The 41,218-nt window shown below is 70.5% G+C and carries 37 protein-coding genes and 2 pseudogenes; 27 read left to right on the top strand and 12 right to left on the bottom strand.

Features of this window, described 5'->3' with window-relative positions:
• Window positions 1-55 precede the first annotated feature (55 nt).
• Window positions 56-3,208, bottom strand: a complete 3,153-nt coding sequence (gene ileS, locus ACRX5S_RS17475; RefSeq protein WP_436773863.1) for an isoleucine--tRNA ligase — start codon at window positions 3,206-3,208, stop codon at window positions 56-58.
• Window positions 3,209-3,624: 416 nt separating this feature from the next.
• On the opposite strand from ileS, the gene ACRX5S_RS17470 reads away from it, so the two are divergent.
• The 7 genes and pseudogenes from ACRX5S_RS17470 (at window position 3,625) to ACRX5S_RS17440 (ending at window position 10,515) form a co-directional block, all read left to right on the top strand.
• Window positions 3,625-3,915, top strand: a complete 291-nt coding sequence (locus ACRX5S_RS17470; protein WP_436773862.1) for a DUF167 domain-containing protein — start codon at window positions 3,625-3,627, stop codon at window positions 3,913-3,915.
• 295 nt (window positions 3,916-4,210) lie between these two features.
• Complete coding sequence (locus ACRX5S_RS17465; RefSeq protein ID WP_436774054.1) at window positions 4,211-4,849, top strand: TraR/DksA C4-type zinc finger protein; 639 nt, start codon at window positions 4,211-4,213, stop codon at window positions 4,847-4,849.
• Window positions 4,850-5,029: 180 nt separating this feature from the next.
• Window positions 5,030-5,638, top strand: a pseudogene (lspA, locus tag ACRX5S_RS17460) (signal peptidase II); the annotation flags it as partial.
• A 292-nt stretch (window positions 5,639-5,930) separates the two neighbouring features.
• The gene (locus ACRX5S_RS17455) at window positions 5,931-6,878 is read left to right on the top strand and encodes an RluA family pseudouridine synthase (protein WP_436773861.1); all 948 of its coding nucleotides are present in this window, start codon (window positions 5,931-5,933) and stop codon (window positions 6,876-6,878) included.
• A 185-nt stretch (window positions 6,879-7,063) separates the two neighbouring features.
• Entirely contained in the window at window positions 7,064-8,668 is a 1,605-nt protein-coding gene (locus tag ACRX5S_RS17450; RefSeq protein WP_436773860.1) for a Na+/H+ antiporter, read from the top strand.
• Window positions 8,669-9,423: 755 nt separating this feature from the next.
• Complete coding sequence (locus ACRX5S_RS17445) at window positions 9,424-10,005, top strand: dienelactone hydrolase family protein (protein WP_436773859.1); 582 nt, start codon at window positions 9,424-9,426, stop codon at window positions 10,003-10,005.
• A 36-nt stretch (window positions 10,006-10,041) separates the two neighbouring features.
• The gene (locus ACRX5S_RS17440; protein ID WP_436773858.1) at window positions 10,042-10,515 is read left to right on the top strand and encodes a DUF4240 domain-containing protein; all 474 of its coding nucleotides are present in this window, start codon (window positions 10,042-10,044) and stop codon (window positions 10,513-10,515) included.
• Window positions 10,516-10,519: 4 nt separating this feature from the next.
• On the opposite strand, the gene ACRX5S_RS17435 is transcribed toward ACRX5S_RS17440, so the two are convergent.
• The 3 genes from ACRX5S_RS17435 to dnaE form a co-directional block, all read right to left on the bottom strand.
• A complete protein-coding gene (locus ACRX5S_RS17435) occupies window positions 10,520-11,926 on the bottom strand; it encodes a mechanosensitive ion channel family protein (RefSeq protein WP_436773857.1) in 1,407 nt (468 codons plus the stop codon).
• A gap of 172 nt (window positions 11,927-12,098) precedes the next feature.
• Entirely contained in the window at window positions 12,099-12,557 is a 459-nt protein-coding gene (locus tag ACRX5S_RS17430; RefSeq protein ID WP_436773856.1) for a DUF6300 family protein, read from the bottom strand.
• Between the two features lie 41 nt (window positions 12,558-12,598).
• Window positions 12,599-16,159 (bottom strand): DNA polymerase III subunit alpha, encoded by a 3,561-nt coding sequence (gene dnaE, locus ACRX5S_RS17425; RefSeq protein WP_436773855.1) that lies wholly within the window; start codon window positions 16,157-16,159, stop codon window positions 12,599-12,601.
• Between the two features lie 583 nt (window positions 16,160-16,742).
• Here dnaE and ACRX5S_RS17420 point away from each other — a divergent pair.
• From ACRX5S_RS17420 to ACRX5S_RS17405, 4 genes are all read left to right on the top strand, one after another.
• Window positions 16,743-17,411: a hypothetical protein gene (locus tag ACRX5S_RS17420; RefSeq protein WP_436773854.1), complete on the top strand. Its 669-nt coding sequence runs from the start codon at window positions 16,743-16,745 to the stop codon at window positions 17,409-17,411.
• 176 nt (window positions 17,412-17,587) lie between these two features.
• Window positions 17,588-18,568, top strand: a complete 981-nt coding sequence (locus tag ACRX5S_RS17415; protein WP_436774053.1) for an ABC transporter ATP-binding protein — start codon at window positions 17,588-17,590, stop codon at window positions 18,566-18,568.
• The gene (locus ACRX5S_RS17410; protein ID WP_436773853.1) at window positions 18,565-19,482 is read left to right on the top strand and encodes an ABC transporter permease; all 918 of its coding nucleotides are present in this window, start codon (window positions 18,565-18,567) and stop codon (window positions 19,480-19,482) included. Before ACRX5S_RS17415 ends, ACRX5S_RS17410 begins: the two co-directional genes overlap by 4 nt.
• Before the next feature lie 85 nt (window positions 19,483-19,567).
• Window positions 19,568-20,332 (top strand): hypothetical protein, encoded by a 765-nt coding sequence (locus ACRX5S_RS17405; RefSeq protein ID WP_436773852.1) that lies wholly within the window; start codon window positions 19,568-19,570, stop codon window positions 20,330-20,332.
• An 87-nt stretch (window positions 20,333-20,419) separates the two neighbouring features.
• On the opposite strand, the gene ybaK is transcribed toward ACRX5S_RS17405, so the two are convergent.
• The 3 genes from ybaK to ACRX5S_RS17390 all read right to left on the bottom strand — a co-directional run bounded on the left by ybaK (window position 20,420) and on the right by ACRX5S_RS17390 (window position 23,289).
• Complete coding sequence (ybaK, locus tag ACRX5S_RS17400) at window positions 20,420-20,932, bottom strand: Cys-tRNA(Pro) deacylase (RefSeq protein ID WP_436773851.1); 513 nt, start codon at window positions 20,930-20,932, stop codon at window positions 20,420-20,422.
• 54 nt (window positions 20,933-20,986) lie between these two features.
• A complete protein-coding gene (locus ACRX5S_RS17395; protein ID WP_436773850.1) occupies window positions 20,987-21,664 on the bottom strand; it encodes an LON peptidase substrate-binding domain-containing protein in 678 nt (225 codons plus the stop codon).
• Between the two features lie 155 nt (window positions 21,665-21,819).
• Window positions 21,820-23,289 carry a hypothetical protein gene (locus tag ACRX5S_RS17390; protein ID WP_436773849.1) on the bottom strand — a complete coding sequence of 490 codons (1,470 nt, stop codon included), beginning with the start codon at window positions 23,287-23,289 and terminating at the stop codon, window positions 21,820-21,822.
• A 621-nt stretch (window positions 23,290-23,910) separates the two neighbouring features.
• On the opposite strand from ACRX5S_RS17390, the gene ACRX5S_RS17385 reads away from it, so the two are divergent.
• From ACRX5S_RS17385 to ACRX5S_RS17370, 4 genes and pseudogenes are all read left to right on the top strand, one after another.
• Entirely contained in the window at window positions 23,911-24,459 is a 549-nt protein-coding gene (locus ACRX5S_RS17385) for an SMI1/KNR4 family protein (RefSeq protein WP_436773848.1), read from the top strand.
• 1 nt (window position 24,460) lies between these two features.
• Window positions 24,461-25,081: an SMI1/KNR4 family protein gene (locus ACRX5S_RS17380; RefSeq protein WP_436773847.1), complete on the top strand. Its 621-nt coding sequence runs from the start codon at window positions 24,461-24,463 to the stop codon at window positions 25,079-25,081.
• Window positions 25,082-25,578: 497 nt separating this feature from the next.
• Window positions 25,579-26,214: a DNA/RNA non-specific endonuclease gene (locus ACRX5S_RS17375; RefSeq protein ID WP_436773846.1), complete on the top strand. Its 636-nt coding sequence runs from the start codon at window positions 25,579-25,581 to the stop codon at window positions 26,212-26,214.
• 61 nt (window positions 26,215-26,275) lie between these two features.
• A pseudogene (locus ACRX5S_RS17370) lies at window positions 26,276-26,728 on the top strand (hypothetical protein); the annotation flags it as partial.
• Between the two features lie 34 nt (window positions 26,729-26,762).
• Here the strand turns inward: ACRX5S_RS17370 and ACRX5S_RS17365 are convergent.
• From ACRX5S_RS17365 to ACRX5S_RS17355, 3 genes are all read right to left on the bottom strand, one after another.
• Window positions 26,763-28,229 carry an oxidoreductase gene (locus ACRX5S_RS17365; protein ID WP_436773845.1) on the bottom strand — a complete coding sequence of 489 codons (1,467 nt, stop codon included), beginning with the start codon at window positions 28,227-28,229 and terminating at the stop codon, window positions 26,763-26,765.
• A 67-nt stretch (window positions 28,230-28,296) separates the two neighbouring features.
• Window positions 28,297-28,542: a DUF397 domain-containing protein gene (locus ACRX5S_RS17360; protein ID WP_436773844.1), complete on the bottom strand. Its 246-nt coding sequence runs from the start codon at window positions 28,540-28,542 to the stop codon at window positions 28,297-28,299.
• A 36-nt stretch (window positions 28,543-28,578) separates the two neighbouring features.
• Entirely contained in the window at window positions 28,579-29,460 is an 882-nt protein-coding gene (locus tag ACRX5S_RS17355; RefSeq protein WP_436773843.1) for a helix-turn-helix domain-containing protein, read from the bottom strand.
• A 249-nt stretch (window positions 29,461-29,709) separates the two neighbouring features.
• Between ACRX5S_RS17355 and ACRX5S_RS17350 the strand changes: the two genes are divergently transcribed.
• The 10 genes from ACRX5S_RS17350 to hisF all read left to right on the top strand — a co-directional run bounded on the left by ACRX5S_RS17350 (window position 29,710) and on the right by hisF (window position 36,825).
• Window positions 29,710-30,210, top strand: coding sequence for an ATP-binding protein (locus tag ACRX5S_RS17350; protein ID WP_436773842.1), 501 nt, complete (start codon window positions 29,710-29,712; stop codon window positions 30,208-30,210).
• An 83-nt stretch (window positions 30,211-30,293) separates the two neighbouring features.
• Window positions 30,294-31,622, top strand: a complete 1,329-nt coding sequence (hisD, locus tag ACRX5S_RS17345; RefSeq protein WP_436773841.1) for a histidinol dehydrogenase — start codon at window positions 30,294-30,296, stop codon at window positions 31,620-31,622.
• Window positions 31,619-32,776, top strand: coding sequence for a histidinol-phosphate transaminase (locus tag ACRX5S_RS17340; RefSeq protein WP_436773840.1), 1,158 nt, complete (start codon window positions 31,619-31,621; stop codon window positions 32,774-32,776). The genes hisD and ACRX5S_RS17340 overlap by 4 nt, the downstream gene beginning before the upstream one ends.
• Window positions 32,776-33,372: an imidazoleglycerol-phosphate dehydratase HisB gene (gene hisB, locus ACRX5S_RS17335; protein ID WP_436773839.1), complete on the top strand. Its 597-nt coding sequence runs from the start codon at window positions 32,776-32,778 to the stop codon at window positions 33,370-33,372. Before ACRX5S_RS17340 ends, hisB begins: the two co-directional genes overlap by 1 nt.
• A gap of 2 nt (window positions 33,373-33,374) precedes the next feature.
• The gene (locus ACRX5S_RS17330) at window positions 33,375-34,052 is read left to right on the top strand and encodes a hypothetical protein (RefSeq protein ID WP_436773838.1); all 678 of its coding nucleotides are present in this window, start codon (window positions 33,375-33,377) and stop codon (window positions 34,050-34,052) included.
• Window positions 34,049-34,201 (top strand): hypothetical protein, encoded by a 153-nt coding sequence (locus ACRX5S_RS17325; RefSeq protein ID WP_436773837.1) that lies wholly within the window; start codon window positions 34,049-34,051, stop codon window positions 34,199-34,201. The genes ACRX5S_RS17330 and ACRX5S_RS17325 overlap by 4 nt, the downstream gene beginning before the upstream one ends.
• 14 nt (window positions 34,202-34,215) lie before the next feature.
• Complete coding sequence (gene hisH, locus ACRX5S_RS17320) at window positions 34,216-34,845, top strand: imidazole glycerol phosphate synthase subunit HisH (RefSeq protein ID WP_436773836.1); 630 nt, start codon at window positions 34,216-34,218, stop codon at window positions 34,843-34,845.
• A 77-nt stretch (window positions 34,846-34,922) separates the two neighbouring features.
• On the top strand, window positions 34,923-35,657 hold the full coding sequence (gene priA / locus ACRX5S_RS17315; protein ID WP_436773835.1) for a bifunctional 1-(5-phosphoribosyl)-5-((5-phosphoribosylamino)methylideneamino)imidazole-4-carboxamide isomerase/phosphoribosylanthranilate isomerase PriA: 735 nt from the start codon (window positions 34,923-34,925) through the stop codon (window positions 35,655-35,657).
• Window positions 35,654-36,058: a RidA family protein gene (locus ACRX5S_RS17310; protein WP_436773834.1), complete on the top strand. Its 405-nt coding sequence runs from the start codon at window positions 35,654-35,656 to the stop codon at window positions 36,056-36,058. The genes priA and ACRX5S_RS17310 overlap by 4 nt, the downstream gene beginning before the upstream one ends.
• The gene (gene hisF / locus ACRX5S_RS17305; RefSeq protein ID WP_436773833.1) at window positions 36,055-36,825 is read left to right on the top strand and encodes an imidazole glycerol phosphate synthase subunit HisF; all 771 of its coding nucleotides are present in this window, start codon (window positions 36,055-36,057) and stop codon (window positions 36,823-36,825) included. Before ACRX5S_RS17310 ends, hisF begins: the two co-directional genes overlap by 4 nt.
• Before the next feature lie 69 nt (window positions 36,826-36,894).
• Here the strand turns inward: hisF and ACRX5S_RS17300 are convergent, their stop codons facing one another.
• Complete coding sequence (locus ACRX5S_RS17300) at window positions 36,895-37,743, bottom strand: undecaprenyl-diphosphate phosphatase (RefSeq protein ID WP_436773832.1); 849 nt, start codon at window positions 37,741-37,743, stop codon at window positions 36,895-36,897.
• Window positions 37,744-37,919: 176 nt separating this feature from the next.
• On the opposite strand from ACRX5S_RS17300, the gene ACRX5S_RS17295 reads away from it, so the two are divergent.
• Both ACRX5S_RS17295 and ACRX5S_RS17290 read left to right on the top strand, forming a co-directional pair.
• A complete protein-coding gene (locus ACRX5S_RS17295; RefSeq protein ID WP_436773831.1) occupies window positions 37,920-38,564 on the top strand; it encodes a helix-turn-helix domain-containing protein in 645 nt (214 codons plus the stop codon).
• A gap of 93 nt (window positions 38,565-38,657) precedes the next feature.
• Complete coding sequence (locus tag ACRX5S_RS17290; protein ID WP_436773830.1) at window positions 38,658-40,142, top strand: MFS transporter; 1,485 nt, start codon at window positions 38,658-38,660, stop codon at window positions 40,140-40,142.
• 189 nt (window positions 40,143-40,331) lie between these two features.
• Here ACRX5S_RS17290 and ACRX5S_RS17285 read toward each other — a convergent pair whose 3' ends face one another.
• Window positions 40,332-40,976, bottom strand: a complete 645-nt coding sequence (locus ACRX5S_RS17285) for a TIGR03085 family metal-binding protein (protein ID WP_436773829.1) — start codon at window positions 40,974-40,976, stop codon at window positions 40,332-40,334.
• Window positions 40,977-41,218: the final 242 nt, after the last annotated feature.

Raw genomic sequence — 41,218 nt, 5'->3', positions numbered from 1 at the left:
CCCCCCCCCCCCCCCCCCCCCCCCCCCCCCCCCCCCCACGGTCGGGGTCGTCGAATCAGGTGATCCGCCGCAGCCAGAACCGCAGCCCCAGGCCCTCGTCGCCGTGCAGCGGCAGTTCCTCGTCCTCCGGCGCGCCCTCGGCGAATTGCAGTGCCAGCACCTCCTCGGCGATCTGCGGGCCGTGGGCCAGCAGCGCCGACTGGGTGTGCTCGCTCTCGTCCGCGCTCCACCACACCGCGATGCGGTCCGCGACGTCGAAGCCGGAGGTCTTGCGGGCCTCCTGGATGAGCCGGATCGCCTCGCGCGCCGTACCCGCGAGCCGCAGTTCGTCGGTCAGGTGCAGGTCGAGCGCCACCGTCGCGCCCGCCTCGCTCGCGACCGCCCAGCCCTCGCGCGGCGTCTCGGTGATGATCACCTCGTCCGCGGACACCTCCACGGGGGCGCCGTCCAGCAGCACCGTCGCGGTGCCGGATGCCTTGAGCGCGGCGGACAGCTCCGCCGCGTCGGCGGCCGCGATGGCGCCCGCCACCTTCGGCGTCTCCTTGGCGAAGCGCTTGCCCAGCGCCCGGAAGTTGCCCTTGGCGGAGAACTCCACCAGGTCGCCGCCCGCGTCCGAGAGGGACGCCAGCGAGACGACGTTCAGCTCCTCGGCGATCTGCGCGCGCAGCTCGTCGGACAGCGCGTCCCAGCCCTGCGCGCCGATGAGCGCGCGGCCGAGCGGCTGCCGGATCTTGACGCCCGAGTCGGCGCGGGTCGCCCGGCCCAGCTCGACCAGCCGCCGCACCAGCCGCATCTGCGCGGACAGTTCCTTGTCGACCAGCGCGCTATGCGACACCGGCCAGTCGGCGAGGTGCACCGACTCGGGGGCCCCGGCGTCGACCGGCCGCACGATGTCCTGCCACACGCGCTCGGTGATGAACGGCACGAGCGGCGCCATCAGGCGCGTCACCGTCTCCAGCGCGGTGTGCAGGGTCGCGAGCGCCGCGGCGTCGCCGTTCCAGAAGCGGCGGCGCGAGCGGCGGACGTACCAGTTCGACAGGTCGTCGACGAACGCCGACAGCGCCTTGCCCGCGCGCTGCGTGTCGAACGCCTCCATGGCCGCGTCGACGTCGGCGACGAGCTGGTGCAGCTCGGACAGCAGCCACTTGTCGAGCAGCGGGCGGTCGGCGGGCGCCGGGTCGTCGGCGGAGGGCGTCCAGCCGCTGGTCCGGGCGTACAGCGCCTGGAAGCTGACGCTGTTCCAGTACGTGAGCAGCGTCTTGCGCACGACCTCCTGGATCGTGCCGTGCCCCACGCGCCGCGCGGCCCACGGCGAGCCGCCGGCCGCCATGAACCACCGCACCGCGTCCGCCCCGTGCTGGTCCATCAGCGGGATCGGCTGGAGGATGTTGCCCAGGTGCTTGGACATCTTGCGGCCGTCCTCGGCGAGGATGTGGCCCAGGCAGACGACGTTCTCGTAGGAGTTCCGGTCGAAGACGATCGTGCCGACCGCCATCAGTGTGTAGAACCATCCGCGGGTCTGGTCGATGGCCTCGCTGATGAACTGCGCCGGGTACGCCTGCTCGAAGATCTCCCGGTTGCGGTACGGGTACCCCCACTGCGCGAACGGCATCGCGCCCGAGTCGTACCAGGCGTCGATCACCTCCGGCACCCGTACGGCCTCGGCCCCGCACGCCGCGTCGCCCGCCTTCGCCGGGCACCCGAAGACCACCCCGTCGATGTACGGCCGGTGCGGGTCCAACCCCGACACGTCGCGCCCGGTCAGCTCGGACAGCTCGGCGAGCGACCCCACGCACGTCAGATGGCCCTCGGCGCAGCGCCAGATGGGCAGCGGCGTGCCCCAGTAGCGGTTGCGCGACAGCGCCCAGTCGATGTTGTTGTTCAGCCAGTCGCCGTAGCGGCCGTGCTTGACGGTGTCCGGGTACCAGTTGGTTCGCTCGTTCTCGCGCAGCAGGGCGTCCTTGACCGCGGTGGTGCGGATGTACCAGGACGGCTGCGCGTAGTAGATGAGTGCGGTGTGGCAGCGCCAGCAGTGCGGGTACGTGTGCTCGTACTCCATGTGCCGGAACAGCAGCCCGCGCGCCTGGAGGTCGGCCACCAGCGCCTCGTCGGCCTTCTTGAAGAAGACCCCGCCGACCAGCGGCAGGCCCTCCTCGAAGGTGCCGTCGGTGCGCACCGGGTTGACCACCGGCAGGTCGTACGGCCGGACCGCCGCCAGGTCCTCGGCGCCGAACGCGGGGGCCGCGTGCACGATGCCGGTGCCGTCCTCGGTGGTCACGTACTCGGCGAGCACCACGAAGTTGGCGCCCTCCAGCTCGACCAGGTCGAACGGGCGGCGGTACGCCCAGCGCTCCAACTCCCGCCCGGTGAACCGCTCTCCGCTCGCCGTCCAGCCCTCGCCGAGCGCCTTCTCGACGAGCGGCTCGGCGACCACGACCGGTCGTTCGCCGTCCTTGGCGGCCAGAACGTACGTGACGTCGGGGTGCACGACGGCGGCGGTGTTGGAGACCAGCGTCCACGGCGTGGTCGTCCACACCAGCAGGTCGGCGCGCTCGGCGAGCGGACCCGAGGTGAGCGGGAAGCGGACGTACACCGACGGGTCGACGACCGTCTCGTAGCCCTGCGCGAGCTCGTGGTCGGACAGGCCGGTGCCGCAGCGCGGGCACCACGGCGCGACGCGGTAGTCCTGCACGAGCAGGCCCTTGTCGAAGATCTCCTTGAGCGACCACCACACCGACTCGACGTACTCGGGGTCCATCGTGCGGTAGGCCTGGGACATGTCCACCCAGTAGCCCATGCGGGTGGTCAGTTCCTCGAACGCGTCGACGTGGCGCAGCACCGACTCGCGGCACTTCGCGTTGAACTCCGCGATGCCGTACGCCTCGATGTCCTGCTTGCCGGAGAAGCCCAGCTCCTTCTCGACGGCGAGCTCGACCGGCAGGCCGTGGCAGTCCCATCCGGCCTTGCGCCGGACGTGGTGGCCCTTCATCGTCTTGAAGCGCGGGAACACGTCCTTGAAGACGCGCGCCTCGATGTGGTGCGCGCCCGGCATGCCGTTGGCGGTGGGCGGACCTTCGTAGAAGACCCAGCGCGGCCCTTCGGCGGTGCGCTCCAGGGTGCGGTCGAAGATGCCGTGCTCCTGCCAGAACGCGAGGACGTCGTGTTCCATGGCGGGCAGATCGACCTGCGCCGGTACCGGGCGGTACATACCTGTCTTCCTTCCGCGGGCTCGTGAAAAGCTGCCGGCTGAAGGGACGAGGCGGCGAACGCCCCGCGGTACCACCCTTCTTGGCCGCGCCGGTGGTACGGCACGACCCACTCAAAGGTCGGCGAGCGCCGGTTCTACCCGGTCCGTACGGGACCGCTCTTCCGGCGGCTCCGGGGTGATCTTCGGACCGCGCTCGCCTCCGGGCTCCCACCGTCCCCGGATCGCTCAAGGCTGCGTACGGACGTACTCGTCCCATCGACACCGTCTCGCCTCCCGAATTCTACGGGCACGCGGGACCCGTTCGCCCCCGGGTTTCCCGGGCCCGCGCGCCGACCGCGGACGCCCCGCCCCCGACGCCCCACCCTCGACGCCCCGCCCCCGACGCCCCGCCCCCGACGCCCGGCATCATGGTCGCCATGAGCCCTGCCTCCGCTCCCGCGCCGTGCCGCATCGCGATCCGGGTCAAGCCCGGCGCCTCGCGCACCGCCGTCGGAGGGACGCACGGCGACGCGCTCGTCGTCGCGGTCAACGCGCGGGCCGTGGAGGGCAAGGCCACCGAAGCCGCGCTCAAGGCGCTCGCGGCCGCGCTGGGGGTCCGCCGGCGCCAGATCACCCTGGTCACCGGCGCGACGAGCCGCGACAAAGTGGTCGAGGTCGCCGAACCGCCCCCGGACCTCGCCGTCACCCTCGCGGCCCTGCGCGGATAGCCGCGGTCGGTCGCGCCGTTTCCGTCGGGTTACCGCTTGGTAGCGCTGCGTTCAACAGTGTCCAACGAACGAACCGGCATCCGGTAACGAAGCGGACACGCACAACTAGGGATAGTCACGCCCGGTTCTGGGCACAACCGACTTACGTTGCCGGTCGCCGGGGCTGACGAAGCTCCCGGACCCGGCAGCGCGCCCTGTTGGCGGGGGCATGGGGTGGGCGTAAGCTTCCCGAGCTGTTTTGTGAAATTTGTGCAGTATGTCCGAAAAGACCCTACGGAACGAGGGGGCCGTGACCATGGCGGAGAGCGGCAAGGCGGCCGGAGGACGGGCCCGCAGCGCGACGACGGCCAGGTCCACCAAGACCGCGGGAAGCGCCGCAGCGTCCGGCGGGCCGACCAGGAGCACGCGCTCCACGACGGCGCGCGTCGGCGCGTCGGCGGCCAAGACCAAGGCCGGCCCGAGTGCCGGGACTGCTGCCGCCCCGGTGCGCACCGCGACGGCCACGGCCGTCGCCCCGCCGCCGGGCGGCATCCACGAGGCGGCGACCTACCCCGTCCGCCCGGGCGAGGACCCGTGGACCGAGGACGAGCTGCGCGAACTGCGCGACGGCCTCATCGACGAGGTCGCCCGCCTGAACAGCGAGATCCAGTACGCCGAACACGAGATCGCCGACATGCTGCGCGACTCCGGCGACGGCGCGGGCGACGACCAGGCGGACGCCGGGACCAAGAACTTCGAGCGCGAACACGAGATGGCCCTGACCAACCAGACCCGTGGCATGCTGAGCCAGTCGGAGCGGGCCCTTCGCAGGCTCGCCGACGGCACATATGGTGCCTGCGAGTCATGCGGATCGGCCATCGGGAAGGCGCGACTCCAGGTCTTCCCGCGTGCGACCCTGTGTGTCACCTGCAAAGAACGCGAGGAACGCCGATAACGACCGGGCCGCCCCGGACGGTGCTCCGCGCTGAACCCAGAAGCGGAGCTCACCATCGGCACCGGAGCGGAACGGCGGGACGGCAGCACGCCCCTCGCCGCCCAGGACGCGGATCACGTCGCGGACCACAGCGCGGATCACCACGGGGCCGCCCGCACGGGCACCCGGCAGCACAGCGAGAAGGACGGCACCACGGACAGCGGCACGGGATCGACCTCCGGGCCGGCCGACGAGCGCCCCGCCGACCCGGGGGACGGTCGTCCGGCCGCATCCGGTGACGGCGCGGCGGACTCCTCCGCCGCGCCGTCCGATCGCGTACGCCGTCCCCGCATCGCGGTCCTGCTCGGCGTCGCGGCCATCGCGTACGTCCTCGACCTGGTCACCAAGCTCATCGTGGTGGCGAAGCTGGAGGGCGAGGCGCCGATCGACGTGATCGGCGACTGGCTCCAGTTCCGCGGCACCCGCAACGCGGGCGCGGCGTTCGGCATGGGGCAGGCGTACACGATCGTCTTCACGCTGATCGCGGCGTCGGTGATCGTGGTGATCCTGCGGCTCGCCCGCAAGCTCTACAGCCTGCCGTGGGGGATCGCGCTCGGCCTGCTGCTCGGCGGCGCGCTCGGCAACCTCACCGACCGGCTGCTGCGCTCGCCCGGGTTCCTGCGCGGGCACGTGGTCGACTTCATCGCGCCCAAGCACTTCGCGGTCTTCAACCTCGCCGACTCGGCGATCGTGGTCGGCGGCTGCCTGATCGTGCTGCTGTCCTTCCTGGGGCTCCAGCCGGACGGGACGCGCGAGGGCGAGGAGTCGGAGGAGGACGCGGGCAAGGACACGGAGGAGGACTCCGCGGGCGAGGGGACGTCCGGAGTCACCCGCGCCGACCGGGCCGCCGAGCTTGCGGAGGCCGCGGACAAGCCGGTCCACGAAGCGACGGAGAAGCCGGACCACGAGGTCGCGGAGAAGCCGGTCCACGAGGCCGCGGATGAGCCCGCGGACCCGACCGAGGACGAGCCCGCCGACCGCCGCGAGACCGGCGGCAAGGCCGAGAAGACGGACTGATCCCCGCACCCGGCATACTCGACGGGTGACCTCCTCCACCGGCTCGCCCGAGATCCGCACGCTGCCCGTACCCGACGGCCTCGAAGGCGAGCGCCTCGACGCCGCGCTCGCCCGGATGTTCGGGTTCTCCCGCACCCGGGCCGCCGAGCTGGCCGCGTCCGGGAAGGTGCTCGTCGACGGCAAGCCGGCCGGCAAGTCCGACCGCGTGGTCGGCGGCGCCTGGCTGGAGGTCGAGATGCCGGCCGCCCCCGCGCCGGTGCAGATCGTCGCCGAGCCGGTCCCCGGCATGAACGTCGTGTACGACGACGAGCACATCGTCGTGGTCGACAAGCCCCTCGGTGTCGCCGCCCACCCCAGCCCCGGCTGGCAGGGCACCACCGTCGTCGGCGGCCTCGCCGCGGCCGGGTACCGCATCTCCACCTCGGGTGCGGCCGAGCGCCAGGGCGTCGTGCACCGGCTCGACGCGGGGACCAGCGGGCTGATGGTGGTGGCCAAGTCGGAGCGCGCGTACACCCTGCTGAAGCAGCAGTTCCGCGACCGCACGGTGGACAAGCGCTACCACGCGCTCGTGCAGGGCCACCTCGACCCGCTGTCCGGCACCGTCGACGCGCCGATCGACCGTCACCCCAGGCACGACTGGAAGTGGGCGGTCGTCGCGAGCGGCAAGGCGAGCGTCACGCACTACGACACGGTCGAGGCGTTCCGCGCCGCGAGCCTGCTGTCGATCAAGCTGGAGACCGGGCGCACCCACCAGATCCGCGTGCACATGTCCTCGCTGCGCCACCCGTGCGTGGGCGACATGATGTACGGCGCCGACCCCACCCTGGCCAAGCGCCTCGGCGTCGACCGGCAGTGGCTGCACGCGGTGCACCTGGGCTTCGAGCACCCGGGCAGCGGCGACTGGGTGGAGTTCGACAGCACCTACCCGGACGACCTGGCCCGGGCCCTGGAGCGCGTGGCCGACGGTCAGTAGTCCGCGCGCCTGGTACGGCGGGCCGGCCGGGATCCGGCGCGGCCGCGACCTGCGGAGCCGGGGCCGCCGGCCGACGCCCGGCGACGCGACCTGGCCGTACGCCGCGCGGGGCGCCTCCCGAACAAACGGACAAATCCGACGTACCGTGACCCCACCCGTGTTCCGGCGGCGCGTGGGGGAGTCCCGTGGACCAACTGACCGTCCTGTTCTTGCTGTTCCTGGTCACCCTCGTGGCGGTCCCGGCGGCGTCGTGGATCCGGATGCCGTACCCCGTCGTCATCACCATCGGCGGACTGCTGCTGGCCGTGATCCCGGGCCTGCCGGAGCTGCGGCTCAATCCCGACATGCTGCTGCCGCTCCTGCTCCCGCCGCTGCTGCACACCGCCGGATGGCGTACGAGTTGGCGCGAGTTCCTCGCAAACGCCAAGGCCATCCTGCTGCTCGCCGTCGCACTCGTGTTCGTCACGACGGCCGCCGTCGCCTTCGTCGCCAGCCAGGTCGTCCCCGGTCTGCCGATCGCCGCCGCGGTGGCGCTCGGCGCCCTCGTCGCCCCGCCCGACCCGGTCGCGGCGTCGGCCGTCGCGTCGACGCTGCGCCTGCCCCGGCGCCTCCTGTCGATTTTGGAGAGCGAGGGGCTGTTCAACGACGTGACGGCCATCGTGCTCTACCAGGTCGCGGTCGCTGCGGCGGTCACCGGATCGTTCTCGGCGGGCGAGGCGGTCGGCAGGTTCTTCCTGTCGGCCGTCGTCGCGGTCGCGGTCGGCTGGGGCGTCTCGATCGTGGCCCGCTGGGGCTTCCGCTACCTGAACGACGAGCGGCTGCGCGTGATGGGCTCGTTCATCGTCCCGTTCGTCGCCTACATCGGATCGGACGAACTGGGCGGCTCGGGCGTGCTCGCGGTCATCGTCAACGTCCTCATCATGCGGGCGAAGAACGTCGAGGCGGAGGAGCCGATCGGCCGCGTCTCCGGCGGCGTCTTCTGGTCCGTCGTGGAACTCATGGTCACCGGGCTGACCTTCGGCATCATCGGCCTGGAACTGCGCGCGGTCCTGGAGGCGTTGGGCGGCGACACCGGCGACGTGCTGGCCGAGGCGGCGGCGGTGGTCGCGACCGTCATCGTGGTACGCGGGATCTGGCTGTTCCCCACCGCCGTCCTCGCCCGACGCCGCAACCGCCGCGCGGCGGACGAGGACGACCCCGACGTCAAGGACCTCGCGCCGGTCGGGCCGCGCGAGACCGCGGTGCTGTGGTGGGCGGGCATGCGCGGGGTGGCCACCGTCGCCCTGGTCCTGGCGCTCCCGCGGACCACCGACGCGGGCGACCCCTTCCCGGGCCGTGACCGCCTCATCGTGATCGCGTTCGCGGTGGTGATGGTGACGCTGGTCTTCCAGGGGCTGACGCTGCCGTGGCTGGTCAAGCGGCTCGGCGTACGGGAGTCGGAGGACGCGGTCGGCGCGGCCGAGGAGGCCCTGCGCGTACGCTGCGCCAAGGCCGCCCTGGTGCGCCTGCGCGAGATGGAGTCCGAGGGGGAACTGCCCGACGAGGTCATCGAGACACTGCGGGCCCGCCAACAGGCGATCATCGCCCAGGTCCGCCCGGACGCGTACGAGGAGGACGCCCGCGACGCCCTTGCCGAAAGCCGCCGCCGCAAACGCGAACTCCGCCGCGTGGAGGAGGAGCTGGCCGAGGCTTCCCGAGAAGAACTCCAACGCGCCCGCGCCGAACCGGGCCAGGACCCGGTAGCCGTCGACCGAATCATGCGCCGCATCGACCTCCGGAGAATCGTGTGAACGGGAACGACACCTGACCGGACGCCGCCTGCGTGCCACTCACGCGAGTGCATCCACCCACCTGCTTGCCCCGCCCACCCACGTGCCACCACCCATCCGTACGCTCCCGCCCACTCGTGTGCCACCACCCAGCCGTACGCCCCCGCCCACTCGTGTGCCTCCACCTACCCGCGTGCCACCACCCGCGCGCGTGCCTCCACCTACCCGCGTGCCACCACCCCCGCGCGTGCCTCCACCTACCCGCGTGCCATCACCCGCGAGCGTGCCACCACCCACCCGGGTGCCTCGCTCACCTGCTTGCCCCTGCCCATCCCGTCCGCCCGCGCTCACCTGATCGGCCCGCCCGCCCCTGTGCCCTCGCCCACCCGCTTCCCTGCGCGCACTTCACCAGCTCATGGATCGAGGCCCTGCACTCCGTTGCATGGCTTGGTCGGGCACTGTTCCTGCCGCGCGCCGGCCCCTACCTGATCGGTTCCACGCATCCGACTGCGCGCCGCTCCGCATCTCCGCGCTGCCTGGGGCCGCACTTGTTGCGCCCCGCGCGCAGCGGGGACGGCGCGTCCGGGTTGGCCCGGGTGGCGGGTGGTGGGGATCATGGAGGGCTGGTACTGCCGAATGCACCCGTGCGCGGTCGTCACGCACAGCACACGTCCACCCGCCCGCACTCGCCGCGCACGGCGCACGCGCGCCTGCCGCATCCGACCGCCGTCCGCTGATCCCCGCACCTACCACCGCACCGAAAGACGAGGACCCCCGTGGCCCGCATCATCTTGTTTCATTCCGCTTATGGGCTGCGCCCGGCCGTGCTCGACGCCGCGGAGCGGTTGCGGGAGGCGGGGCACGAGGTGACCGTTCCCGACCTCTACGACGGGCGGGTGGTCGACACCGTCGAGGAGGGCATGGAGATCAAGGACGAGATCGGCGTCGAGGAGCTGCTGCGCCGGGCGGTCGCGGCGGCCGGGCCGCTCGGGAAGGGCGTCGTGTACTCCGGGTTCTCCATGGGTGCCTCACTGGCCCAGAACCTCGCGCTCGCCGACGAGTACGCGGGCGGCCTGCTGATGTTCCACGGCACGTCCGACCTGCGCGACGAGGCGGAGACCGAGACCGCCGTCCAGTTGCACGTCGCCGACCCCGACCCGTTCGAGACCGAGGACTGGCTCAACGCCTGGTACCTGCGCATGGTCGCCGCCGGTGCCGACGTCGAGGTGTACCGCTACCGGGGCGCCGGCCACATCTTCACCGACCCCGACCTGCCCGACTTCGACGCCGAGGCGGCCGACCGGGCCTGGGCGGCCGCGCTGGCGTTCCTGGAGGAGATGGACGCGAACGCGGCGTAGCAGGCAGGTTGCCCGTCGGCATGTGACGATTTATGGGTGTTGGGATGGGACGAATTCTGGGAGCTCATCGACCTGCTCGGCGGTCGTGCGGACGACGACGCCTGTGAGCGGTTGACCGAGGTGCTCGCCACCCGCTCGAAGTCGGCGATCATCGGGTTCGCCGACCGGCTCGCGGAGGCGCTGTACCGCCTGGACCGCGCCGACCTCGCGGCGCTGCCCTACATCGATGTGACGGACCGTCAGGGCGTGCCCGTGCCGATGTCCGCGGACGGGTTCCTGTACGCCCGGTGCGGCGTCGTCGCGGCCGGTCGGGAGGCGTACGCCCACGTGCTCGCCGAGCCGACCGAGTTCTGCCGCTACACGGCCGCCGAGTACGACGGGGAAGCCCTCCTCTATGTCGCGGAGGACGCCTGGGAGGAGCTGACCGGGCGGCCGTGGCGGCACGAGGAGCCGTTCGACTACGAGACCGGGTCCAACCCGGAGGGCTGGCCCGGCATGGCCCCGCTCTGACCGCTCACTTGCCCGTGTCGGGGCCGCCGCCGTGGTCGGCCTGCGCCATGCCGGCCGCGTCGACGCCGCCTTCCTCGCGCTCCCGCATCCCGGACCCGGCCCGGCTCGCGGGGATCCGTGCGGCCGCGTCGGCGTGCCCGTCGGATCCGTCCCGCTTCGGGCCGTCCTGCCCCGGGTCGACTTGCCCGGAGCCGCCCCGCCGCGTCAGGTCGACCCCGCCGGCGCCCGCGTGCGGCCCGGCGGCGTCCGATTCCGCCTTGCCCAGGTCGACCTTCTGCCGCTTGGCGAGCTCGACGAACCGTTTCGGCCCGGCCGGGGCCGGGACCGCCTCGGGCCGGCCCTCGCCCCATGCGTCGTCCCCGTACACCGGGCCGACCGCCGCCGGGCCGGTCGGTACGCGCGGCAGCGCGTACGGGTGCTTCCGGCGCACATAGTCGAGCAGCTTCTCGCGCACCTCGCAGCGCAGCGTCCACACGTCGTCCGCGTCGCGGGCGGTGACCACCGCGCGCACCACGATCGTGGTGGGCGTCGTGTCGGTGACGTACAGGCTCCAGCCCTGCCCGTCCCACAGCCCCGAGTCCTTCAGCAGCCGGTGCAGCTCGTCGCGCAGCTCCGCGACCGGGGCCGAGTGGTCGAGGTGCAGGAAGACCGTCCCGGTCATGCGGGTGTCGGTGCGCGACCAGTTCTCGAACGGGCGTCCCGTGAAGTACGACACCGGCATGACGATGCGGCGCTGGTCCCACGTGTTGACCACGAGGTACGTCAGCGTGATCTCCTCGACGGTGCCCATCTCCTTGTTGACCACCACCGAGTCGCCGATGCGGACCATGTCGCTGAACGCGATCTGGATCCCGGCGAACAGGTTGGCCAGCGTGCTCTGCGCGGCGAGGCCCGCGACGACGCCGATGAGGCCGGCGGAGGCGAGGAGGCTGGTGCCGATCGTGCGCATCGCGGGGAACGTCATGATCATCGAGGCGATGGCGATCACCCCGACGATGGCCGAGCCGACCCGCCGGATCAGGTCGATCTGGGTGCGGACCCGGCGCACCTTCCCGGCGTCGGTGGCGACCGCCGCGTACTTCTCGAACGACGTGTTGATCAGCACGTTCGCGGCGTGGATGGCGAGCCACGCGCACGAGCCGATCACGCACAGGACCAGGACGTGCCGGACGGTGTCCCGCGAGTTGTCGGGGAGGTCCGCGGCCGGTTCGGCGATCAGGGCGAGGACGACGGCCAGCGTCACCACGCACGACGCGCGGGACCTGCGCAGCATCGGCCACAGCGGCCCGGAGCTGGGCCGTCTGGTCTGCACCTCGCGCGCGACCTTGGCCAGCAGCCAGGTGACGACCCCGGTGAGGACGAGGACCGCGACCAGAACGATCAGTGGGCGAAGTATCTCCCAGACGTCCACGGTTGCTGTTCTCCCTGAGACTCGGTTGCGGTGGAGGTTCGGCCGAACGCGTCGGCGTACGCGGCACTCACGAACTTGTCACGCTAGCCACCCGTTCGAGCGACGTCCAACTCCCGTTGCCCGGCGTCCGTGCCCCGACACGCAATTCGGGGGGAGGCGCGACCCGTACGGCTCAGTCCGCCTCGACGAGCGTCGCGGGGTCAGCCGGGCGGGCCGCGACCGCGGTCACCCAGTCGCCCGCCAGCTCGGCGAACACCGCCGCGTTGCCGCCGTCGACGCGGTCGTCGACCCGGAACAGCGCGAGCAGGTCCGCGGCGTCCGGGTCGGCGTGGTCGCACGCCGGGCACAGGACCAGCACGCGTACGCAGGGCAGCGGCTCGCCGAACCCGTTGTCCCAAACGTGCGGCACCCGGGCCTCCAGGATCCCGGGCCCGTCGCAACGTAGGCACATCGGCGCGTCGGCCTGCACGGCGATGCCGACGCCGTGCATGCGGTGCGCCGCGGGGTCGAGGTAGGGGTCGTTGGCTCCGCCGTAGCCGTGCAGGGGTACGTCTCCCGCCTCGTCCACTCCGCCGGAACCCGACTCGTCGGAACCGGCCGCGCCGGAACCCGCCCCATCGGCACTCGACATGTCGCGCCCCGACGCGTCCGGGCCTGATCCGTCCGGCGGTGTCATACCACCCACGAATCGGGCCCGAGCAGGACCTTGATCTCCGAGGCGAACGCCGTGTTGTTCTCCACCGTCGGGTTCAGCCGCAGGAGCGTCGTGCCGCCGAGGCGGTTCTCCATGCGCAGCCGCACCTCGGTGTCGCCCGGATGGGCCAGGATCGCCGACTTCAGGCGGCCCACCAGCTCCGGCGTGATGCGGCGCTCGTGCACCTTGAGGATCACAGGCGGTTTGCCGCCGTGCTCGGCCGCCGAGATGTCCAGCGGTACGAGCTCCTCGCCGAAGACCGACAGGGCGCCGTCCCGCTCGTTGATCCGGCCGCGGATCGCGACCGCGTTGTCCTCGATGAACTCCTGCGAGAACAACAGGTAGTTCTTCGGGAAGTACAGCACCTCGATGGACGCGTCGTGGTCGGACAGCGTCACGATCGCCCAGGGGTTGCCGCCCTTGTTGATGCGCCGGTCCACCCCGGTGATCAGGCCCGCGAGCTTGACGAAGCCTTCGGTCTGGCCCGAACCGACCAGCTCCGCGATGGACATGTCACGGTTGCGCGCGAGGATGTGCTCGGCGCCGTCCAGCGGGTGGCTGGAGATGTACAGCCCCAGCATCTCCCGCTCGGTGGACAGCAGTTGCTTGCGCGGCCACTCGTCGTCCGAGAGCTTGAAGTCCAGGCCGACCGCGGGCTTGTCGTCCGGCTCGTCGGAGCCGCCGCCGAACAGGTCGAACTGGCCGTTCGCCTCCTGCCGCTTGAGCCCGATGACCGCGTCGATCGCGTTCTCGTGCACCGCGCACAGCGACTTGCGGCTGTGCCCGAGCGAGTCGAAGGCGCCCGCCTTGATGAGCGAGTCGACGGTGCGCTTGTTGCACACCACGATCTCGACCTTCGACAGGAAGTCCTGGAAGGACGTGTACTTGCCCTTCGCCTTGCGGGTCTTCATGAGCGACTCGACGACGTTCGCACCCACGTTGCGCACCGCGGTCAGACCGAAGCGGATGTCGTCGCCGACCGCGGTGAACTCGACCGCCGACTCGTTGACGTCGGGGGAGAGCACCCGGATGCCCATGCGCCTGGTCTCGGACAGATAGACGCCCATCTTGTCCTTGTCGTCGCCCACCGAGGTGAGCAGCGCGGCCATGTACTCCGCGGGGTAGTTCGCCTTGAGGTAGGCGGTGTGGTACGAGACCAGGCCGTACGCCGCCGAGTGCGACTTGTTGAACGCGTACCCGGCGAACGGGACCAGGACGTCCCACACGGCCTTGATGGCCTCGTCCGAGTAACCGTTCTTGCGCATGCCTTCCTGGAAGGGGATGAACTCCTTGTCCAGGACTTCCTTCTTCTTCTTGCCCATCGCCCGGCGCAGCAGGTCCGCGCCGCCGAGCGTGTACCCGGCGAGCACTCGCGCCGCGAGCTGCACCTGCTCCTGGTAGACGATCAGGCCGTACGTCGGCCCGAGGACGTCCTTGAGCGGTTCCTCCAGCTCCGGGTGGATCGGCTCGATCGGCTGCTGGCCGTTCTTGCGGAGCGCGTAGTTGATGTGCGAGTTCATGCCCATCGGGCCGGGGCGGTACAGCGCGCTCACGGCCGAGAGGTCGGCGAACTCGGTGGGCTTCATCAGCTTGAGCAGCGCGCGCATGGGCCCGCCGTCGAGCTGGAACACGCCCAGGGTCTCGCCGCGCGCGAGCAGTTCGTACGTCTTCTTGTCGTCGAGGGGGAGGTTGTCGGTGCTGACGTCCTCGCCGCGGTTCTCCTTGATGATCTTGATGCAGTGGTCGATGATGCCCAGGTTCCGCAGCCCCAGGAAGTCCATCTTGATCAGGCCCATCTCCTCGCACTGCGGGTACGAGAAGCCGGTGATGATCACGCCGTCCTTGTCGCGGCGGTGCAGCGGGATCAGGTCCAGGAGCGGGGTGCGGGAGAGGATGACCGCGGCCGCGTGCACGCCGGTGCCGCGGATCAGGCCCTCGATCCCCATGCCGGTGTCGACGACCTTCTTGACCTCGGGGTCGCTCTCGTAGAGCGCCCGGATCTCCATGCCCTCGTTGTAGCGCGGGTGGTCCGGGTTGAAGAGGTCCGCGAGCGGGACGCCCTTGCCCATGACGTCCGGTGGCATCGCCTTGGTGATGCGGTCACCGGTCGAGAACGGGAAGCCGAGGATGCGGGACGCGTCCTTGACCGCCGCCTTGGCTTTGATGGTGCCGAACGTGTTGACCTGCGCGGTGTACTCGGCCCCGTACTTCTCGGACACGTAGCGGACCATCTGGTCGCGCTGGCGGTCGTCGAAGTCGATGTCGACGTCGGGCGGGCTGACGCGCTCCGGGTTCAGGAAGCGCTCGAACAGCAGGCCGTGCTCCAGCGGGTCCAGCTCGGTGATGCGGGTCAGGTACGCGACCAGCGACCCCGCGGCCGAGCCGCGGCCGGGGCCGACCGGGATGCCGTTGTCGCGGGCGTACTTGCAGATGTCCGCGACCACGAGGAAGTAGGAGTCGAAGCCGAGCGGCGAGATGACCGACAGCTCCATCTCCAGGCGGTCCAGCACCTCCTGGCTCGGGTTCGGGCCGAAGCGCATGGCCAAGCCGCGCTCGCACTCCTTGCGCAGCCAGCTCGCCTGGGTCTCGCCCTCGGGCACGTCGAACTGCGGCATCTGGTCGACGTACGCGAAGACCTCGTCGTACGGCTGCACGCGCTCGGCGATCAGCAGCGTGTTGTCGCACGCCGCGCGCAGCTCGCCGAACAGCGAGCGCATCTCCTCGGACGACTTGAGGTAGTAGCCGGTGCCGTTGAACCGGAAGCGGTTGGGATCGTCCTTGTTCTTGCCCACTCCCACGCACAGCAGGTTGTCGTGCGCGTCGGCCTGGTCCTCGGTCACGTAATGCGAGTCGTTCGTGGCCAGCAGCGGGATGTCGAGCTGCTTGGCGATGCGCAGCAGGTCCTCGCGCACCGTGCGCTCGATGTCGAGCCCGTGGTCCATGAGCTCCAGGAAGTAGTTGTCCTTCCCGAAGATGTCCTGGTACGCCGACGCCGCCGCGATCGCCTCGTCGAACTGGCCGAGCCGCAGGCGCGTCTGCACCTCGCCGGACGGGCAGCCGGTGGTCGCGATGATGCCCTCGGCGTACTGCGCGATGATCTCGCGGTCCATGCGGGGCTTCATGTAGTAGCCCTCGATGGACGCCAGCGAGGAGAGCCGGAACAGGTTGCGCAGCCCCTGGGCGTTCTCCGCCCACATCGTCATGTGCGTGTAGCGGCCGCCGCCGGAGACGTCCTTGCCGCCCTCGCCGCTCGCGTCGTCGGTGTTGCGCGCGCCCGCGGTGGCCCAGAACTCGGGCTTGCGGTTGTGTCGTGAACTCGGCGCGACGTACGCCTCGATGCCGATGATCGGCGTCACCGGCGACTTCTTGGAGAGGTGAAAGAACTCGTACGCCCCGAACATGTTGCCGTGGTCGGACATCGCGACCGCCGGCATGCCGAGCCGTTCCACTTCGGCGAACATCTTGCCGTTCTTCGCCGCACCGTCGAGCATCGAGTACTCGGTGTGTACGTGCAGGTGGACGAAGCTGTCAGTGGACACGAGCCCTCCGTCACTGTTTTCGATGTCCGTGCGAGGTACGGCGAACACCCCGTCCGAGGGGACGCCCGGGCCGAGGAAGCCTTCACTCTAGCCCGGTCGCGACGACGTTGGCCGACGCATCGGGGCGTGGCGCGAAATCACGTGGGACAACAGCGCGGTTGATCACCAAGGTGCCTTACACCGCCGCAAGTTGCACATATCGATACTGCCAAATAGCCCATGCGTGAACTCTTGTGCACGTAGAGTCGTTGTCTCCTATGTGGCCGCACGGCCGGGTGCGGCCACGGAGACCCCGGGCCGGGAGGTCCGGGGGGAACGGGGACGCCGAAATGACCAACGGCCGACAGCACACCCACCCCTCCGATCAGCAGCCCGCACCGCAGCCCGATCTGCGCACCGAGCGCCCGGACCCGCGGCCGGGCAAGAACGGCTGACTCGGGCGCGGCAGGGCCGCGGCAGAGGTATAGACAGGCCTTCGGGTCCGTATCACGGGCGCGCGGGCGTGGCACGATGGGGATGTCCGCGGGGGACAACCGGACACCACCCGTCGGCACGACCGCGCGACCCGATGGAGGACACGCCCATGGCCGGTTGGTCGAGACTCGGCCGCGCCGGGCTCGCTGCGGCCAAGGGCGGCCGCAAGTTGCAGCAGGCCGCGCGGGAGGCGGAGCGGCGCGACGCCGCGGGCGACTATCCGGCGTACCCCAAGGACCCCGCGGGCGACCGGCAGCCGGACGTCGACACCAAGCTGACCACCGCGCAGGCCGTGCTCCTGATCCGCTACATCGCGGGCCGCCTCGTCCTCGGCCGCCTGGAGATGTTCTTCCTCCTCAAGTACGCCCTGCTCGCCCTCGGCATCCTGCTGCTCTTCGGCGGTGTCACGATCCCGCTCGGAATCGTGCTGCTCGTCCTTTTCGCGCTGGCCGTCCTCGCGCAGTGGCTCATCTCCCGTACGGTCGGGAAACTGGCCGGCTTCAAGCGCCTCGCCGGGGCCGAGGACGCGTTGATGGACGCGACCACGGTGTGGTGGCCCAACCTCAAGCGCGAGCTGGTCCGGGTCGGCCTCCCCACCAAGCCCTGGACCCTCCTCAAGATGGGCGCCGCCTTCACGGCCCGGCGCCTGCCCGCCGACCAGGAGCGCGCGCTGCGCGACATCCAGTGGCGCGGCGCGGTGCTGCCGCGCGACCAGTGGGGCCGCGCGCGGCAGGTCCTGGCCAGGGGTGCGGCACGGGGAGCCCCCGCCGCCACGTAGAGTTTTGGGGCACGGATTCCGTCCCTGCCACACCGACAGCATCCGCAAGCGACAGACGACACCCCGGCGCGCCGCGGCGGCCGCACGGGCAGGAGAGGCACGACGTGGCCATTCTCGGCGCAGCGATCACAGGGGAGTACCAGGGGAGGGGGCACGCCGCCCCCGACACCGGCCCCGTGCGCGGCTCCGACGCGGCCTGCTACCGGGTCTCCGGGCTGAGCAAGAAGTACCGCACCGGACGCCGCCGCGCCGCGACCTCTGTGCACGCCAACGCCGACATCGACCTCGACATCCGGCGCGGCGAGATCTTCGGGCTGCTCGGCCCCAACGGCGCCGGCAAGTCCACCCTCGTGCGCCAGCTCACCGGCCTGCTGCGGCCGGACGCCGGGTCGATCGACCTGCTCGGATACGACGTCGTGCGCAGGCCCGAGGTCGCCGCCCGGCTGGTGGCGTACCTCGGCCAGGAGTCCGGCGCGCTCGACGAACTGACGGTCAGTCTGGCGATCGAGACCACCGCCCGGCTGCGCGCGCTCGCCTCGGACCGGGCCCGCGACGCGCGTGCGGAGGTCGTGGAGGAGCTGGGGCTGCGCGACATCGCGGAGCGTCCGATCAAGAAGCTGTCGGGCGGGCAGCGACGCCTCGCGTGCGTCGCCACCGCACTGGTCGGTGACCGCCCGGTGCTGGTGCTGGACGAGCCGACCACCGGCATGGACCCGGTCGCGCGGCGCGCGGTGTGGGCCGCGATCGACCGCCGTCGGGCGGACCGCGGCACCACGGTCGTGCTGGTCACCCACAACGTCATCGAGGCCGAGACGGTCCTCGACCGCGTCGCGGTGCTCGACGAAGGCCGCGTCATCGCCTGCGACACGCCGGGCGGCCTCAAGGCGACCGTCGGCGACGAGGTGCGCCTCGAACTGGTGTGGCGCGGCGACCCGCCGCTCGACGACCCGGCGGTGGCGCGCCTCGCGCGCGACGCGGTGCGGATCGGGCGGCGCTGGACGACGCGGATGGACCCGGCGACCGCGCGCGAGCTGCTGGCGGCCGTCACGGCGGGGCCCGCGTTCGCGGTGCTGGACGACTTCACACTGTCGACGCCGAGCCTGGAAGACGCGTACCTCGCCCTCGGCGGGCGCCACGAGGGGTTGGTCAAGGGATGACGACGGTGGGCACACCGAGGTCCGCGGCCGGGGCGTCCGCGGCGGGGGCGTCCGCGGCCGGGGCGGCTGTGGCGGGGGCGTCCGTGGCGGGGGAGTCTGCCGCGGGGGCCGCGCCGGGTGGGGCGTCCCCGACGGGGCTCGTCGCCGAGCGCCCGCAGGTGGACCTCGCCCCCTCGACGCCGCTGTGGGCCGGTCTCGTCGCGGTCTACCGCGCGCAACTGTCACGTACGCGTGTCTCGCGCGTACCGCTCCTCTTCGTCGCCGTCTTCCAGTCGGTCGGCATCATGATCCTCATGCGCGGCGTCGTCGACACCGGCTCCGACAGCGCGCGCGAGGCCGTCGTCGCGGGTTCGAGCGTGCTCGTCGTCGCGTTCGTGGCGCTCAACCTGCTGGCCCAGCACTTCGGCGCGCTGCGGGCCGCGAACGCGCTGGACTACTACATGACGCTGCCGGTGCGCCCGGCCGCCGTCGTGCTGGGCATGGCGGCGGCGTACGCGTCGTTCACCCTTCCGGGCACCATCGCCACGGCGGTCACCGGCGCCCTGATGTTCCAGCTCCCGCTGGCGAACCTGTGGGCGCTGCTGCTCGTCGTACCGCTGTCGGGCGCCGCCCTCGCGGGGGTCGGGGCGGTCTTCGGACTGCTCGCCCCGCGGCAGGAACTGGCCACCTTGCTCGGCCAGTTGGGCATGTCGGCGGCGCTGCTGCTGGGCGTGATCCCGGCCGACCGCATGCCGCGCGTGATCGAGCTGGGCCGCGACCTGTTGCCGTCGTCGTATGGGGTGGACGCGTTCATCGCCACGTACGGCACTCCGGACTGGACGGCCTTCGCCGCGAACCTCGCCGTTTGCGCGGGGGTCGGCGTGGCGATGCTCACCCTCGCGACGTGGGCGTTCCGGCGCACTTCGCGGGGATGAGGGATGCGTACGGCACCCGGCTGAACCCGCCGGACACCGCGCCCGCCGACCGGCACTCCGACCACGAGCATGGGATTCTGACCGCATGACGTCGCCCTGGCAGTTCGACCAGAACGCTGCCTCCGCCCCGTCCGCCGCCCTGCCGGACTACCCCCAGGGGCCCGGACACGCCGCGAACGACCTCCGGAAGACGGGGTGGGACGCCGCGCGCGGCGACGTCATCGCGGGCGGCATCGTGCTCGGCATCTGCCTTCTCGTGGGGGTGGCCGCCGGGGCGGTCTGGTTCGCCATCGCGCCGGACATCCCGAAGATCATCGTGGACCACGTCGAATACCTGCGGCCGAACGCGCCCACCGAGGCGGAGATCGCACGCGACGGCTGGTTCGCGCTGATCGGCTCGGTTGTCGGGCTGGTACTGGCGATCGTCGCGTTCTGGAAGGGCCGCAAATACAGCATCGGCGTGGCGGTCGGGCTCGGCGTGGGCGGGATGCTCGGGTCGTACCTCGCCTACAAGGTCGGCGGCGCGCTCGGCCCCGACACCTTCGGCGAACAACTGCTCGAGCGGGACGGCCGCATCGCGTTCGACGAGCCGCTGCGCATCCAGGCCAAGGGCGTCCTCTACCTGTGGCCGATGGCGTCGGTGATCCTCTTCCTGTGCCTGACCGCGGGCTTCGGCCCGCGCGACCGCACCCCGAAGAGCTTCCCGTGGCCCCCGCAGTCGCAGCCGCAGATGCCGTACGCCCCGCCGCCGCCGGGGACCGCTCCGCAGCAGCCGTCGCCGACCGGGCACCCGGACGACCCTTACGCCCCGCCGCCCGCAGGACCGGACCTCACCAAGCGCGCCGACTGACGGCGCATCTTCCCGGCCCCGCTACCCCCGCCCGATGGTTGCCGTCTTCGTGCCTGTCATCCCCGGCAGCTCACCCGGCGCGTCCCGCTACTCCCGCCCGATGGTTGCCGTCTTCGCGCCCGTCATCCGCAGCAGCTCACCCGGCGCGATCTCGATCTCCAGCCCGCGCTTCCCGGCGGACACGAAGACCGTCTCGTGCTCCAGCGCGCTCACGTCGACAACCGTCGCCAGGCGCTTCTTCTGGCCGAGCGGGGAAATGCCGCCGAGGACGTAGCCGGTCGTACGCTCGGCCGCCGCCGGATCCGCCATCGCCGCGCGCTTCCCGCCGACCGCGGCCGCGAGCGCCTTGAGGTCGAGCTTGCCCGCGACCGGGACGACGCCGACCGTCAACGTCCCGTCGACGTCCGCGACCAGCGTCTTGAACACGCGGTCGGCGGAGACACCGAGCGCCGCGGCGGCCTCCTCGCCATATGACGGGGCGTCAGGGTCGTGCGCATACGAGTGGAGGGTGAACGCGACACCCTCACGCGTCAGGGCGACAGTTGCGGGCGTACCCCCTTGTGCCCCCTTGCCCTTCCCCCCGGATTTGGCCTTGGCCACAGCAGTTCCCCTGGTCCTGTTGCTCGTGCGTTCCGTACTCGCCGAGGGCACTCATCAGTTGGGCGCCGTACCCTGCCGAAGCAATTCAACCGCCGGAAGCGCCCGGATGTGCTCAAGCAGCGCGTTCTCGCGCCGCAGCAGGGACAGCTCCGCGCGCAGGCGTACCGTGCCGTCCTCGGCGACCAGCAGGCTCTGCTTGTCCGACAGGTCCAGCACCATCGCGGCGGCGACCAGGTACGACAGCACCACCGCGTCGTCCGGCAACTCCGGCAACTCCACCGGCCCGCGCCCCTGGGCCCCGGTCAACTTGCGCTGGTACTCCGCGAAGGCCCGGGACACCGCGAGCGTCATCACCTCGGCGTCGTCCCCCTTCGGCTCGGCCATCGCCTCGACCTCGCCGACGAGGTACGGCCCCGAGTCGTCCACCGCCAGCAGCCGGAACCGCGTGGCCCCGGTGGCCACCACATCGAACCGCCCGTCCGCGTGCGGTCGGATCGTCGCCACCTCGGCAACACACCCCACCGGGAACACCGCGTCGACCGGATCCCCCGCCAGTTCCCCCACCTCGCGCCCCGACCGCAACGCCACCACCCCGAACCGCCGCTCCCCCTCCGGCAGAGCCAACAGATCCCGCACGAGACGCCGATAGCGCTCCTCGAACACGTTCAGGGGCAGCACAAGACCCGGATAGAGCACCAAGTTGAGCGGAAACAACGGCAGCCGATCGGTCACAGGACAGAAGCCTATGGTCTCAACCCGCCCCTTCCCCCCTGGGTTTCCGTCATCCGCGTGGGCGCGGCGTGATTCAAAGCCGACGTCGAGAAGCCCCACGCCGCGCTTCCGCTCACGCATGCCATCTCCGCACGCCCGTGTCCGTCTCCGAGTTCTCAGCCGCTCATTCCGTCGGCAGGGCCGGTCAGTTCACGTCCCTGGCGGCTGCCACGGGCTTCGCCCCGGACCGTGACACCAGGTGTTGTCTCCGCGGCGTGGCCTCTGCCGGCCGCTCCCGTCGGGGTCCTGGACTCACTCGACCGCGGAGCCGAGTGCACCTGGTGCACCGGAGTGACGCCGCGTGCGGCCACCTGCGCCGACGCGGCGCCGTGCTGGGGTACCGGACTCGGGGCCTGAGCCGAACTCGGCTCCTGCCTTGCCTGCGACACGGGACCGGGCCGGTGAACCGGCGATGGTGCTTGGGCTTGTGAAGGCACCTCTGCACGCGATGGTGCTTGGGCGGGTGAATGTGCTTGGCCTTGCGATGGTGCTTGGCCCTGCGCTGGCGTTTGGCCTTGTGAAGGAGCCTGGACCTGTGCAGGCGCCAACTGGGGCCGACTGGGCAAGGGCTTGGCATCTTGGTCGACGTGCTGGGCCGGAGTTTTCCAGGGCCCTTTCGCCTGCTGCGACGGGGTATGGTCAAGCCAAGGGTTTTTCGGGGGAGTGTAGCCGGGCCCCCACTGCCCCTTGTATTCGATCCGGGTCGCTTCGGCGCGATTGAAATTGTCGATCGTCGTGTGGAACTTGAGATAGTCACGCGGCACATCGTTCGCGGAGCGACCGAACGGCTCCATGATGTACCCGAAAGTTGTCCTGCCTACCTCGTCCGCCTGTTGTTGGTTGACGACGGCCGCCATGGCGCTATCTGCTTCCTGCTCGTACAGGCTGGTGCCGGCGTATTCCCCGGAGTGCGCCACGACAATGGCCTTGCTCAGTTCGTTCGTCGGAGTCGGTCCGTAGTACTTGTCGTTCAGCGCGCTTATGCGCTCTGTGCGGATTTCGGCCACCGGTGGAATCGAGTTCAGGTCGCCGGTGAATCCCGCTTCCTTCAGTTCCTTCCGGTGCCGGTTCTCGACCTCATGGTTCGGTGCGTCTCTGAAGAAGGCCACTTGCGCCGTGTACTCGGCCGCGACACGGCGCTCGGCCGCTGCGGCCTCGGGTGTCCGTACGTCCCGGATCACCACGCGTGACAGTTCCTCCCGCGCCATATTCTTCCAGGCCGCCAGATGTCGGGAGGCATTGCCGATCAGGTGCCCGATCTCGTGGGCGACCAGCGCCGCGATTCCGTGCTTAGTGGACTTGTTGACTCCTGGTTGACTCCCGAATTTGACCGATTCCTCCGCATAGGAGTTGCCGGCCTCGTTGGTGAACAGGTCTGCGTTGTACCAAAGGTGGGATGCTGCCTCAGGGACGGGTCGCCTGAACGCGCGGGGGCGCCACACGGTGTGGCTGTCGGGCAGTACGGTGCCGGCGATCGACGCTCCCGGTTTGTGCCCCGTCCGCGCCAAGAGTCTGTCCGGTGTCACGATGGAGAGGTCGCCCAGATTGGTCACGCGGTAGTGACGGAGCATGACCAAGTTGTCCATGGTGAACAGACGAGCCGACTCGATCGTCGATCTCCAGATGGACTCTTCTGCCGGTTGCCTGGTTCAGCCCCGCCGAGAAGATCTGCCGGACCTCGTCGAGCGTCGTGGCGTCGCAAAGCGCTCTGCGCGTTGCGTAGTTGCGAACGGTGTCGGTGACCAGCGGCATGGCGGCGAACGTCCGCGCGAGCCGGCTGGTCCAGTTAGGATTTCCGGATTCCGCCACTGTGCCCCTTTGCCCTCAGCGATCATGGCAAAGGTCTAGCGCGGGTGTACGCCATGTGCCATCCGCGGAACGCGAGTATGCACGGTGAAATCGGCACTTGGTCTGCGCGCGCCGGGTGGGCCTGACCGTCGGCTGCCGCGTGGCACCGGCAACTGGGCCTGTGCTCGCTGCAAGCGGGGCATTTCAGCGATGCGAGCGACCCCTTGGTCGGCATCAGAAGCTACTGCGGTCGAATACGACAGTCAGAGCACCGAGTTGAGCGGAAACAACGGACCCGCTCGGTCCCAGGTCCAGGGCGTGTGGGCTCACCCCCGACGTTCGCAGTGGAAGCATTCGGAATGCCCTGGCTCCGAACTGTGTGACACGGATGTTGCGCCACCGACCAGCGGAGGTAGCTGATGAACCACATGGAACAGCTGGTGAGTCTGTTGGGGCCGGCGCCTCGGACTCATGCCGACCCCGCGCATTGGGAGGCGTTGGAGCGTTCGCTGGGGTTGGTGCTTCCTGGTGATTTCAAGGAGTTCATTGACGGCTACGGACCTTGCTCCCTGGCGGAGTTCCTAGACGTACTGCACCCGGCCGGTGCGACCTTCAACCTGGGGAGGTTCTGTAGGGAGTGGATCGACCTCTCGCAGGTGTGTGTGAACGAGGACGTCCCGTACGTGGTGGGCACGGCCCCCGGCAATGTGTTGCCCGTGGGGTCGACTGAGCACGGGGACATCGTCTACTTCGTCCTCGCCGAGGCGGACCCGAACGCGTGGCCCGTCGGTGTCGCGGCCCGCAGCTCCGAAGCCGTGTGGTTCGAGTTCCCCATGTCGTTCACCGAGTGGCTGGTGCGGGTCCTCAGAGGTGGCGCGGGGATGGGGTTCCTCCCGGACGATTGGCCACCCGACCGCCTTGAATGTATTCCTGAGTCCGAATTCTGGAGCCCGGCCCAGGACGGTTGAGATGGATCGCGGCGAGTCTGTATTATTCAGCCGGACAGGTGCAGGGAGAAAGCAGCAGCCTGTCCCGACTATTCATGGGGATGTTGAAGTGCCGTCCAATGACTGGGTTGGCCGTCTTGCCGAGGCGGTGGGTCTTCCGGAGTCGCTCGATTTTTTCGTGGATTGGGGAGCGGCGGAATCCGCGCTGGGTGCGGTGTTGCCCAGTGATTACAAGCGGGCTGTGGAGTACTTCGGTTCGGGAGAGTTCGACGGATATATCGGGTTCCTGGTTCCCTTCTCGGAGAATTCCCTGCTCGATCTCCAATTGAGCAACGACGAGCTGAACGCCGTACTGGAAAGACATCCGAACTATCGGGAGTTCTATTCGCCGTACGCGGTCTATCCCCAGTCCGGCGGGCTCCTGGACTGGGCCTACTGTGGTTACGGACAGCGCTTCTACTGGCTTACTGATGGCGATGATCCCGACCGGTGGCCTGTGATCGCATGGCAGGACCGAGGGCACGAGAAATTCCGATTCGACGGATCGACATCAGAGTTCTTGTATCGTTTGCTGACCGAGGATCTGGAGATCGATTTCATCCCGGAGAGGAGGATTGAGGGACCGTTGACCTTCCGGCAGTAAGCACTGCAAGCCTCTGGTGGTCAAGGACGGTCGAGGACTCCTGTGGCGGTGTCGGCGGTGCCTGCCGGGGCCCAGCCGAGGAGTCACCTCTCCCGGCACCCGAGGAGTCGATCGGCCGCCTGACACCGAACTCGGACGAGGTCGACAATGCACGATGACGGACGCGCCGCGGGTCGTCCGCGCGCTGACTCCGGCGGGATGGATGAGGGACTCGGCTGTTGACGCGGGCCCAGGTGATGGAGCGACCAGCGGCGGAATGGCTCGCAGGGGCGGTTGAGGATCACCCTCGACCGAGCACGATCCGGCCTCCGACGCCGCCAACTCCGGTAATAGACCAGGCCGCCGCCTTGATCGCAGCGATCCGGGCCGGAATCCGCACCGGGTCCATCCTCCACGCCGCTTCTTCGCAGCCGACTGGCACCGCGCCTTACACGCCACCCCAAGAGCCGGTGGACCGGTTTATGAGTGGCGCAGCAGCGTAGGAATTTGCTCTCGAGATGCAAGAAATCCTCTCGCGGGCTCCCGGCGCTCCGGCTCCGGCAAGTGATGGTTCATGGGACATTTGCGGGCTTCCGACTGATGCGCGAATACGCTACAACCCATATTCGTATGATCCGGTTGCCGGAAGTACGGTTGCGCGGGGCGGATGGGGAGTCCTTTGCGAAGGTGACCATGCGTATGGAACCGAAGCGAAGAAGAGTATTCACCCGCCGGGATGGCCGCAGGTTCGGAACTCGGCTGGAGACCTTGTCTGGGCCAAGAATCACCCATATGCGCGCTGTCACGCCGTGGGTAGCCAACTCGGCGGTTCGGGTGACCTCAAGGAAAATCTGTTCACCTGTCCGCAAGCCGCCACCAACAACTCTTGGATGAAGCGCGTGGAGAATCAGAAGCGAATCAAGATCGAAGAATCAGGAAATGCTGCACTGTATTTCTCCACGCCTATTTATCTGAATCAAAGTGACGCCAAGCCGTCCGCTGTAATAATGCAGGTCTACATGATGAATCGCGCGACTGCTATGATAACGCCATTTTGCAGCGTGGTGATCCCGAGCAGGCTGGGTAGGCCGGGGGATGTTCAGAACGGGAATAAGGCGGTGACCGACTATGTCCAGGCCAAGTGCAAGGCTTAGTGATGCCTATGGCGTGCATCCAGGTGCCCCACGTGAGGTGGATTAGGGTGATGTTGAGGATCGCCTTGGGGTCGCTCTTCCCGACGACTATAAGGATGTATTGCAGCAGTTCCCGGGGATCTGTGTGGCCGATTTCATCATGATTTTGGAGCCGGGCTGCACGGAACTAACCCTCGACATGCCCGAGGGTGCCCTGGGGCATCGGGAGGACATGTCGGACGAATATCGGGAGCCGCACTCCCGGAGTCTTTATCCCGACTCGATCGGTCCGCAGTCGTTGTTGCAGTGGGCCGTTACAGAAAACGGTGACTATTGCTACTGGGTGACGGACGCCGCCAGTCCGAATGACTGGACGGTGGCGATTTCCACCCGCAAGGGATGGAAATGGTCATTCTGTCCCGGTGGCATGGTCGACTTCCTTGTTGCCCTCGTAGATGGCAGTGGAAGTGTTTCCGGTGAGGTCGCCCATTTTGCGGAAGCCGGCGACGGCATTAGCTTCGACGAGGGGGAATAGGGGGTCTGTGACGGCTGGTTCGTTATCTCCACGACTATGGGCGGTTGAGGACTCTTGTGGCGCCTGCGGCGGCGGCGCCGGCCAGGGCCCAGCCGAGGAGGACGAGGGTGTAGGCGAGCCATTGGGCCCAGCCGCCGGGGTTCCAGGCGGCTTCCTGGCCCACGGTGACGACGGGGATCAGCAGGTCGACGGTGTAGAAGAACGCGTTCCAGTGGGGGGCTTCGTCGGCTTTCACGGGGGTGGGGCGGTCGATGGCGAAGGCGACGGTGCCGAGGGCGATGAGCGCCGCGAGCCAGGCGAGGGCGCGGGCGGGGCGGTAGCCGTAGCCGATGGCGGCATCTTGGAGGTGGCCCCAGATGCGGCCGGCGAGTCGGAGGGTCTCGTGGTTGCGGCGCTGTTTGGCGAGGAGGACGCTGCGGGCCTCTTCGTCCTGGCCGGAGGCGCGGTAGGCGGCGGCGAGTTGTTCGTACGGCTGCGGCTCGTAGTCGGGTGTGGCGGCGGCCAGCCAGCGGAGGCGCTGGCGGAGGTTCATGGGCGAGGTCGAGCGCAGGACGGTGTACGTCATGCCGCCGATCGAGATCTTGCCCGGGCCGGCAGGCCACGTGTCGGGGGTATCGGTGAGGGCGCCGAGTTGGGCGCCGCTGAGCCGGATCTCGCCCTGCGGGTCGGGGACCATGACCAGGGAGAGCGTGCGCGCGGTCACGCGCCAGAGGACGAGTTCCTCGGCCGGGTCGCGGAGGATGTCGGCCTCGTCGATCACCAGCGCGTCGCCGAACCGGGCGTCGTTGAAGCGGATCGACCCGGTGGCGGCGAAGCTGTCGCTGAGGTGGAGGGTCTGTTCGACGTACATTCCGGCGCCGTCGAGGGCGAAGTGGCGGTGGCCGCGGGCGTTCGTGCCGGGGGTGGCCTCCAGGCGCGCCCGGTAGAAGGTCGCCCGGCCGCCGATCCGCGCGCTGCGCAGGCTGACGGTGCCTGAGGCGTGGAACGGGCCGTGGGCGCTGAGGTCACCGCTGATGTTGACGCCGTCCGCGCCGAGCGAGCGCCCGTCGCGCATGGGGGTGAGTCGGGAGCCGTGCAGGACGAGGTCGGTGCCTATCTGCGCGTCGGTCAGGACGATGCCTTCGCGGATCAGGCAGGTGCTCAGGCACAGGTCGCCGTCGACGCGCACCCGCCGCGCGCGGACTGCGTCGATCGAGCAGCCTATGAAGCGGATCGTGCCGGTGTTGGCGTCGCTGAGGATGACGCGGTCGTCGAAGCGGCAGCCGCGCATGTCGACGTACGCCTCCACCCTCGCGCCGCGCAGGTTGAGCGGCCCGGTGATGCGGGCGCCGATCACGTCGAGGGCGGGTGTACGCCCCGGAACCAGGTCCGCCTCGCCGAGCAGCAGCCGGGTCAACACCTCGGCGCGTACGGTGCGTTCGGGCCCCAGTCGCGGCCCGTGTCGGCATCCGGCAGCGGCCAGTCCGAGGATGTCGGCCCGGCCACCACCCCGAACACGCACTGCTCCCCGTTGCGGTACGCCTCCCAGACCCGCCGCTCGGCGTCGCTGAGGTCCCCCGGGGCGGCGGTCACGCGGTCGTGGCCCGGCGTTCGAGGAAGGATCTCCAGGAGCTGGCGGAGAAGCGGAGATGCGCGGACGCCGGCCTCTTGGAGTCGCGGACGAGGGTGGCCGGGGGCGCCGAAACCGCCTCTACGCAATCGCCGTTCGCGCCGCTGTGCGAACTCCTGTGCCAGGCACGAGAAGCCGTCGCCTCGACGCATTGGTGATCAACACCGCTGTACGAACTCCTGCGCCACGCAACGCCGTGCCCCATCCGCTCCCACCTTCGACGACCTGCCATGACGACCTGTCACAGATCGTCGCGCAAACGGTCGATGAAGGCCAGCGAGCGCTTGGGGGACGCCGCGATCGCGCGTAAGCGGTCGAACACGTGCGCGTACTGGCGGACTTGCTCGGGAGCCTCGACGTAGCGGCCGCCTGTGAGGCTCTCCAGGTAGACCACGTCGAGGTCGCGCAGATCGGGGAACCCGATCAGCGCGAACGGCCCGTCGAGCCCTGGATGGGCGCCGACGTCGAACGGCAGTACCTGCACGGTGACGTTCGGCAGCCGCGCCAACTCCCGGAGGTGCGCAAGCTGTTCGCGCATCGCCGGGACGCCGCCGACGGCGTGCCGCAGCGCCGCCTCGTGCACGACCGTCCACAGCCGCAGCGGCGCCGACTCGCGCGTGAGGGCCTGCTGCCGCGCGGCCCGTACGTCCAACCGCTGCCGGATCTCCTCCTCCTGGTAGCCGCCCGGGTGGGCGCCGATCACCGCGCGGAGGTAGCTCTCGGTCTGGAGCAGGCCGGGGACAAGCAGCGTCTGGTAGTTGCGCACATCGGACGCCGTCGCTTCCAAGGCGATCAGGTCGATGTAGCCCGGGTCGAGCACGTCGCTGTAGTCGTGCCACCAACCGCGCTGGTAACTGGACCGCGCCAGGGCCTCCAGCGTCACGCGCGCCGCCGGGTCGTCGACGCGGTAGCGGTCCAGCAGGTCGCGGACGTCGCGGGCGCGCACGCCCGACTGGCCGTTCTCGATGCGGCTGAGTTTGGAAGCGTGGCAGTCGAGGACGCGCGCCGCGTCCTCGGCGGTGAGGTTCGCTTCCTCGCGGAATCTTCTGAGCGCGTTCCCGAGCTGGCGTCGGCGGACGGATGGTCCAGGAAGCGCGGGCATGACGGACTCCTCGTCGTTCATGCGTGTTTTGGATAATAGAGACTTGCGAAATAAGCGGGTGACAGCCACGATCGTAGCAGGGTTGGTTGCGCTGAGTAGGCCTCTCGTCACGCTGGAGAGCGGGACGTCGGCATGCCGCGCCATGTCGCTCCGAGAGGTCGCCTCATGTCGTCGTCATCGTCGTCGTCACCCGTGCCCAGACACGCGTCCTCATCTACGCCGAGCCCCGCGCCCTCGCCCGTGCCCAGGCCCGCGCCCTCGCCCTCGCCCGTGCCCAGGCCTGCGCAGCCGCAGGCCGGTCGATCCCACTCGCTGACGCTGCCCTGCGCCCCCGTCGTCGTCCCCCAGGTCCGCGGTCTCCTCGGCGACCTGCTCCTCGCCTGGGGCCTGCCCCGCGGGCACGAGCTGGCGTACGACCTCCGCCTCATCGCCAGCGAGCTCATCGCCAACGTCATCGAGCACGCCTCCGACTCCGCGCCCGACCTCACCGTCCTCCTCGAACTCTCCGACACGCCCCCCGACGACATCTCGGGTGAGCTCCCCGGCGAACCCTCCGGCGCCACCCTCTCCTTCGGCGTACGCGACGGCCACCCCTTCCTCCCCGAACCCCGCGACGGCGCCGACTGCCCCGACGACACCTCCGGCCGCGGCCGCCTGATCGTCCGTACGCTCGCCGCCGAGGCCGGCGGGACCACCCAGGTCGAACGCCACCCCGACGGCAAGACCCTGTGGGTACGGCTGCCCTGGCCGGGGGCGCAGCCCGGCGCGTGACGCCGCTCACGCCAACCGGAATCCGCGTCTCACGACCCGACACGCGCGGACCCGCGTTCCGCGCCCTCCCTACACTGGGACAGGTGATCTCCCGTATCGATCTGCGCGGCGCGGCCGGCCGGGCTGTCCTGGACAGCCCCGCGGCCCTGCGCGACGTCATGCCCCGTGCCGAGTTCGACGTCGAGGCGGCCTTGGAGAAGGTCCGTCCCATCTGCGAGGACGTACGCCATCGCGGGGTCGAGGCGCTGGTCGAGATCACCGAGCGTCTCGACGGGGTGCGGCTGACGGACATCCGGGTCCCGGCCGACGTGATCGCCCGATCCCTCGCCGAGCTGGACCCGAAGGTGCGCGCCGCGCTCGAAGAGACGATCCGCCGCGCCCGCATCGTGCACCGCGACCAGCGCCGCACCGACGTGACCACCCAGGTCGCCCCCGGCGGCACCGTCACCGAGCGGTGGCTGCCGGTGGAGCGCGTGGGGCTGTACGTCCCCGGCGGCCTGGCCGTCTACCCGTCCTCCGTGGTGATGAACGTCGTCCCGGCCCAGGAGGCCGGCGTCGCCTCGCTCGCCGTCACCTCGCCGCCGCAGAAGGAGTTCGGCGGCCTGCCGCACCCGACGATCCTGGCCGCGTGCGCCCTGCTCGGGGTGGACGAGGTGTACGCGGTCGGCGGCGCCCAGGCCATCGCGATGTTCGCGTACGGCGCGGGCCCCTGCGACCCCGTCAATCTCGTCACCGGGCCCGGCAACATCTACGTCGCGTCCGCGAAGCGCCTGCTCAAGGGCCGCATCGGCATCGACTCCGAGGCCGGACCGACCGAGATCGCGGTGCTCGCCGACGCCACCGCCGACCCGGTGCACGTGGCGTCCGACCTGATCAGCCAGGCCGAGCACGACACCCTCGCCGCCTCGGTCCTGGTCACCGACTCGCCCGAGCTGGCCGACGCGGTCGAGGCCGAGCTGAAGAGCCAGGTCGCCGCGACCAAGCACGTCGAGCGCGTCACCGCCGCCCTCTCCGGCCGCCAGTCAGGCATCGTGCTGGTCGACTCCGTCGACGACGGCCTGAAGGTGGTCGACGCGTACGCCGCCGAACACCTGGAGATCCAGACCGCGGACGCCTCCGCCGTCGCCGCCCGGGTGCGCAACGCGGGCGCGATCTTCGTCGGCCCGTGGGCGCCGGTCTCGCTCGGCGACTACTGCGCGGGGTCCAACCACGTGCTGCCCACCGGCGGTTGCGCGTGCCACAGCTCCGGCCTGTCCGTGCAGTCGTTCCTGCGCGGCATCCACGTGATCGACTACAGCGAGAGCGCGCTCGCCGAGGTCGCGCACCACGTGGTGACCCTCGCCGAGGCCGAGGACCTGCCCGGGCACGGCGCGGCCATCAAGGCGCGCTTCGGATGGGCGGTGCCGGAATGAGCAACGGCAAGCGCGACGGCCACGACGGCAAGCGCGACGACCAGGCCGGGCGCACCCGCATCGACGACCTGCCGATCCGCGACGAGCTGCGCGGCCAATCGCCGTACGGCGCACCGCAGTTGCAGGTCCCGGTGCTACTCAACACCAACGAGAACCCGTACCCGCTCCCGGACGAGCTGGTCGACCGCATCGCCGAGCGGGTTGCGGAGGCCGCCCGGCACCTCAACCGCTACCCGGACCGCGACGCGGTCGAGCTGCGCACGCGTCTCGCGGAGTACCTGTCCGAGGCCGGCGGCGTCGAGCTGACCGCCGGGCACGTGTGGGCGGCGAACGGCTCCAACGAGGTCTTGCAGCAACTGCTCCAGGCCTTCGGCGGGCCGGGGCGCAGCGCGCTCGGGTTCGACCCGTCGTACTCGATGCACGCGCTCATCGCGCGCGGCACCGGCACCACGTGGATCTCCGGCGCGCGCCGCGACGACTACGCGATCGACCTGGACGACGCGCTCGCGGCGATCGCCGAGCACCGGCCCAACGTGGTGTTCCTGTGCTCGCCCAACAACCCGACCGGCACCGCGCTCGACGGCTCGGTGGTCGAGGCGGTGTACGACGCGGCGCAGGCGGCCCGGCCGTCCCTCGTCATCGTCGACGAGGCCTATGTGGAGTTCTCGCACCACGCGTCGCTGCTCACGCTGCTCGACGGGCGGCCCAACCTGGTCGTGTCGCGCACGATGTCCAAGGCCTTCGGTGCGGCCGGGCTGCGGCTCGGCTACCTGGCGGCGGACCCGGCGGTCGTCGACGCGGTGCAGCTCGTACGCCTGCCGTACCACCTGTCGAGCGTCACCCAGGCGACCGCGCTGGCCTGCCTGGAGCACACCGGCACCCTGCTCGGGTACGTCGCCGAGCTCAAGCGCCAGCGCGACCGCATCGTCGCCGAGCTGACCGGCATGGGCTGCGAAGTCACCGCGTCAGACGCGAACTTCGTGCAGTTCGGCCGCTTCGAGGACACGCGGGCCGTGTGGCAGGCGATCCTCGACCACGGCGTGCTGGTCCGCGACAACGGGGTGCCGGGCATGCTGCGGGTGACCGCCGGCACCGACGAGGAGAACACCGCGTTCCTCGACGCGATGCGCGCCGTACTGAAGGAGATCAACTGATGGCCCGGATCGGCCGCGTCGAACGCGCCACCAAGGAGACGTCCGTCCTCGTCGAGGTGAACCTCGACGGGACCGGTCGGGTCGAGGTCGCCACCGGCGTCGGGTTCTTCGACCACATGCTCGACCAGCTCGGCAAGCACGGCCTGTTCGACCTGACCGTCAAGACCGACGGCGACCTGCACATCGACTCGCACCACACCATCGAGGACACCGCCCTCGCGCTGGGCGGCGCGTTCCGCCAGGCCCTCGGCGACAAGGCCGGCATCCGCCGCTTCGCCAACGCGTCGGTGCCGCTGGACGAGGCGCTGGCCCAGGTCACCGTCGACCTCTCCGGCCGGCCGTACCTGGTGCACAGCGAGCCCGAGGGCATGGCCCCGATGATCGGCCCGTCGTACGACACCACCCTGACGCGCCACATCCTCGAATCCTTCGTCGCCCAGGCGCAGATCTGCCTCCACGTCCACGTGCCCTACGGCCGCAACGCGCACCACATCGTCGAGGCCCAGTTCAAGGCCCTGGCCCGCGCGCTCTCCGACGCGTGCGCGATCGACCCGCGGCGCGCGGGCGTGATCCCCTCCACCAAGGGCGCGCTGTAGGGATGGGCCAGACGTACCAGCACATCCTCGTGCGCGCCGACGCCACCGAGGTCGTCGCGGCGATGCTGCCGGGCGACAACGGGTACGCGCTGCCGCTCGGGGACGGGCTCAGTGCGTTGCTCATGGACGAGCGGGAACAGAACCTCGGCGAGGAGGCCGAGCGCCTGAGCGGCGCGCTACGCACGGACGCGGCGACGGTTGCGGTGGTCATGTCGGACCACCTGCTGATCACCGTCTACCGCGACGGCCGCGAGGTATGGGACTACGACTCCGCGGTGGAGGACGAAGCGCACCGACTCACCGAGGGGCCCGACGGGAAGCTGCGCTTTCCCGACGGCACGGTGTTCGATCCTTACCATGACGAGTTCCCGCCCCCCAAGCCGAGCGGCACGGACCCGCGTTGGATCACGCCGTTCGCGACGGTGCCCGTTGACGCGGCGGCGATCTCGGGTGTTCTGGCCAATGGGTCGGATGAGCCCGAGGGGCGCCATTTGTTCGCGGAGGCCCAACACGGCGAGTTGTACGGGGCCCTCGGCCTGCCTGAACTGCTCACCGGCTATGGGTACCTGACGTACGACCTGCCGAGCACTCCCGATCTGCAAGTGCTCTTCGCCGACGCGATCCCGTTCGGCGACGTGCCCGAGATAGTCGGATCCGCATCCACAGAAGGCGTTTCATGAGCGGTATCGCCGTCGTTCTCATCGCGCTCGGGCTGTTCCTGATCGGCGGGGTCATCTCGTTCGTCAAGCAGGGCATGCCGAAGGGCGTCATCGTGCTGCTCGGGCTGTGCGGGGCGATGTCGCTCGCGGCCGGGCTGCTGCGGGTCTAGGAGGGGATCACGTCATGAAGAAGGTCGTCATCCTCGACTACGGGTCGGGGAACCTCCGCTCGGCCGAGCGCGCGGTGGCCCGGCTCGGGGTCGAGGTCGAGGTCACGGCGGACTACGCCACCGCACTCAACGCGGACGGGCTGATCGTGCCCGGCGTCGGGGCGTTCGCCGCGTGCATGGAGGGCCTCAAGGCGGTACGCGGGGACCGCATCGTCGACCGGCGCATCGCCGGAGGGCAGCCGGTGCTCGGGATCTGCGTCGGCATGCAGATCCTGTTCGAGCGCGGCGTGGAGCACGGCGTCGAGACCGCCGGCTGCGACGAGTGGCCCGGCACGGTCGAACGCCTGGAGGCGCCGATCGTGCCGCACATGGGGTGGAACACCGTCGACGCGCCCGAGGAGACCGTGCTGTTCGCGGGCCTGGACGCCGACACGCGCTTCTACTTCGTGCACTCGTACGGCGTCCGCAAGTGGGAACTGCCGCCGTCCGAGCACCTGGCGCCACCGCTGGTCACCTGGTCGACGCACGGCACGCCGTTCGTCGCGGCCGTCGAGAACGGGTACCTTTCGGCCACCCAGTTCCACCCCGAGAAGTCCGGCGACGCCGGGGCGGCCGTGCTCCGCAACTGGCTTGCCACCCTCTGACTCCGAATCCACCGCAGTCTCCGATGCCGCCCGAGCCACCGAAGCCGCCCGAGCCACCCCGAAGGATCGTTGAGAACATGAGCGAGACCCGCCGCCTGGAACTGCTGCCCGCCGTGGACGTCGCCGACGGCCAGGCCGTGCGGCTCGTGCAGGGCGAGGCCGGTTCCGAGACGTCGTACGGCGATCCCCTGGCCGCGGCGATGGCCTGGCAGAACGCCGGAGCCGAGTGGGTCCACCTGGTGGACCTCGATGCCGCATTCGGGCGCGGCTCCAACCGCGACCTGCTCGCCGAGGTGACCGGCAAGCTGGACATCCAGGTCGAGCTGTCCGGCGGCATCCGCGACGACGAGTCCCTGGCCGCCGCGCTCGCCACCGGCTGCCGCCGGGTGAACCTCGGCACCGCGGCGCTGGAGTCGCCGGACTGGGCGCGTTCGGCGATCGCCCGGTACGGCGACAAGATCGCGGTCGGGCTGGACGTACGCGGCACCACGCTCGCCGGCCGCGGCTGGACCCGCGAGGGCGGCGAGCTGTTCGAGACGCTGGCCCGCCTCGACGCCGACGGCTGCGCCCGCTACGTGGTCACCGACGTCAACAAGGACGGCACCCTCACCGGCCCCAACCTCCAGCTCCTGCGCGACGTCTGCGCGGCCACCGACCGCCCGGTGGTGGCCAGCGGCGGCGTCTCGTCCCTCGACGACCTGCGGGCCATCGCCGAGCTGGTGCCCCTCGGTGTGGAGGGCTCCATCGTGGGCAAGGCTCTCTACGCGCAGGCGTTCACCCTCGAAGAGGCCCTGGAGGCGGTGTCGCGATGACGGACGCGCGTGACGGAGTGCGGCGGATCTCCTCGGGAGGCCCGTACGAAGACGTCATCGGCTACTCCCGTGCCGTCGTCGTCGGCGACCTCGTGCTGGTCTCCGGCTGCACGAGCATCGTCGACGGCCTGTTCGTCGGCGAGGGCGACCCGTACGAGCAGACGCTGACCGCCTTCCAGGTGGCCGAGAAGGCGCTGGGCCAGATCGGGCTGAACCGCGACGACGTCGTCCGCACCCGCATGTACATCACCCACGCGCGCGACTCGGAGGCCGTCGGCCGCGCGCACAAGGAGATGTTCGACACCGCACGGCCCGCCGCGACGATGGTCGTGGTGGCCGGGCTGATCGACTCGCGCATGCTGGTCGAGGTCGAGGTCGAGGCCTACCGGGGGGCGAAGTGAGCCTCGCGGTACGCGTCATCCCGTGCCTGGACGTGGACGCCGGCCGCGTGGTCAAGGGCGTCAACTTCCAGAACCTGCGCGACGCCGGCGACCCGGTCGAGATGGCCCGCGTGTACGACGCGGAAGGCGCCGACGAGCTGACCTTCCTCGACATCACCGCGTCCTCGGGCAGCCGCGAGACGACGTACGACGTCGTGCGCCGCACCGCCGAGCAGGTCTTCATCCCGCTCACCGTCGGCGGCGGCGTCCGCACCGTGCAGGACGTCGACAAACTCCTCCGCGCGGGCGCCGACAAGGTCGGCGTCAACACCGCCGCCATCGCCCGCCCCGAACTGATCGCCGAGATCGCCGACCGCTTCGGCGCCCAGGTCCTGGTCCTCTCCGTGGACGCCCGCCGCTGCCCCGCGGGCGTCACCACCGACTCCGGCTTCGAGGTCACCACCCACGGCGGCCGCACCGGCACCGGCATCGACGCCATCGCCTGGGCCGCCCGCGCCGCCGGACTGGGCGCCGGCGAGATCCTGCTCAACTCCATGGACGCCGACGGCACCAAGGACGGCTACGACCTGGACATGATCCGCCAGGTCCGCGCCGAGGTCACCATCCCCGTCATCGCCTCCGGCGGCGCCGGCGCCCTCGACGACTTCGCCCCCGCGGTGGAAGCCGGCGCCGACGCCGTCCTGGCCGCCAGCGTCTTCCACTTCGGCGACCTCCGCATCCCCCAGGTCAAGGAAGCCCTCCACACCGCCGGACTCCCAGTCCGCTGACCCACCCGAAGAGCGGCGGCCCCATCGGGCCGCCCCTTCGCGTGTGCCCGGGCCGCGCCGGACGGGGGTTCAGGAGTCGAGGTAGCCGGAGGCGAGCATGCCGATCAGGGCCAGGCCTACGAGGACTCGGTAGACGGCGAAGCCGTTGATGGTGTGTTTGGAGACGAACTTGAGGAGCCAGGCGACCGAGGCGTAGGCGACGACGAAGGAGACGCCGGTGCCCACGGCGAGGGCGAGGCCGCTGGTGTGGCCTTCGGTGGCGTCCTTGAGTTCGTAGATGCCGGCGCCGGTGAGGGCGGGGATCGAGAGGAAGAAGGAGAGGCGGGTCGCGGCGACGCGGTCGAGGCCGAGGATCAGCGCGGTCGAGATGGTCGCGCCGGAGCGGGAGAAGCCCGGGAAGAGGAGCGCGAGGATCTGCGAACTGCCCACCAGCATCGCGTCCTTGAGGGTGACCTCGGCCTCGCCGCGGCGGCGTCCCCGCTTGCCGCCGACGGACTCGGCGTACCACATCACGCCACTGCCGACGATGAGGGAGCCGGCGACCACCCACAGTGAGGCGAGGGGGCCGTGGATGAGCGGCTTCATCGCGATGCCGACGATCACGATCGGGATCGTCGCGTAGATCACCCACCACGCGAACTTGTAGTCGCGGTCGTGGCGCTGCTCCTTGTGCGCGATGCCCTTACCCCAGGCGGACACGATGCGCACGATGTCCTTGAGGAAGTAGACGATCACGGCGGCGATGGCGCCGACCTGGATCACCGCGGTGAAGCCGACCACCGACTTGTCGTCGACGTCGATGCCGAGCAGGCCTTCGGTGATCTTGAGGTGTCCGGTCGAGGAGACCGGCAGGAACTCGGTGAGTCCTTCGACGACGCCGAGGATGACCGCGTCCATGACGCCGATGCTCGAACTCACTAACGAACTCTCCTCGGAGGGTGATCAATTGGCGTGCGGATCCTCGCACCGTGAGGTGAACGGGACAAGGACGCCGGGTCAACGTACGGCTATCCGGGTGAGTGCATGTCGGGTTCCGGAGGAGAAGATGTGAAAGAAATATTGCGAAAGAAGTCTTTCGGAACTACGGTGGTGCCATGGCTGGGAAATCGACGTCCGGTACGGACGGTGGGGAAGGCCTCGGCGGGCAGAGCGACGCGGTGCGCGCCGAGCGGAATGTTCGGAATACGCGTGATGTGGAGGCGCTCAAGGTCTTCACCCACCCGCTGCGCCTGCGCGTGCTGCGCCTGCTGCGCTCCGAGGGGCCCGCGACCGCGTCCGGCCTCGCCCGGGTGCTCGGCGCCACGCCCTCGCTGATCAGCTATCACCTGCGGGCGATGGCGAAGCACGGCTTCATCGGCGAGGACCCCGAGGCGTCGGCCGACGGCCGCGAGCGGCGCTGGATCGCGCACAACGACCTGCGGTTCAGCACCGCCGACTTCAGCGGTGACGAGGTCGCCGTCGAGATCGCCGACGCCGTCGTCCTGACCGCGCACGCGGACGTCACCGACCTGTTCGAGAAGTCGCTGCGGCACGTGAAGACGATGGGCCTCGACTGGCAGAACGCGTCCTTCTCCGCCGCCCCCGCGCTCCGCCTGTCCGCCGCCGAACTCCAGTCGCTGTACGACGAGTTGTTCGCCGTCGTGGACCGCTACCGGGGGCGCACCGGGGACGCCGACGCGGACGGCGGCCCCCGCGAGCGCGTGCAGCTCGAACTGCTCGGGTTCCCGTACACGCCCTGAGCCGGCGTCCTTTCCGGTTCGGTTTGCAGTCCCGTCCGTGGTCCGTCCCGCAGTTCCACCCCCGGAGCCCTATCCGCCGACCACCCTCGCGAGGTGACCGTGAACCGCCCTTCGCACACCAAGCGTTCAGCGCGCACCGCAACCGCGGCCGCGTCCACCGGTCCCGCGGCACGCGACGAGACGGAGGATGTACGGCCGCGCTCCGGGCCCGGATCGGCCGTCTACCGCTGGCTGGCCGCCTACGGGGCCTCCCTCGTGGGCGACCAACTGTGGTTCATGGCCCTGTCCTGGCAGGCGGTCGAGGCATCCGGGGCCGCCGCGGCCGGTCTCGTCGTCACGCTCGGGACCGTGCCCCGCGCGATCCTCATGCTGCCCGGCGGATCCATCGCCGACCGGTTCGGCGCGCGGCGCGTCGTCATCGCCAGCGACCTGGTCCGCTGCCTGGTCATGGTCGCCGCCGCCGCGACGGTCGCCCTCGCCGCCCCAGGCATCGCCTTGCTGGCCGTCGTGGCACTGCTCTTCGGTGCGGTGGACGCGCTGTTCATGCCCGCGGTCGGCGCCATGCCCGCGACACTGACGACGCCCGACCAGTACGCCCGTGTCCAGGGCCTGCGCAGCCTCGCCAACCGCTGCGCGGCCGTGGCGGGCGGGCCCGTCAGCGGCCTCGCGCTCGCACAAGGGGGAGTGTCGGGTGCGTTCGCGGCAAGTGCCGCGCTGTTCGCGGTCTCGCTGGTGTTGTTGTGGCAACTCCGGCCGGTGGTAAGGCTGGTCGCCGATTCAACGGGAGTCGGGAGGGGCGCCGGTCACGCGGAGTCGAAGGAGGAGGCGGCCCGCGGTGGCGGGCAGCGTCCGAGCGGACGCGATGAGGGCGAGTCGGCCCCGTGCACCGACGAGTCGGCCCCGTGCACCGACGAGGGGGCGGCCGCGCGTACCGACGACGACCAGCCCGAGCCCGCCGCCGACAGCGGCGTCCGCGCCGGGCTGCGCTACGCCTGGTCCGTCCCGCTCCTCAAGTACACCCTCATCGTCGCGATCATCGCCGAACTCGGCTTCAGCGCCCCCATGAACATCGGCGTCGTGCTGCTGTCCGCCGAGCGCGGCTGGGGGCCCGGCGGCCTCGGCCTGCTGATCGGCGCGTGGGGCGTCGGCGCGGTCGCCACCGGCCTGATCCTGTCCGTACGCGGACACGTGCCGCGCGCCGGACGGGTGATGCTGGGCAGCCTCGTCCTGTCCACCGTCGGCATCGCGGCGACCGGCCTCGCGCCGGGCCTGCTCGCCGCCGCCGCGGGCGCGGCCGTCCTCGGCCTCGGCTCCGGCCTGTGGGGCGGACTGTGCGGTGCGCTCATCCAAACCACGGCCGCCCGCCCGATGCTCGGCCGCGTCGTCTCGGTGCAGATGCTCGGCGCGATCGGCCTGGCGCCGATGACGTACCCGCTCGCCGGCCTGCTCTCCGGCGCGGTCGGACCCGCGCCGGTGTTCCTGGCCGGGGCTGCTGTGTCGGCGGTGGGGGTGGTCATCGGGGCGGCCTGCCGCCCGCTGCGCCGCTTCGAACTGCCCCGTCCGGGCACCGACGCCTGACGGGTACGCCCCGCGTGGTCACCCCACCGCGCGTGGCCCGCGCGGCACCGGCGCCACGAACGGCATCAGGCAGCCCGAGCTGCCAAGCGGCACCGGCAGTACAAACCAACGCGAGCAGTCCACGAGGCACCGGCAGTACAAGCAGGCAGCACGAGCAGCACAAAGGGGCCCAAGACCACGGGTCCGAGCTCACAACCCCGTAGGAGTCTCCTCCAACCGCCGCACCGCGTCCGGATCCCCCTCGGCCGTCACCAGCGCCTGGCTTTTCCGCCCGTACACGTACAGAAGCAGCTCCGCCGGCGGCCCGGCCAGCGTGACCAGCGGCGCGCCCTTGCGAACCCGCACCGGTTGCGCCTCCTCCGCGGTGTCGGTACGCCGCAGCTCCACGCCGACCGGCACCTTCCGCAGCATCAGCTTCGCGCCCGTCCGCACCCGCTTCCACAGGAACTCGGTCAGACCCGGCTCCAGGTCGCGCGGTTTGAAGTCCGGCCGCGCGCGGCGCACGTCCTCCAGATGGACGAAGTACTCCATCGTGTTGGCCGCCGTGTCCACCCCCGGGATGCCGAACAACGAGAGCCGCGGAGGACCGGTGCGCACCAGGTGGATGAGCTCCTCGTACGGCAGCGCCGCCTTCTTCAGGCGCACCTTGTCGGTGTACCCGGCGAGCGGCTTGAACAGGATGCCGGGGGAGGAGTCGGGGCGACGTTCCCGCACCACCAGGTGGGCGGCCAGGTCGCGCGCGGTCCAGCCGGCGCAGAGCGTGGGGGCGTCCGGTCCGACCTGGGAGAGGAGGTCGGCGAGTGCGGCGCGTTCCGTACGGGCGTAGGAGGCCATGCGCCGCATCGTTCCGGCGCGGCGTGCCGAGGTCAAGGCACGCTCGCCACCGACCCGCCCCGCGGCGCCCCGACCCGGAGAACGCCCGGCACCCCGGCCGGGGGAATGCCCAGTACCCCAACCCCGGGAATGTCCGGCACCCACCCCGGGGAATGCCCCGCGCCCCGCCACACTTGTGAACAGCAGATGAACTGACCAGCGAGCAGACATCCCGCTTCCCCGAGGCCGGCGTCGCGCGACGC

This window comes from Yinghuangia sp. YIM S09857, from assembly GCF_051388915.1.
In the GTDB taxonomy this organism is placed as follows: Bacteria; Actinomycetota; Actinomycetes; order Streptomycetales; family Streptomycetaceae; genus Yinghuangia.
Note: the sequence above shows the minus strand (reverse complement) of the source record. Positions and strands in the feature narration are given on the sequence as shown.

What these genes read in the sequence shown, in the direction of transcription:
- ileS (WP_436773863.1), bottom strand. Translation starts at nt 3,208, where the DNA reads ATGTACCGCCCGGTACCGGCGCAGGTCGATCTGCCCGCCATGGAACAC.
- ACRX5S_RS17470 (WP_436773862.1), top strand. Translation starts at nt 3,625, where the DNA reads ATGAGCCCTGCCTCCGCTCCCGCGCCGTGCCGCATCGCGATCCGGGTC.
- ACRX5S_RS17465 (WP_436774054.1), top strand. Translation starts at nt 4,211, where the DNA reads ATGGCGGAGAGCGGCAAGGCGGCCGGAGGACGGGCCCGCAGCGCGACG.
- ACRX5S_RS17430 (WP_436773856.1), bottom strand. Translation starts at nt 12,557, where the DNA reads ATGTCGAGTGCCGATGGGGCGGGTTCCGGCGCGGCCGGTTCCGACGAG.
- ACRX5S_RS17420 (WP_436773854.1), top strand. Translation starts at nt 16,743, where the DNA reads ATGGCCGGTTGGTCGAGACTCGGCCGCGCCGGGCTCGCTGCGGCCAAG.
- ACRX5S_RS17410 (WP_436773853.1), top strand. Translation starts at nt 18,565, where the DNA reads ATGACGACGGTGGGCACACCGAGGTCCGCGGCCGGGGCGTCCGCGGCG.
- ACRX5S_RS17405 (WP_436773852.1), top strand. Translation starts at nt 19,568, where the DNA reads ATGACGTCGCCCTGGCAGTTCGACCAGAACGCTGCCTCCGCCCCGTCC.
- ACRX5S_RS17390 (WP_436773849.1), bottom strand. Translation starts at nt 23,289, where the DNA reads ATGGACAACTTGGTCATGCTCCGTCACTACCGCGTGACCAATCTGGGC.
- ACRX5S_RS17385 (WP_436773848.1), top strand. Translation starts at nt 23,911, where the DNA reads ATGAACCACATGGAACAGCTGGTGAGTCTGTTGGGGCCGGCGCCTCGG.
- ACRX5S_RS17380 (WP_436773847.1), top strand. Translation starts at nt 24,461, where the DNA reads ATGGATCGCGGCGAGTCTGTATTATTCAGCCGGACAGGTGCAGGGAGA.
- ACRX5S_RS17375 (WP_436773846.1), top strand. Translation starts at nt 25,579, where the DNA reads ATGCAAGAAATCCTCTCGCGGGCTCCCGGCGCTCCGGCTCCGGCAAGT.
- ACRX5S_RS17360 (WP_436773844.1), bottom strand. Translation starts at nt 28,542, where the DNA reads ATGGGGCACGGCGTTGCGTGGCGCAGGAGTTCGTACAGCGGTGTTGAT.
- ACRX5S_RS17355 (WP_436773843.1), bottom strand. Translation starts at nt 29,460, where the DNA reads ATGAACGACGAGGAGTCCGTCATGCCCGCGCTTCCTGGACCATCCGTC.
- ACRX5S_RS17340 (WP_436773840.1), top strand. Translation starts at nt 31,619, where the DNA reads ATGAGCAACGGCAAGCGCGACGGCCACGACGGCAAGCGCGACGACCAG.
- hisB (WP_436773839.1), top strand. Translation starts at nt 32,776, where the DNA reads ATGGCCCGGATCGGCCGCGTCGAACGCGCCACCAAGGAGACGTCCGTC.
- ACRX5S_RS17330 (WP_436773838.1), top strand. Translation starts at nt 33,375, where the DNA reads ATGGGCCAGACGTACCAGCACATCCTCGTGCGCGCCGACGCCACCGAG.
- ACRX5S_RS17325 (WP_436773837.1), top strand. Translation starts at nt 34,049, where the DNA reads ATGAGCGGTATCGCCGTCGTTCTCATCGCGCTCGGGCTGTTCCTGATC.
- hisH (WP_436773836.1), top strand. Translation starts at nt 34,216, where the DNA reads ATGAAGAAGGTCGTCATCCTCGACTACGGGTCGGGGAACCTCCGCTCG.
- priA (WP_436773835.1), top strand. Translation starts at nt 34,923, where the DNA reads ATGAGCGAGACCCGCCGCCTGGAACTGCTGCCCGCCGTGGACGTCGCC.
- ACRX5S_RS17310 (WP_436773834.1), top strand. Translation starts at nt 35,654, where the DNA reads ATGACGGACGCGCGTGACGGAGTGCGGCGGATCTCCTCGGGAGGCCCG.
- ACRX5S_RS17295 (WP_436773831.1), top strand. Translation starts at nt 37,920, where the DNA reads ATGGCTGGGAAATCGACGTCCGGTACGGACGGTGGGGAAGGCCTCGGC.
- ACRX5S_RS17285 (WP_436773829.1), bottom strand. Translation starts at nt 40,976, where the DNA reads ATGGCCTCCTACGCCCGTACGGAACGCGCCGCACTCGCCGACCTCCTC.